Origin of the sequence: Xanthomonas arboricola, from assembly GCF_002940665.1 — a bacterium.
Lineage (GTDB): Bacteria > Pseudomonadota > Gammaproteobacteria > Xanthomonadales > Xanthomonadaceae > Xanthomonas > Xanthomonas arboricola_B.
Map to the genome: position 1 here is coordinate 1,425,517 of NZ_MIGY01000001.1, position 57,671 is coordinate 1,483,187.

Annotated in this window: 43 protein-coding genes and 1 pseudogene (2 of these 44 only partly in view); 21 read left to right on the forward strand and 23 right to left on the reverse strand. The window is 65.0% G+C overall.

The window, feature by feature from the left end; all coding sequences use genetic code 11:
* A protein-coding gene (locus XarjCFBP7645_RS06260; protein ID WP_104536593.1) for a TonB-dependent receptor crosses the window boundary here: on the forward strand, positions 1-2,980 show its 3' portion. The gene continues 65 nt to the left of window position 1, outside the view; only the last 2,980 of its 3,045 coding nucleotides appear in the window; its start codon lies beyond the left edge, outside the window; its stop codon occupies positions 2,978-2,980.
* A gap of 108 nt (positions 2,981-3,088) precedes the next feature.
* Here the strand turns inward: XarjCFBP7645_RS06260 and mnmE are convergent, their stop codons facing one another.
* The 5 genes from mnmE to rpmH form a co-directional block, all read right to left on the reverse strand.
* Complete coding sequence (gene mnmE / locus XarjCFBP7645_RS06265; RefSeq protein ID WP_104536770.1) at positions 3,089-4,429, reverse strand: tRNA uridine-5-carboxymethylaminomethyl(34) synthesis GTPase MnmE; 1,341 nt, start codon at positions 4,427-4,429, stop codon at positions 3,089-3,091.
* Between the two features lie 165 nt (positions 4,430-4,594).
* Positions 4,595-7,297 carry a polysaccharide deacetylase family protein gene (locus XarjCFBP7645_RS06270; protein WP_104536594.1) on the reverse strand — a complete coding sequence of 901 codons (2,703 nt, stop codon included), beginning with the start codon at positions 7,295-7,297 and terminating at the stop codon, positions 4,595-4,597.
* Positions 7,298-7,390: 93 nt separating this feature from the next.
* Positions 7,391-9,112: a membrane protein insertase YidC gene (gene yidC / locus XarjCFBP7645_RS06275; protein WP_104536595.1), complete on the reverse strand. Its 1,722-nt coding sequence runs from the start codon at positions 9,110-9,112 to the stop codon at positions 7,391-7,393.
* Positions 9,113-9,127: 15 nt separating this feature from the next.
* Entirely contained in the window at positions 9,128-9,574 is a 447-nt protein-coding gene (gene rnpA / locus XarjCFBP7645_RS06280) for a ribonuclease P protein component (RefSeq protein ID WP_104536596.1), read from the reverse strand.
* 38 nt (positions 9,575-9,612) lie between these two features.
* The gene (gene rpmH, locus XarjCFBP7645_RS06285) at positions 9,613-9,753 is read right to left on the reverse strand and encodes a 50S ribosomal protein L34 (RefSeq protein WP_002805908.1); all 141 of its coding nucleotides are present in this window, start codon (positions 9,751-9,753) and stop codon (positions 9,613-9,615) included.
* 242 nt (positions 9,754-9,995) lie between these two features.
* Here rpmH and dnaA point away from each other — a divergent pair, with 242 nt between their 5' ends.
* The 12 genes and pseudogenes from dnaA to XarjCFBP7645_RS06350 all read left to right on the forward strand — a co-directional run bounded on the left by dnaA (position 9,996) and on the right by XarjCFBP7645_RS06350 (position 23,903).
* Positions 9,996-11,324 (forward strand): chromosomal replication initiator protein DnaA, encoded by a 1,329-nt coding sequence (gene dnaA / locus XarjCFBP7645_RS06295; protein ID WP_104536597.1) that lies wholly within the window; start codon positions 9,996-9,998, stop codon positions 11,322-11,324.
* A gap of 277 nt (positions 11,325-11,601) precedes the next feature.
* The gene (gene dnaN, locus XarjCFBP7645_RS06300; RefSeq protein WP_104536598.1) at positions 11,602-12,702 is read left to right on the forward strand and encodes a DNA polymerase III subunit beta; all 1,101 of its coding nucleotides are present in this window, start codon (positions 11,602-11,604) and stop codon (positions 12,700-12,702) included.
* 1,092 nt (positions 12,703-13,794) lie between these two features.
* The gene (recF, locus tag XarjCFBP7645_RS06305) at positions 13,795-14,901 is read left to right on the forward strand and encodes a DNA replication/repair protein RecF (RefSeq protein ID WP_104536599.1); all 1,107 of its coding nucleotides are present in this window, start codon (positions 13,795-13,797) and stop codon (positions 14,899-14,901) included.
* A 114-nt stretch (positions 14,902-15,015) separates the two neighbouring features.
* Positions 15,016-17,460, forward strand: a complete 2,445-nt coding sequence (gene gyrB, locus XarjCFBP7645_RS06310) for a DNA topoisomerase (ATP-hydrolyzing) subunit B (RefSeq protein ID WP_104536600.1) — start codon at positions 15,016-15,018, stop codon at positions 17,458-17,460.
* Between the two features lie 68 nt (positions 17,461-17,528).
* Entirely contained in the window at positions 17,529-18,365 is an 837-nt protein-coding gene (locus XarjCFBP7645_RS06315; protein WP_104536601.1) for a CPBP family intramembrane glutamic endopeptidase, read from the forward strand.
* 62 nt (positions 18,366-18,427) lie between these two features.
* Positions 18,428-19,234: a M48 family metallopeptidase gene (locus XarjCFBP7645_RS06320; RefSeq protein WP_104536602.1), complete on the forward strand. Its 807-nt coding sequence runs from the start codon at positions 18,428-18,430 to the stop codon at positions 19,232-19,234.
* A gap of 152 nt (positions 19,235-19,386) precedes the next feature.
* On the forward strand, positions 19,387-20,583 hold the full coding sequence (locus XarjCFBP7645_RS06325; protein ID WP_104536603.1) for a tetratricopeptide repeat protein: 1,197 nt from the start codon (positions 19,387-19,389) through the stop codon (positions 20,581-20,583).
* Between the two features lie 152 nt (positions 20,584-20,735).
* Positions 20,736-21,407 carry an energy transducer TonB gene (locus XarjCFBP7645_RS06330; protein WP_039518127.1) on the forward strand — a complete coding sequence of 224 codons (672 nt, stop codon included), beginning with the start codon at positions 20,736-20,738 and terminating at the stop codon, positions 21,405-21,407.
* Between the two features lie 85 nt (positions 21,408-21,492).
* A complete protein-coding gene (gene exbB, locus XarjCFBP7645_RS06335; protein ID WP_005912445.1) occupies positions 21,493-22,254 on the forward strand; it encodes a TonB-system energizer ExbB in 762 nt (253 codons plus the stop codon).
* A gap of 45 nt (positions 22,255-22,299) precedes the next feature.
* Positions 22,300-22,722 (forward strand): ExbD/TolR family protein, encoded by a 423-nt coding sequence (locus XarjCFBP7645_RS06340; RefSeq protein WP_011035268.1) that lies wholly within the window; start codon positions 22,300-22,302, stop codon positions 22,720-22,722.
* A 3-nt stretch (positions 22,723-22,725) separates the two neighbouring features.
* Positions 22,726-23,136 (forward strand): ExbD/TolR family protein, encoded by a 411-nt coding sequence (locus XarjCFBP7645_RS06345; RefSeq protein ID WP_011035269.1) that lies wholly within the window; start codon positions 22,726-22,728, stop codon positions 23,134-23,136.
* Positions 23,137-23,495: 359 nt separating this feature from the next.
* Positions 23,496-23,903 (forward strand): annotated as a pseudogene (locus tag XarjCFBP7645_RS06350) (ExbD/TolR family protein).
* A gap of 246 nt (positions 23,904-24,149) precedes the next feature.
* Here the strand turns inward: XarjCFBP7645_RS06350 and XarjCFBP7645_RS06355 are convergent.
* The 3 genes from XarjCFBP7645_RS06355 to cls form a co-directional block, all read right to left on the reverse strand.
* Positions 24,150-24,917 (reverse strand): pyridoxine 5'-phosphate synthase, encoded by a 768-nt coding sequence (locus tag XarjCFBP7645_RS06355; RefSeq protein WP_104536771.1) that lies wholly within the window; start codon positions 24,915-24,917, stop codon positions 24,150-24,152.
* A 10-nt stretch (positions 24,918-24,927) separates the two neighbouring features.
* Positions 24,928-25,197: a hypothetical protein gene (locus XarjCFBP7645_RS06360; protein WP_024939143.1), complete on the reverse strand. Its 270-nt coding sequence runs from the start codon at positions 25,195-25,197 to the stop codon at positions 24,928-24,930.
* A 74-nt stretch (positions 25,198-25,271) separates the two neighbouring features.
* Positions 25,272-26,732, reverse strand: coding sequence for a cardiolipin synthase (gene cls / locus XarjCFBP7645_RS06365; protein ID WP_104536604.1), 1,461 nt, complete (start codon positions 26,730-26,732; stop codon positions 25,272-25,274).
* A gap of 135 nt (positions 26,733-26,867) precedes the next feature.
* On the opposite strand from cls, the gene XarjCFBP7645_RS06370 reads away from it, so the two are divergent.
* A complete protein-coding gene (locus tag XarjCFBP7645_RS06370; protein ID WP_104536605.1) occupies positions 26,868-27,962 on the forward strand; it encodes a PA0069 family radical SAM protein in 1,095 nt (364 codons plus the stop codon).
* Positions 27,963-28,054: 92 nt separating this feature from the next.
* On the opposite strand, the gene XarjCFBP7645_RS06375 is transcribed toward XarjCFBP7645_RS06370, so the two are convergent.
* Positions 28,055-28,759: a 2OG-Fe(II) oxygenase gene (locus tag XarjCFBP7645_RS06375; protein WP_104536772.1), complete on the reverse strand. Its 705-nt coding sequence runs from the start codon at positions 28,757-28,759 to the stop codon at positions 28,055-28,057.
* A gap of 307 nt (positions 28,760-29,066) precedes the next feature.
* The gene (locus XarjCFBP7645_RS06380; RefSeq protein WP_104536606.1) at positions 29,067-30,407 is read right to left on the reverse strand and encodes an outer membrane protein transport protein; all 1,341 of its coding nucleotides are present in this window, start codon (positions 30,405-30,407) and stop codon (positions 29,067-29,069) included.
* 218 nt (positions 30,408-30,625) lie between these two features.
* On the opposite strand from XarjCFBP7645_RS06380, the gene XarjCFBP7645_RS06385 reads away from it, so the two are divergent.
* From XarjCFBP7645_RS06385 to XarjCFBP7645_RS06395, 3 genes are all read left to right on the forward strand, one after another.
* Positions 30,626-31,318, forward strand: a complete 693-nt coding sequence (locus XarjCFBP7645_RS06385) for a rhomboid family intramembrane serine protease (protein ID WP_104536607.1) — start codon at positions 30,626-30,628, stop codon at positions 31,316-31,318.
* Between the two features lie 91 nt (positions 31,319-31,409).
* The gene (locus XarjCFBP7645_RS06390; RefSeq protein WP_016901574.1) at positions 31,410-31,730 is read left to right on the forward strand and encodes a DUF1820 family protein; all 321 of its coding nucleotides are present in this window, start codon (positions 31,410-31,412) and stop codon (positions 31,728-31,730) included.
* Positions 31,730-32,716, forward strand: coding sequence for a D-2-hydroxyacid dehydrogenase family protein (locus XarjCFBP7645_RS06395; RefSeq protein ID WP_104536608.1), 987 nt, complete (start codon positions 31,730-31,732; stop codon positions 32,714-32,716). Before XarjCFBP7645_RS06390 ends, XarjCFBP7645_RS06395 begins: the two co-directional genes overlap by 1 nt.
* A gap of 204 nt (positions 32,717-32,920) precedes the next feature.
* On the opposite strand, the gene XarjCFBP7645_RS06400 is transcribed toward XarjCFBP7645_RS06395, so the two are convergent.
* Together XarjCFBP7645_RS06400 and XarjCFBP7645_RS06405 are read right to left on the reverse strand one after the other, a co-directional pair.
* Positions 32,921-34,426: a S41 family peptidase gene (locus XarjCFBP7645_RS06400; protein WP_104536609.1), complete on the reverse strand. Its 1,506-nt coding sequence runs from the start codon at positions 34,424-34,426 to the stop codon at positions 32,921-32,923.
* Positions 34,427-34,567: 141 nt separating this feature from the next.
* The gene (locus XarjCFBP7645_RS06405) at positions 34,568-35,866 is read right to left on the reverse strand and encodes a murein hydrolase activator EnvC family protein (RefSeq protein ID WP_181126193.1); all 1,299 of its coding nucleotides are present in this window, start codon (positions 35,864-35,866) and stop codon (positions 34,568-34,570) included.
* A 97-nt stretch (positions 35,867-35,963) separates the two neighbouring features.
* On the opposite strand from XarjCFBP7645_RS06405, the gene XarjCFBP7645_RS06410 reads away from it, so the two are divergent.
* Together XarjCFBP7645_RS06410 and XarjCFBP7645_RS06415 are read left to right on the forward strand one after the other, a co-directional pair.
* Complete coding sequence (locus XarjCFBP7645_RS06410; RefSeq protein WP_104536610.1) at positions 35,964-36,620, forward strand: hypothetical protein; 657 nt, start codon at positions 35,964-35,966, stop codon at positions 36,618-36,620.
* Between the two features lie 60 nt (positions 36,621-36,680).
* Entirely contained in the window at positions 36,681-38,468 is a 1,788-nt protein-coding gene (locus XarjCFBP7645_RS06415) for a M28 family metallopeptidase (RefSeq protein ID WP_104536611.1), read from the forward strand.
* Positions 38,469-38,794: 326 nt separating this feature from the next.
* Here the strand turns inward: XarjCFBP7645_RS06415 and XarjCFBP7645_RS06420 are convergent, their stop codons facing one another.
* The 4 genes from XarjCFBP7645_RS06420 to XarjCFBP7645_RS06435 all read right to left on the reverse strand — a co-directional run bounded on the left by XarjCFBP7645_RS06420 (position 38,795) and on the right by XarjCFBP7645_RS06435 (position 43,939).
* A complete protein-coding gene (locus XarjCFBP7645_RS06420; RefSeq protein ID WP_104536612.1) occupies positions 38,795-39,241 on the reverse strand; it encodes a PepSY domain-containing protein in 447 nt (148 codons plus the stop codon).
* 292 nt (positions 39,242-39,533) lie between these two features.
* Positions 39,534-40,595 (reverse strand): glycoside hydrolase family 5 protein, encoded by a 1,062-nt coding sequence (locus tag XarjCFBP7645_RS06425; RefSeq protein ID WP_104536613.1) that lies wholly within the window; start codon positions 40,593-40,595, stop codon positions 39,534-39,536.
* 512 nt (positions 40,596-41,107) lie between these two features.
* A complete protein-coding gene (locus XarjCFBP7645_RS06430; protein WP_181126228.1) occupies positions 41,108-42,097 on the reverse strand; it encodes a glycoside hydrolase family 5 protein in 990 nt (329 codons plus the stop codon).
* Positions 42,098-42,865: 768 nt separating this feature from the next.
* A complete protein-coding gene (locus XarjCFBP7645_RS06435) occupies positions 42,866-43,939 on the reverse strand; it encodes a glycoside hydrolase family 5 protein (RefSeq protein WP_104536615.1) in 1,074 nt (357 codons plus the stop codon).
* 309 nt (positions 43,940-44,248) lie between these two features.
* Here XarjCFBP7645_RS06435 and XarjCFBP7645_RS06445 point away from each other — a divergent pair, with 309 nt between their 5' ends.
* Positions 44,249-45,307, forward strand: a complete 1,059-nt coding sequence (locus XarjCFBP7645_RS06445) for an NAD(P)-dependent alcohol dehydrogenase (RefSeq protein ID WP_104536617.1) — start codon at positions 44,249-44,251, stop codon at positions 45,305-45,307.
* Between the two features lie 186 nt (positions 45,308-45,493).
* Here XarjCFBP7645_RS06445 and XarjCFBP7645_RS06450 read toward each other — a convergent pair whose 3' ends face one another.
* The 4 genes from XarjCFBP7645_RS06450 to XarjCFBP7645_RS06465 all read right to left on the reverse strand — a co-directional run bounded on the left by XarjCFBP7645_RS06450 (position 45,494) and on the right by XarjCFBP7645_RS06465 (position 53,980).
* Entirely contained in the window at positions 45,494-46,582 is a 1,089-nt protein-coding gene (locus XarjCFBP7645_RS06450; protein ID WP_104536618.1) for an acyltransferase family protein, read from the reverse strand.
* Positions 46,583-47,247: 665 nt separating this feature from the next.
* A complete protein-coding gene (locus XarjCFBP7645_RS06455; RefSeq protein WP_104536619.1) occupies positions 47,248-48,729 on the reverse strand; it encodes an FAD-dependent oxidoreductase in 1,482 nt (493 codons plus the stop codon).
* A gap of 195 nt (positions 48,730-48,924) precedes the next feature.
* Positions 48,925-53,397 (reverse strand): glutamate synthase large subunit, encoded by a 4,473-nt coding sequence (gene gltB, locus XarjCFBP7645_RS06460; protein ID WP_104536620.1) that lies wholly within the window; start codon positions 53,395-53,397, stop codon positions 48,925-48,927.
* A 202-nt stretch (positions 53,398-53,599) separates the two neighbouring features.
* Positions 53,600-53,980, reverse strand: a complete 381-nt coding sequence (locus XarjCFBP7645_RS06465) for an I78 family peptidase inhibitor (RefSeq protein WP_104536621.1) — start codon at positions 53,978-53,980, stop codon at positions 53,600-53,602.
* 57 nt (positions 53,981-54,037) lie between these two features.
* Here XarjCFBP7645_RS06465 and XarjCFBP7645_RS06470 point away from each other — a divergent pair, with 57 nt between their 5' ends.
* Entirely contained in the window at positions 54,038-55,309 is a 1,272-nt protein-coding gene (locus XarjCFBP7645_RS06470; protein WP_181126229.1) for a DNA topoisomerase IB, read from the forward strand.
* 73 nt (positions 55,310-55,382) lie between these two features.
* Here XarjCFBP7645_RS06470 and XarjCFBP7645_RS06475 read toward each other — a convergent pair whose 3' ends face one another.
* The 3 genes from XarjCFBP7645_RS06475 to XarjCFBP7645_RS06490 all read right to left on the reverse strand — a co-directional run.
* The gene (locus XarjCFBP7645_RS06475; protein ID WP_104536623.1) at positions 55,383-55,727 is read right to left on the reverse strand and encodes a hypothetical protein; all 345 of its coding nucleotides are present in this window, start codon (positions 55,725-55,727) and stop codon (positions 55,383-55,385) included.
* Positions 55,728-56,142: 415 nt separating this feature from the next.
* Positions 56,143-56,364 carry a hypothetical protein gene (locus XarjCFBP7645_RS06485; RefSeq protein ID WP_104535330.1) on the reverse strand — a complete coding sequence of 74 codons (222 nt, stop codon included), beginning with the start codon at positions 56,362-56,364 and terminating at the stop codon, positions 56,143-56,145.
* Positions 56,361-57,671: the 3' portion of a glycoside hydrolase family 94 protein gene (locus XarjCFBP7645_RS06490; protein ID WP_104536624.1), read on the reverse strand. Its footprint extends 7,347 nt past the window's final position; the window shows 1,311 of its 8,658 coding nt (coding positions 7,348-8,658); the start codon falls outside the window, past its right edge — the gene reads right to left on this strand; its stop codon occupies positions 56,361-56,363. Before XarjCFBP7645_RS06490 ends, XarjCFBP7645_RS06485 begins: the two co-directional genes overlap by 4 nt.

Sequence of the window (57,671 nt, forward strand, 5' to 3'; positions counted from 1 at the left end):
ACTAAGCATGTGCGTTGCCGGCGGTGTGCAAGCACAGAGCGCGGTTGGCTCCATTTTTGGTAGCGGGCAGCCAGGCAGCACCATTGCCATCCAAAGCCCCCAGACGGGTGTAAGCCGCTCGGCCACCGCCGCTGCCGATGGCCGATTCACCTTCAGCCAGCTGCCTCCGGGCAAGTACGTCATCACCTCGGATGGCGTAACCCGCGAGGTCGAGGTCAAGGTCGGTAGCGGCTCGCAAGTGCTTCTGAACAATGACGCGACGACCCTGGACAGGGTCGAAGTGTTAGGCCAACGTGCGTTCAACCCGATCGACGTGTCCTCGGTTGAATCCACCACGGTATTCACGGCCGAACAGATGATCTCGCTGCCCGTGGCCAGCGATGTCTCCTCGGTCGCCTTGTTAGCGCCTGGCGCAGTCAGAGGCGACAGCGGTCTGGGCGCAGGAAATCTCGCCTCGTTCGGCGGTTCGTCGGTGGCCGAGAACGGCTATTACATCAACGGCTTCGACGTGACCAACATGCGCACGTTCCTGTCCTTCGCCAACGTGCCCTTCCAGGGCATTGGCCAGCTGCAGGTCAAAACCGGCGGTTATGGTGCTGAGTATGGGCGCTCGCTGGGTGGCATTATCAGCATCGTGACCAAGTCCGGTTCCAACGACTGGCATTATGGCGGTAGCGTCGAATGGGAGCCGGATTGGGGACGGGCTTCCGGGAAGAACGTGCGTGAGCGCGATCCAGATGCGGCAGACCCGTTGTACCAGTACCGCAGCGACAATCAATTCGACAGTACCATTTATTCGGCGTATGCCAGTGGCCCGCTTATCAAAGACAGGCTGTTCTTCTTCGCCTTGGCCGAAGGCCGTAGCGAAACCGACGACACGTTCGGAGCATTGACGAGCCAACGGACTCGCGACAGCACACCGCAAGGATTGGTCAAGCTGGACTGGTACATCAACGACAGCAATCTGGTCGAGTTCACCGGCATCTATAACCAGGCCAAGACCAAGTACAGCACCTATGAATACAATCTCGATGCCAACGGCGAAAACCGTTACAACGTCGGCCGGCACGAAGCGCCAATCGAACGGTATGAGATGGAAAATGGCGGCAAGGTCGGCATCCTTAAATACACTGGCTATTTCACCGACAACTTCACCCTGTCCGCGCAATACGGCTATTTGAGCAACCTCATCAACTCGCGCCTGCCAGCCAACCCAGCCGGCGGGGAATGCCCATGGGCGTATAGCTTCGGACTGACCACCAGCGTGGTGGACCGCTACATCGGCTGCAACCCGGGAACCATCTCGACCATCGCCGATTTGAATGCCGAACCGGACGAAGACATCCGTAAGGCATTCCGTGTCGACGGTGAATGGGTGTTGGGCGACCATCGCATACGCTTCGGTGCCGATCAGGAAAAATACGAATCCAGCCACCGCGGTCAGACCTACGCTGGCGGCATCAACTGGGCGTACTACACGGTCCCCGGCAGTTCGGTGGCAACTGGTGCATTTGCCGGGCAGCCAGGCCGGACAGTCAACGGTCAATTGGTCCCACGTGGGGCCCTCTACGCCCGTTCGCGCGTTTATCAGACCAGCAGTTCCAGTTACGAAAATATCAATAGCGCGTTCTATGTCGAAGATAATTGGCAAGTGACAGAAAACTTCCTCGCGGTGCTCGGTCTGCGCGGAGAGAAGTTCGAAAACAAGAATGGCGACGGTATTGCCTGGGTAGAATCGGATTACAAACTGGCGCCACGGCTTGGTTTCTCGTGGGACGTGCTGGGCGATGCCAGCCTGAAGCTGTTCGGAACCGCCGGTCGGTACTACATTCCGGTCGCCACGAACTCAAGCATCCGTGCAACGGGTGCGGAATCCACGGTCTCCAACTGGTACTTCGTCAACGGCTGGAGTGAAGCAGACGGCACGCCGGTCGGCCAGGGCGCGCAGATCGGTGCGACCCAGACCAACGGCTCGCTGGTTGCGCCAAATCCGGCTTCAGTTGCATCCACCAATCTTTCGCCCATGTATCAGGACGAAGTGATTCTGGGCGGGCAGCTGCAACTGACAGAAAACTGGATGGCGGGTGTGCGAATGATCCGTCGCGAAGTGAAGTCCGGCATGGACGATACCTGCACGACCAATCCGTGGATCGATTGGGCAGCAGATAATGGCTTTACCGACTTCGATCCGAGCTCGGTCCCGAGCTGCTACTTCCTGAATCCGGGTAGTGATGTCACCATCAATGTCGACTTGAACGGCGATGGCGAACTTGAACTCGCGACGTTGCCAGCTTCTTATCTTGGCCTGCCCGAATACCGCCGCCTCCACACTGCATTGGAGTTCTTCTGGGAGCGCACCGGCGAGAAGTTCAACTTCCAGGGTTCCTACACGTTTGCCAGAACGCGCGGCAATGTGGAGGGCTACGTCAATTCCACCCTGGAACAAGAAGATCCCGGCCTGACACAGGACTTCGACCACCGTCTGTTCACCGACGGCACCTACGGGCCGACACCAAACGATCGCCAGCACACCCTCAAGCTGTTCGGTGCCTACAACCTGACACCGGAATGGCAATTCGGCGGCAACCTGGTTCTGCAGTCCGGGCGCCCGGTCAACTGCCAAGGCTATATCCCATTGGACGACATCCCGCAGCCCGACCAGGGGACACTGAGCGGGTACAGCGGCTCGAGCTTCTACTGCTTGAACGCCGAGGGCACGCGCGTGCTGCGTCAGCGTGGTGACGAAGGGCGGACACCTTGGACCTGGACGTTCGATCTGGCAGCGGCTTACATCCCCAACTGGGCCGACAACAAGCTGCGTATCAAGCTCGATGTCTTCAACCTCTTCAACAACGACAGGGTTACCGAGTACAACGAGTTCAGTGAGGCATCTCGCGACGTGATCAGCCCGAACTATTTGAACGACGTCAATTATCAGACTCCGCGCTCGTTCCGTTTGACCGCACGCTACGATTTCTGATTGTTCGCTGGTTAAATGACTGCATTACCAAATCCGGCCTCGAAAGAGGCCGGATTTTTTTGGCCTAGGCAGTACCGGATTCATCTCTGCACGTGGTGCCGCGCAGCGTCACTTGCCGATACAAAAGCTCGAAAAGATCTTGCCCAGCAATTCGTCGGCGCTCAGCTTGCCGGTGATCTCGCCGAGTGCTTCCTGTGCCAGGCGCAATTCTTCGGCGGCCAGTTCGAGTTGTTCGAAACCCAGCTCCAGATCCGCTGCGTCCGCATGCTGTTCGGCGCGACGCAATGCCTCGACATGCCGCGTGCGTGCGGAGAATTCGCCTTCCACGCTGTCCGCTCCGTCGCCCAGTGCGAGTTCGCGCAGCCTGGCGTGCAACTGCTCCAGTCCCTGCCCGGTCACTGCCGAGATCGCGATCGCATCGCGATCAAGCGCTGCGGGTTCGGCCAGCAAGTCGCATTTGTTGTGGATCCACAGCTGACGCGGCACCGCATCGATGGCATCGCCGATCGCCTCGCGCGCGGCTTGCGGGTCGCGTGCATCCAGCACCACCAGCGCCAGATCGGCGCGCTGCAGTTCGGCACGCGCGCGACGCATGCCTTCGCGCTCGATCGCATCGCCGCCCTCGCGCAGGCCGGCGGTGTCGACCAACATGAGTTCGAAACCATCGAGCTGGATGGCTTCCTGCAAGGTATCGCGGGTGGTGCCGGCGACATCGGTGACGATGGCGCGCTCGCTGCGGGCCAATGCATTGAGCAACGAACTCTTGCCCGCGTTGGGCGGGCCGATCAGCACCGCGTGCAGGCCGTCGCGCAGCTTGCGCCCGCGCTCGGCATCGCGCAGCAGTTGCGCCAGCAGTGCGCGCGCCTGCTGTAGCCCGTCGCGCACCTGCGCCCCGCCCAGGGTATCGAGCGGCTCGTCGGCAAAGTCGATCGCCGCTTCCACGTGGATACGCAGCCGGGTGAGGCTGTCGCTAAGCGCATCGACACGTTGCGAAAACACACCGTCCAAGGATCTGCGCGCGGCACGTGCCGCACGCAGGTCGCCGGCGGCGATCAGATCGGCGATGGCTTCGGCCTGCGCCAGATCGAGTTTGCCGTTCAGAAAGGCACGCTCGCTGAACTCGCCCGCGCGTGCCTGCCGCGCACCCAGTGCAATGCAACGCGCCACCAGCTGCCGCAACAGCACCGGGCTGCCGTGTCCCTGCAGCTCCACCACGTCTTCGCCGGTAAAGCTGCGCGGTGACTGGAACCACAGCGCGATGCCATCGTCGATCACCTCGCCCTGCCCATCGCGAAAGCGTGCGTACCGCGCCTGCCGTGGCTGCAACTGCGCAACGCCCAGCCCGGCGGCGATCTGCGCCGCCTGCGGCCCGGACAGGCGTACGATCCCCACCCCACCGGCTCCTGCAGCACTGGCGATGGCAACGATGGTAGAAGTGGAAGACGACATCGGCATTGCTCTGAGGTGGATTGAAGAAGACAAGCGCGGCGATGCAGCGACTGCGCGACCGGCAGCGGCATCGTGCCGATGCCCGGGTCCCTGGTGTATCAACGCCTCCATCGCGGCACGCGTGCTCCTGGCGACTGTTCGCAACGATGTGTCAGCCGCCGTGAATCACAGCGATTGCAACTGCGCACGCGCCTGCGCGGCGCCGCTGCCTTGCGGTTGCAATTCCAGGTAGGTGGAATAGGCCTTGCGCGCCTTGTCGCGATCACCGGCTTTTGCGTAGGCATCGCCGAGATTGAGATAGGCCACCGCACGCGATGGATCGATTTTCAAGGTATTTTCCAGCCAGCGCGCCGATTCGGCAAAGCGTTCCTGGCGGTAATACACAAAGCCCAGGTTGTTGGCGGCCAAGGCGAAGTCCGGGCGCAGCTTCAAGGCCTCGGCAAACTGCTCGGCCGCTTCGGCGTAGCGTTTTTCCTTGTACAACTGCAGGCCGCGTTCGTTGGCCAGCTGCGCGCGTTGGCGGTCGCTGCTCTTCACCGCCGTCGGCAATACCAGCTTGGCTTCGCCACCTTGCAATGTCTTCACCGTCACCGGCGCCGCAGCTGTTGCAGCACCGCTGGCCGGGGCGACAGGACGCGCCGCATCCACGCGTCCGTTGAGTGCAATCGCATCGGCAGACAGCTGCGCGGTGCCGGCGGTCAGGAACTCCTCGCCGCTCGGTACCTGGAACACGAACTCGCCGCCCTGCGAGCCGGGCAGGCTGCCGAATGCCGGGGTCTGCGGCGACACTGCCGACACCGCCGGTGCGACATAGGCCGCCAGTTCGGTGCCGGTGATCAGGCCGTCGCCATTGAGGTCGCCCTTGCCCGCCAGCGCCTGCAGCAGCACCCAGGTAAACACCGAATGCCCGTTCGGGCCGCTGTCGGCCACTTGCTGATCGGCACCGCCGGCAGTGAGCATCTGGCGGGCGATGCGTCGTGCGTTTTCGCGCAGGTAGGCGCCGGACGTCGGCCCGCCGCGCGTCAGGCCCAGTCCGCTGTAGCAGGCATCCATCACGAACAATACATGCTTGGCTTGCAGGCTTTCGGCGATGTTCTGCAGGTCGCTCATCGCGATCGCATCGCTGGCCAGCTGTTGCGGATCCGAATCGACCGGAATGATGTAGCCCAGGTCGCGCCCGGATGCCAGCCGGCGCGTGGCGCCATGCCCGGCGAAGAACACGAACACGCGATCGTTGGCCTGCGCGCGTCCCTCGCCGAGGCGATCGTGAAATGCCGCAAGAATATTGTTGCGCGTGGCCTGCCCGTTCTTGAGCACGATCACTTGCGAGGACGGAAATCCCAACGGGCCGGTCAAGGTGCCGGCGATGGCCTGCGCGTCGTTGGCGGCATATTCGAGCTTGGGCCAGTGCGCGTAGTCGTCGATGCCGATCACGATCGCCCAGGAGTTGGCGTAGCCGGTGGTCACGGTCGCCTCGGCCGCCGCGCTGGGCGCGTGCGCCACCGAAAACTCGCGGCCGTTCCAGCCGGCGAACTGGTAGCCGTCGGCGATCAGGCGATCCAGGATCTGCGGCAGCGCCTTCACTGCACGGTCGTGGATGTCATGGAACAACACGATGCCGCGCTGCTCCTTGTTCACCTGGTCGAGCACGCGCTGCACGATCGACTCGGGCACCGGGTCGGCCCAGTCCATCGAATCGATGTTCCACATGATCGACTTCAGGCCCGCCTCGCCCAGCAGCTGTAAGCCTTCGGCATTGCGCGCCCCATACGGAAACCGGAACAATGGCGCACGTTTGTCGTCCACCGCACGCAACAACGTATCGGTATCCAGCACCTGGCTACGCAATGCATCGCCGGTGGTCTTTGACAACTGCGCATGGGTGAGGCTGTGGTTGCCCACCGCATAGCCTTCTTCCATCAGCGTGTGGCTGATCTTGGATAACGCTGCCAGGTTCGGCTTGCCCTGCGCGTCCAGGCTGCCCAGATTGCGCCCCACTTCGAAGAACACGCCCGGCACGTCGTAGCGTTTGAGGATGGCCACGATCTCTTCGGTATAGGCCTTGTGCGGGCCATCGTCGAAAGTCAGCACCACCGTCTTGGGCGGCAGGTCGCGGCCGAAGATCTCGCTGTCGCTATCGCGTGCGGAGAACGGGTACGGCTCCACCACGCCGTGATCGCGCAGGATCTTTTCGCGCGTGTACAGGCTGCGCAGATGCGCCACGTAGTCGTCCCACTTCTCGCGCTTGGGCACGATCGCGCGGCTGCGATCGAAGCGGCTGAAAATTTGCGTCAGTTCCTTGTTGTAGCTGCGCTCGATCTCGTCCAGCGCTTCCAGATCCTCGCCGATGCGCTGATGCAGCTTCACTGCCGGCAGTGCCGAATCGCGGCCAATGCGTGCGTGCAGGTCGCGCAGCACTTCGGCGAACGCCAGGCGGTCGGCATCGTAGAGATCCGGTGCCGATTCGATCTCGTCCAGCACCGTGGCGATGGTCGCGAAGCGCCGCGCTGCATTCGACGTCAGCACCGTCTCGAATCGCGCAGCGATGCGTTCGCGCTGTTGGAGGTTTTCATGGAACAGCTGCTGCCCCACGCTGCTGGACGTGGCGCGATCGCGTGGCGTCTGAGCATCCGCATCGGCCAGCAACACGATGATGCGGCGATGCCGATCCAGTTGCTCACGCAGCTGCGCGATCAGTGCGCGTGCGTCGTCGTTGTCGGTTTCGGCTCGTGCGCCAGCAGCGGCCTGCGCAGGTGCCCTGGCCGCAGGCGCTGCATGTCCCGCGTTCTGCTTGCCGCAGCCGGCCATCGCCAGCACTCCGGCGCAACTGGCGCACAGCAACAGGCGATAAAGCGGCGATGACATCACGACGGCGTCCTTGGCGATGAAGACAACAGGGCAGACAGCATGTGCAGGTACATGCAGAAAGCCCGCCTTGCGGCGGGCTCTGTGCAACTGCGCTTACTTGGCGTTGGCCTGGATGATCTTGCTCGGCTTCTCGCCGTGCTGGCGAATCATCCACCACTGGATCAACAGGCCCAGCCCGCCGTTGACCACCCAGTACAGCACCAGGCCGGCCGGCATGAAGGCCATCATGACGCCGAACACCAGCGGCATGAACTGCATCATCTTGGCCTGCATCGGGTCCATGCCCGGAGTCGGGGTCAGCTTTTGCGTGGCCCACATGATGGCGATGTTGAGCACCGGCAGGATGAAATACGGATCGCGCGCGGTCAGGTCCTGGATCCAGCCCAGCCACGGCGCCTGACGCAGTTCCACCGATTCCACCAGCACCCAGTACAGTGCGAAGAAGATCGGCATCTGGATAAGCAGCGGCAGGCAGCCGCCCATCGGGTTGATCTTTTCCTTCTTGAACAGCTCCATCGTCGCCTGCTGGTACTTGACGCGATCGTCGCCGTAGCGCTCCTTTAGCTGCGCCAGGCGCGGCTGGAAGCGGCGCATCTTGGCACCGGACTTGTACTGCGCGGCCGACAACGGATACAGCGCCAGGCGCAGCAACACCACCAGGCCGATGATGGCCCAGCCCCAGTTGTGCAGGAAGCTGTGCAGATGGCTCAGCACCCAGAACAGGCCCTGGCCGATGATGGCCATGAGCGAGAAGCGGCTGTAATCGACCACACGGTCCAATCCCTTGACGTCTTCCTTGGCGATCAGGCTGACCAGCTTCGGGCCCACCCACAGACGTGCCTCGGTGGTCGCGGTCTGGCCCGGCGCCACGGTGAAGGCCGGGCCACGCAGCTCGGCCACGTCACGCGGGCCGTCCTGGTTCAGCACGTACAGCGAGGCCTGGTCCTTCTGCGGAATCCACGCGGTGAAGAAGTGGTGCTGCAGCAGCGCCACCCAGCCGCCGGTGATCTGGCGATTGAGGCCACCGTCGTCCATGTAGTCCTTGAACGCGCGACGCTCGTAACCTTCCTGCGGGCTGTACCAGGTCGCCCCGTTGAAGCTGAAGGAATCCGGGTTGGTCATGCCGCGACTGAGGATGGTCGGCACCCGGCTCAGCTTGCGGAACACGTAGCCGTTCCACGGCGCGCCACTCTTGTTGATCACCTCGTCCTTGATCGAGATCGCGTAGCGACCGCGCTCCAGGGTGAAGGTGCGGCGGATCGACACGCCATTGGGGCCATTCCATACGAACGGCACCGCCAGGGTGTTCTGGCCCTTGGCCAGTTCGAACGCGGTGCCCGGCTGTTCGGCGCGGAAGCCGCCCACGCCGGGTACCGGCGAATGCTCGCTGGCCCAGCCGCTGGTGGCGTTGTAAGGATGCGCGGCATCTTCGGTCAGCAGGCTGACCGGCGCGGTGCCGTCCTTGGTCTGCGGAAACTGCAGCAGTTCGGCATCGAGCACGCTGCGGCCGTCCAGCTTCAGGCGCAGCACGTCGGAGGTCAGGGTGATCACCGGCGCAGCACCGGCAGCGGCCGGCGTCGCGGCAGTCGTGCTGGTCGCCAGGACAGCGCCCGGCACGCCCGCCTGCGGGATGGCCTGGGCCGCTGGCACATTGGCCACCGGTGCCGCTGCGTCCAGATCGCGCGCAGCCGGCACCGACTGCGTTGCCGCAACCACCGGCGCATTGGCGGCCGCCTTGTCCTTGCCCCACTCCATCCACAGCAGCGCCGCGACCATCAGCCAGGCAAAAATCAGGAAAACACGGGTCTGGTTCATCGGGCAGCAACTCGCTCAGTCGGAACTGGGTTCCGGCTCTGTCGGGGGAAGGGAGGATGGGTGCATCGTCCTGGCGGGCGGCATTGTGCCGGGCGCAGGAGGCAGGGGCAATGCGCCGGCACGGCGCAGCACGCGCAGGAAGGCGTCGCGAATCTGTAGATTGGTCGCTTTTGCGGCTGCGGAGCGCGCCACAATCACGTAATCGCCGCCGGCAAGCTCGGGCAGCAGATGCCGCATGGCATCGCGTAGTACGCGTTTGATCCGGTTACGTCCCACCGCACGGGTATCGACCTTGCGCGACACCGCCATGCCCAGGCGCGGCGGCGTATCGCCGGTCCGCCAGTGCAGGCTGAGCAACGGGTCCGAGGTACGACGTGCAGTATCGAAAACGACCGTATATTGCGCACGCGTACGAACCCGCGCAGAGCGAGGAAATCGCCTGCACGGGTTCGCTGCGTTCACGTTAGGGACTGCCTCGGCCGCAGGGAGCGGCGCGGCAATCAAGCGCTCAGGCGCTTGCGGCCCTTGGCGCGGCGGCGAGCCAGGATCTTGCGGCCGTCGGCGGTTGCCATACGTGCGCGGAAGCCATGGTCGCGTGCTCGCTTGAGGTTGCTGGGTTGGAAAGTACGCTTGGTGGCCATGGGGCCCTCTGCATGAATGGAGACGAATAGAACCGGCAATTCTATAGGGCCTGCAGCGGCCGGGTCAACTCCCCGGACACGTTAGCGGAGGTGATGGCGGTCAAGCCCTGTGGATGGACCTGTGAATAAGTCTGGGAAAACCCTGCCCTGGGTGCTAGTCTGGCGCATCCTCTTTTCACTACCGGGCTGCGAGCACGGCGCTTTTCTGCGCGCCGCAGCCAGCAACAGATGATCATACTTTGATGGATGCTTGGCCCCGCTGTCTGGAACGTCTCGAAGCCGAATTCCCGCCCGAAGACGTCCACACCTGGTTGAAACCCCTGCAAGCCGAAGACCGCGGCGACAGCATCGTGCTGTATGCGCCGAACGCCTTCATCGTCGACCAGGTCCGCGAGCGTTATCTGCCGCGCATCCGCGAACTGGTGGCGTATTTCGTCGGCAACGGCGAAGTGGCGCTGGCGGTCGGCTCGCGCCCGCGTGCGCCGGAGCCGCAACCGGCACCGATGGCCGCGCCCAGCGCACCGGTCGCCGCGCCGATCGTGCCGTTCGCCGGCAATCTGGATTCGCATTACACCTTCGCCAACTTCGTCGAGGGCCGCAGCAACCAGCTCGGTCTGGCCGCCGCGATCCAGGCCGCGCAGAAGCCCGGCGACCGCGCACACAACCCGCTGCTGCTGTACGGCAGCACCGGCCTGGGCAAGACCCACCTGATGTTCGCCGCCGGCAACGCGCTGCGCCAGGCCAATCCGGCCGCCAAGGTGATGTACCTGCGCTCGGAACAGTTCTTCAGCGCAATGATCCGGGCGCTGCAGGACAAGGCGATGGACCAGTTCAAGCGCCAGTTCCAGCAGATCGATGCGTTGCTGATCGACGACATCCAGTTCTTCGCCGGCAAGGACCGCACGCAGGAGGAGTTCTTCCACACCTTCAACGCGCTGTTCGATGGCCGCCAGCAGATCATCCTGACCTGCGACCGCTACCCGCGCGAGGTCGAAGGCCTGGAGCCGCGGCTGAAGTCGCGCCTGGCCTGGGGCCTGTCGGTGGCGATCGATCCGCCCGATTTCGAGACCCGCGCGGCGATCGTGCTGGCCAAGGCGCGCGAGCGCGGCGCGGAAATTCCGGACGACGTGGCGTTTTTGATCGCCAAGAAGATGCGCTCCAACGTGCGCGACCTGGAAGGCGCGCTCAACACGCTGGTGGCACGTGCCAACTTCACCGGCCGCGCGATCACGGTGGAATTTGCCCAGGAGACGCTGCGCGACCTGTTGCGCGCCCAGCAGCAGGCGATTGGCATCCCCAACATCCAGAAGACCGTGGCGGACTATTACGGCCTCCAGATGAAGGACCTGCTCTCCAAGCGGCGCACCCGCTCGCTGGCGCGTCCGCGCCAGGTGGCGATGGCGCTTGCCAAGGAGCTGACCGAACACAGCCTGCCGGAGATCGGCGACGCCTTCGCCGGCCGCGACCACACCACCGTGCTGCATGCCTGCCGGCAGATCCGCACGCTGATGGAGGCCGACGGCAAGCTGCGCGAGGACTGGGAAAAGCTGATTCGCAAGCTCAGTGAGTGAGGCGGCAACCGCCTGGACGGCCCGCTTGGAGAAAAGCGTGGAAACGTTGGGGTCAAATGCGGGAGAATCTGTGGATAACGTTGCCTCGCAGGTCGGGCGGAAAACTATCCACAGGTTTTACCGCCAGCCCAGGGGCACTAGTCCAACGACTTTCAGGCGCTAATTTGTCTTTGGAAACAAACAGTTATGGTGGTTATCCGCTGAAAACGGCCCTACCATCACCACCAAGCTTTTGATTTATTCCATTATCTTTTAAAGCATAGGGGCACGGAACCACATGCGTTTTACACTGCAGCGCGAAGCCTTCCTCAAACCATTGGCCCAGGTGGTCAATGTGGTCGAACGCCGTCAAACCCTGCCGGTTCTGGCCAATCTGCTGGTGCAGGTCAAGGACGGACAGGTCTCCTTGACCGGTACCGACCTGGAAGTGGAAATGATCTCGCGCACGATGGTGGAAGACGCGCAGGACGGCGAAACCACGATTCCGGCGCGCAAGTTGTTCGACATCCTGCGTGCCCTGCCCGACGGCAGCCGCGTCACCATCTCGCAGACCGGCGACAAGGTTACGGTGCAGGCCGGGCGTAGCCGCTTCACCCTGGCCACGCTGCCTGCCAACGATTTCCCGTCGGTAGACGAAGTTGAAGCCACCGAGCGCGTTGCAGTACCGGAAGCGGCATTGAAGGAGCTGATCGAGCGCACCGCATTCGCCATGGCCCAGCAGGACGTGCGCTATTACCTCAACGGCTTGCTGTTCGACCTGCGCGAGGGTCTTTTGCGTTGCGTGGCCACCGACGGCCACCGTCTGGCGCTGTGCGAGACCGAGCTGGAGAAATCCGGCGGTGCCAAGCGCCAGATCATCGTGCCGCGCAAGGGCGTAACCGAGTTGCTGCGCTTGCTGGAAGCGGCAGACCGCGAAGTGGAGCTGGAAGTCGGTCGTAGCCATATCCGCGTCAAGCGTGGCGATGTGACCTTCACCTCCAAGCTGATCGACGGCCGCTTCCCGGATTACGAGGCGGTGATTCCGATCGGCGCCGACCGCGAGGTCAAGGTGGACCGTGAGGCACTGCGCGCATCTCTGCAACGTGCGGCGATCCTGTCGAACGAGAAGTACCGCGGCGTGCGGGTGGAAGTGTCGCCGGGTCAGCTGAAGATCAGCGCGCACAATCCTGAGCAGGAAGAAGCGCAGGAAGAGGTCGAAGCCGACACCAAGGTCGACGACCTGGCGATCGGCTTCAATGTGAACTATCTGCTGGACGCGTTGTCTGCACTGCGCGACGAGCACGTAGTCATTCAGCTGCGCGATGCGAACTCGTCGGCGCTCGTGCGCGAGGCTAGTAGCGAGAAGTCGCGCCATGTGGTGATGCCGCTGCGCCTCTGACGCCCAGTTCCACGTGGAACACGAAGAGCCCGGCGACAGCCGGGCTTTTTCGTTTTGGAGATCGAGAGCGTTGGGTTCGTTGCGGTGTAAGGCTTTGGGAGGCTTGAGCGTCTTTGGGCGTCCGCTTTGCGCTGGTATTGGATGTCCAGATGCCTTGGTGCCATAGCCGGAGCTGCTCTGCCTTCGGGCAGGATCCTCGGAGTAGCAGTGCCGCACGATCACCGAGCCAAGGACGGTTCGATAGACGCCACTCCCGGGTAGTCAGACTTCAACGATCGCACAAGCGCATTAGTTCATTTGCTTGGATTGACGGGCGCAAGTTCGTAGGCGAGCGATATCAAAAAAAGAGGGGCAAAAGCCTGGTGCGCGGCTGTCGCCGGCACGGATGCTTTGCCAATCTGTGATTTCAGGCATCCCAAAGGATCAGTGAGCTGTCTTGCCTAAAGACAGTGCCACGTGAGGTCGGTGTGCTCCGCGCAAGTAGGCTACCCACCCGGGACCTATCGAGTCACGAAGACCCTGTTGGCAGGTCAACGGCGTGCACGTGGAACAACGTGGTTCTCCTCGTGTCACCAACCAACATTGAAAAAGTTGGCTTTGTCGCAGCCTTAGTGAGATTCGGCAGTCATGAGCGCTGCGGTTTTGTCGTCCAGCGAAGTCACCCGCATGGGTATTAGCCTGAACCAGTTCATCAAAAGCGAAGTGGTTCGATCCGAGCCAGGACGTATAGCTGCGTCTGACTTGAGCGTCCTCAAGCCGTTTTTTTGAGTTATGCACATTGAGCTTTGCTTTTAAATCTATAAATAATTTAAGAGCTTGGTGGTGATGGTAGGGCCAGATTTCGCCGGAAACCACCCTATGTGCTTGTTTTTAAATCTGTTTTGTACTTCGAAACCCTGTGGTTAGACCCCTGTGGAGGGGTCAATAACCTGTGGGTAAGCGGCAGAGGTTGCTCAGGTCTGCTTTTTATCCACAGGTTGTCCCCTGCCTGTCCCTTGGGTCGCTTCACGCCTGCATGGGCAGGACCCGCATCGATCACGTATCCTCCGCTCCGACCGGGATGCCGGATCACAGCGCAGAGCAGACCGATCGATGCACGTAGTGCGGTTGTCCATCCATCGACTTCGTCGTTTCGAGACCGTCGACCTCCACCCCGCCAGTTCCTTGAACCTGCTGACCGGCGATAACGGCGCGGGCAAGACCAGCGTGCTGGAAGCGTTGCATCTGATGGCCTATGGCCGCAGCTTTCGTGGCCGTGTACGTGACGGGCTGATCCAGCAAGGTGCCAGCGATCTGGAAGTCTTCGTGGAGTGGCGCGAGGGAACCGCCGCGATTGGGGAACGCACGCGGCGGGCGGGACTGCGCCACAGCGGCCAGGAATGGACCGGCCGGCTGGACGGCGAAGCTGTCGCCCAGCTGGGCGCTTTGTGTGCCGCGCTGGCTGTCGTGACCTTCGAACCTGGCAGCCATGTGTTGATCAGCGGTGGTGGTGAGCCGCGCCGGCGCTTCTTGGACTGGGGGCTGTTCCACGTGGAACCTGACTTCCTGGCGCTGTGGCGGCGATACGCGCGGGCGCTCAAACAGCGCAATGCCCTGCTCAAGCAGGGCGCACAGCCACGCATGCTGGATGCCTGGGATCATGAACTCGCCGAATCTGGCGAAACGCTGACATCGCGTCGTCTTCGCTATCTGGAGCGCCTGCAGGAGCGACTGGTTCCGGTCGCAACCGCGATCGCCCCGTCGCTCGGGCTATCCGCGCTGACGTTCGCACCGGGCTGGAAGCGCCATGAAGTGTCACTTGCCGACGCGCTGCTATTGGCACGCGAGCGTGATCGTCAGAACGGCTACACCTCGCAAGGGCCGCACCGTGCCGATTGGGCGCCTGCCTTCGATGCACTGCCGGGCAAGGATGCGCTCTCCCGGGGCCAGGCAAAGCTCACCGCCCTCGCCTGCCTGCTGGCGCAGGCGGAAGACTTCGCCCATGAGCGTGGCGAGTGGCCAGTGATCGCCCTGGACGACCTTGGCTCGGAGCTGGACCGCCACCACCAGGCACGCGTGCTGCAGCGCCTGGCGTCCGCGCCGGCGCAGGTGCTGATCACCGCAACCGAAATTCCGCCCGGCTTGGCCGAATCCGGCAAGCTGCTGCATCGGTTCCACGTGGAACACGGCACTGTGGCCGTGCTGACGCACTCCGCGTAACCGTCGGCGGCGCAGGTGGGCCGACTGGTATAATTTCCGGGCTATCCCCCTTTTCCCACGGTGCGATGCGGCTCCTGCCGCCTACGCCCGTGTTGTGGAGCTAACGGCACACGCATGACCGACGAACAGAACACCTCGCCCACCCCCAACGGCACCTACGACTCCAGCAAGATCACCGTGCTGCGTGGCCTGGAAGCCGTCCGCAAGCGCCCCGGCATGTACATCGGCGACGTCCATGACGGCACCGGCCTGCATCACATGGTGTTCGAGGTGGTCGACAACTCGGTCGACGAAGCCCTGGCCGGCCATGCCGACGACATCCTGGTCAAGATTCTGGTCGATGGCTCGGTTGCGGTCTCCGACAACGGCCGCGGCGTGCCGGTCGACATCCACAAGGAAGAAGGCGTCTCCGCAGCCGAGGTGATCCTCACCGTACTGCACGCCGGCGGCAAGTTCGACGACAACAGTTACAAGGTGTCCGGCGGCCTGCACGGTGTGGGCGTGTCGGTGGTCAATGCGCTGTCCGAACACCTGTGGCTGGACATCTGGCGCGACGGCTTCCACTACCAGCAGGAATACGCGCTGGGCGAGCCGCAGTACCCGCTCAAGCAGCTGGAAGCCTCGACCAAGCGTGGTACCACGCTGCGCTTCAAACCGGCCGTGGCGATCTTCAGTGACGTCGAGTTCCATTACGACATCCTGGCGCGCCGCCTGCGCGAGCTGTCGTTCCTCAATTCGGGCGTCAAGATCACCCTGATCGACGAGCGCGGCGACGGCCGCCGCGACGATTTCCACTACGAGGGCGGCATCCGCAGCTTCGTCGAGCATCTGGCGCAGCTCAAGTCGCCGCTGCACCCGAACGTGATCTCGGTGACCGGCGAGCACAATGGCATCGTGGTGGACGTGGCCCTGCAATGGACCGACGCCTACCAGGAAACCATGTACTGCTTCACCAACAACATCCCGCAGAAGGATGGCGGCACCCACTTGGCCGGTTTCCGCGCCGCGCTGACGCGGGTGCTCAGCAACTACATCGAGCAGAACGGCATCGCCAAGCAGGCCAAGGTCGCACTGACCGGCGACGACATGCGCGAAGGCATGATCGCGGTGCTTTCCGTGAAGGTGCCCGACCCCAGCTTCTCCTCGCAGACCAAGGAAAAGCTGGTCAGCTCGGATGTGCGTCCGGCGGTGGAAAACGCCTTCGGTGCGCGCCTGCAGGAGTTTCTGCAGGAGAATCCGAACGAAGCCAAGGCCATCACCGGCAAGATCGTCGACGCCGCCCGCGCGCGTGAAGCCGCCCGCAAGGCGCGCGACCTGACCCGCCGCAAGGGTGCGCTGGACATCGCCGGCCTGCCCGGCAAGCTGGCCGACTGCCAGGAAAAAGACCCGGCGCTGTCCGAGCTGTTCATCGTCGAGGGTGACTCGGCAGGTGGCTCGGCCAAGCAGGGCCGCAACCGCAAGAATCAGGCGGTGCTGCCGCTGCGCGGCAAGATCCTCAACGTCGAACGCGCGCGTTTTGACCGCATGCTGGCCTCCGACCAGGTCGGCACCCTGATCACCGCGCTGGGTACCGGCATCGGCCGCGACGAGTACAACCCGGACAAGCTGCGTTATCACCGTATCATCCTGATGACCGACGCCGACGTCGATGGCTCGCACATCCGGACCCTGCTGCTGACCTTCTTCTACCGGCAGATGCCGGAGCTGATCGAACGCGGCTACATCTACATCGGTCTGCCACCGCTGTACAAGCTCAAACAGGGCAAGAGCGAGCTGTATCTCAAGGACGACGCGGCGCTCAACTCTTACCTGGCCAGCAACGCGGTCGAAGGCGCGGCGTTGATCCCCGCCACTGACGAGCCGCCGATCACCGGCGAGGCGCTGGAGAAGCTGTTGATGCTGTTCACCAGCGCCAACGAGGCGATCGCGCGCAACGCACACCGCTACGACCCGGCGCTGCTCACCGCGTTGATCGACCTGCCGCCGCTGGATGTGGATAAGCTGCAGGCCGAAGGCGAGGTGCATCCCACCCTGGATGCGCTGCAGGCAGTGCTCAACCGCGGCACCCTGGGTACGCCGCGCTACCAGCTGCGTTTCGACCCGGCTACCGACAGCGCCTCGGCATCGCTGGTGGCGGTGCGCAGGCACATGGGTGAGGAATTCACCCAGGTGCTGCCGATGGGTGCGTTCGAAAGCGGCGAGCTGCGTCCGCTGCGCGACGTCTCGCTGGCTCTGCACGACCTGGTCCGTGAAGGCGCGCAGATCGTGCGTGGCAACAAGACCCATCCGATCACCACCTTCGCCCAGGCGCATGCCTGGCTGCTGGAAGAGGCCAAGCGGGGCCGCCAGGTACAGCGCTTCAAGGGCCTGGGCGAAATGAATGCCGAACAGCTGTGGGAAACCACGGTCAATCCGGACACGCGCCGCCTGTTGCAGGTGCGTATCGAAGATGCCGTGGCCGCCGATCAGATCTTCAGCACCTTGATGGGCGATGTGGTCGAGCCACGCCGCGACTTCATCGAGGACAACGCGCTAAAGGTGTCCAACCTGGACATCTGAGCCACCGTCGCCCGCCGGCGCATCGCTTTGGCGCTGCGCCGACGCCTGCGGTTTTTTTCAGGACGACGATGAGCGCAGATCCTTCCCCGAGGCCGGCACCGACGCCGGCTGCCGGCACCGCCCCGCTGCTGCCGCCATTGCTGGGCTTCGGCATCGATGTGCTGATCGCCACTGGCATGCTGCTGACGCTGAGCGTGGCCGGATTTGCGCTCTGGGGCATGTTCCGCGGCGTCGGTGCCGCGCAGGCCGCCAAAGCGCAGGGCCTGACGCTGTCCTCGAGCGAGATCATGGCCGCGATCGGCCAGCCCGGCGTGCTGGTGCAACTGCTTACCGCACTGGTCAGTACAGCATCACCGGCGCTGCTGCTGTACTACTGGCGCCGCCGAGCCAGCGCAGACGAACACCGGGCCTCGCGCGCCGCTGCAAGGCGTGCCTCCACCTGGGGCTGGACCGCGCTGATCGCGGTTGGCGTGTTCCTGCTCAGCAATCTGGTCAGCGTCGCGGCGTCCGCGCTGGGCATCAAACCGGTGCCGACCAACCTGCCGCTGATGGAAGAAGCCATCAAGCAATGGCCGCTGGCGCTGGTGGTGTTTGCCGTGGCGATCGCCCCGGCGTACGAAGAGTTGCTGTTCCGACGCGTCTTGTTCGGCCGCCTGCTCGCCGCCGGCCGGCCCTGGCTGGGCATTGCGCTGAGCAGTGCGATCTTTGCGCTGGTGCACGAAGTGCCCGGCGTCAGTGGCAACGGCCCGGCTGCCATCGCGCAACTGTGGCTGGTCTACGGCAGCATGGGTGCGGCGTTCGCATGGCTGTACTGGCGCACCGGCACGCTGTGGGCACCGATCGTGGCGCATGGCGTCAACAATGCCACCGCCCTGGCGGCGCTGTACTTTTTTGGCGTCGGCTGAGCGGATTGACGAAAAGTTAAGACGAGCCTGCCAAAATGTCCCCAGGGTTCAAGGGGGATTGGATGAAAGCCAAGCTGTTGATCGTTGTTGCCGTCTTTGCACTGGCGGCATGTGCCACCACAACTTCGCCGACCGGCCGCCGACAGGTGGTGGGAGGCGTCACGCAGGACCAGCTCGACAAACTCGGCGCCGAGTCGTTCGCGCAGACCAAGGCCAAGGAAAAAGTCAGCACCGATGGCAAGCAGAGCGCCTACGTGCAGTGCGTGGTCAACGCCTTGGTGGCGCAGCTGCCGCCGCAGTGGCGAGAAACCCGTTGGGAAACCGCGCTGTTTGTCGATGACGAAGCCAACGCCTTTGCCTTGCCCGGTGGCAAGGTCGGCGTGAACACCGGCATCTTCACCGTCGCCAAGACGCAGGATCAGCTGGCCGCCGTGCTCGGGCACGAAATCGGCCATGTGATCTCCCGCCATCACGAAGAGCGCATCACCCGCCAGCTCGGCGCGCAGACCGGCCTGGGCATCATCGGCGCGCTTGCCGGGGCGGCCTATGGCGACGGCGCGGCCAGTGCCATCAACCAGGTCGGCGGGATGACCGCCCAGACCGTGTTCCTGCTGCCGGGCTCACGCACGCAGGAGAGCGAGGCAGATGTGGTCGGCCAGCGCCTGATGGCCCAGGCCGGTTTCGACCCTGCCCAGGCGGTCACGTTATGGCAGAACATGATGGCGGCCAGCGGCAACCGCCAGCCGCAGTGGCTGTCCACTCACCCCGACCCCGCCAATCGCATCCGCGAACTCCAGGCAGACGTCGATCAACTCCAACCGGTTTACCGGCAGGCGCGACAGGACGGGCGTGTACCGCGTTGCGGCTGATATCCCAGCGCGCACGTACCGAATGTCGCAACACAGCATGGAAACCGTTTTCGGGAACTGAGACTTTCTGCTAAGTTTGCCGGCTCAGATTTTTCGTACAGCGTCTATTCCGCTTTCCGTACCGCCCGACGGCGGCTCGTCCGAGGTGAAACATGAAACTGCTCAACCGCAAGCAAGCCCTGTTGTCCCTGTTCATCGCCGCATCGCTGGGCGGGGCTGTTGTCGCCGACGCGGTCGCGCAGTCGGATCGTTCGTCCGAGCGCGCCAGCCGCAAGTCCAAGGGCAACGGCAAGGCCGAAGAGTTGTATCCGCAGTCCACCCGCGCCGCGCCGACGATCAAGCCCTCGTCCAAGCTGGGCAGCAAGCTGCAGAAGCTGATCGAAACCTTCAACAAGGGCGAAGACTTCCCGGCCGTCCGCACCCAGGCCGATGAGATCATCGCCAATGGCTCGGCCAATGAAGCCGACAAGGCGCTGGCCTCGCAGCTGGCCGCCCAGGCGGCGTACAACATGGACGACACCGCCGCTGCCAAGAAGTACCTGCAGCAGGCGATCGGCCTCAATGCGCTGGACAACAACGGCCAGTTCCAGTCGATGCTGATGCTGGCCCAGTTGCAGATGCAGGACGACCAACAGGCCGAAGGTCTGGCCACGCTGGACAAGTATCTGGAAGAGAGCAAGTCGCAGCGTCCGGAAGACCTGATCCTCAAGGGTCAGGCGCTGTACCAGGCCGAACGCTACAAGGAAGCCATTCCGGTGCTGAAGCAGGCCATCGCCGCCTCGCCCGAGCCGAAGGACACCTGGAACCAGTTGCTGATGGCGTCCTACGCCGAAGCCGGCCAGACCGGTGAAGCGGTGGCCGCCGCCGAAGCGCTTGCCGCCAAGACGCCCAACGACAAGAAGGCTCAGCTCAACCTGGCCAGCATGTATATGCAAGCCGATCAGATGGACGAGGCCGCCGCAGTGATGGACAAGCTGCGCGCTGCCGGGCAGTTGACCGAAGAAAAGGAGTACAAGCAGTTGTATTCCATCTACGCCAACACCGAGAACAAGGAAAAGGACGTCATCGCGGTCATCAATGAAGGTATGCAAAAAGGCATCCTCAAACCCGATTATCAGACATACCTTGCGCTGGCGCAGTCGTATTACTACAGCGAAGACGTGCCCAAGGCGATCGAGAATTGGCAGAAGGCCGCACCGCTTTCCAAGGACGGTGAGACCTATCTGAATCTGGCCAAGGTGCTGCATTCGGAAGGTCGCATCCCGGAGGCCAAGCAGGCCGCGCAGCAGGCAATCGCCAAGGGTGTCAAAAAACCCGATGACGCCAAGAAGATCATCAATCTGAAGTAAAAAGAAAATAAACCCCCGAAATCCCTGTGTTTTTAGTGGTTACAGGACTCGGGATTGGTATAAGCTTGGGGGTTCCTGCGGTGTCAAAGCCGTCCGAAAACCTGGGGATCATCACCGTGATCCGGGGCCCCCACTGAAAGAGCCATTGGCGCATGACGGAACAACTCGTTATCCACAGGCATGACTATGATGCCGGGAACCAGGGTCTGAGCTGGGCCCGCATTATCGGCATTGCTTTTGTAATTGCCTTGCACCTCACTGCACTGATGATGTTGCTGATCCCTGCAGTGGCGCCGAAGGCTCCGGCTGAGAAGGAGCGCACCACCATGGTCACCTTGGTGGATGCACCGCCGCCTCCCCCGCCGCCGCCGCCGCCGCCGCCGCCGGAAGACAAGCCGCCGCCGCCGGTCAAGAATCTGTCGCCGCCGAAGCCGTCACCGGTTCCGCCGCCGCCGGAAGCCCCGGTCGTCGATGTTCCCGAACCGCGTCCCAGCGATATCGTCACGCCGCCGAGCCCGCCGGCTCCGCCGCAACCGCCGAGTGACATCGGCGCCAGTGTCGATATCTCGTCCAAGAACATGAACCCGCCGAAATACCCGCCGGCTGCATTCCGTGCCGGTGTCCAAGGTGAGGTCATCCTGATCGTGGATGTGGACGCAAGCGGCAACGTGACCAACGTGTCGGTCGAAAAGTCCAGCCGCAACCGCGACCTTGACCGTGCCGCGATGGACGCAGCACGCAAGTGGAAGTTCAACGCCTCCACTGTCAACGGGCAGAAAGCCGCCGGACGTGTTCGCGTCCCGGTCAACTTTGCTCTGAACTGATCCCACGGGCCGGCCACGGTCGGCCCAGGATCCTGTCTTCCTTTCGCTCCACCCTTCATCACCACACACAACAAAGGTAAGCGTCATGCTGCAGGAATTCTTTATCGCCGCCGCTGCAGGGGGCTCCAATCCGTCGGCCGCCCTGTCGCAGATGGGCTTCGAGCACTTGATCACTGAAATGACGTCCAGCCCCGGCGATTTCGCCGTGTCCTGGGTCGTTCTGATCACCCTGATCGCCATGTCCGCTGCCTCTTGGTACTGGACCGTCATCAACATCTTCCGTGCCACCCGCCTGAAGAGCGCGGCTGACCGCGTCACCACCGCGTTCTGGGATGCCCCGAATGCACAGGACGCCATCCGTGCCATGGAAGAGCAGCCGGCTTCCGAGCCGTTCTCCAAGATCGCACTGGACGCAGCGCAGGCTGCTGCTCACCACCAGCGCGCCGAAGGCAGCACCGGTGGCCTGGGCGAGAGCCTGAGCCGCTCGGAATTCGTCGATCGCGCCCTGCGTCAGGCCGTGACCCGCGAAAGCACCAAGCTGCAGTCCGGCATGACCCTGCTGGCCACCGTCGGTGCGACCGCGCCGTTCGTCGGTCTGCTCGGTACCGTGTGGGGCATCTATGGTGCGCTGATCAAGATCGGTGCTACCGGTTCGGCCTCCATCGACGCCGTTGCCGGCCCGGTGGGTGAAGCGCTGATCATGACCGCGATCGGTCTGTTCGTCGCCATCCCGGCCGTGTTCGCGTTCAACTTCTTCTCCAAGGTCAACAGCTCGGTGATCGCCAAGTTCGACACCTTTGCCCACGACCTGCACGACTTCTTCGCCACTGGTTCGCGCGTTCGCTAATCCGTAGTAAAGAACGACTTCGCAACGATTTAGACGGAGCCCGTTATGGCCTTCAGTAGTGGAAACAGCGGTGGCCCGATGGCCGACATCAACGTGACGCCCCTCGTGGACGTGATGTTGGTGCTGCTGATCATCTTCATCATTACGGCACCGCTGATGTCCCATAAGGTCAAGGTGGAGCTGCCAGAGGCCAACCTGATCCAGAAGGAAGATGCGGAGAAACGCGCCGCGCCGATCACCCTGGCCGTCAAGGAAGACGGGTCGCTGTACTGGAACGACGAGCCGATTTCCAAGGAAGCCTTGGAATCGCGCCTGTCCACCGCCGCACAGCAGACACCGCAGCCGCCGCTCAATTTGCGTGGCGACCGCACGACCAAGATGCGTACGATCAACGAGATCACCAAGATCGCGCAGGGTCAGGGCATGTTGGACGTCGGCTTCGTCGCAACCAAAGAGAAGGGGCAGTAAGCCATGGCATTCAGTACCGGTGGAAACCGCGGCCCAATGGCCGACATCAATGTCACGCCCCTGGTGGACGTGATGTTGGTGCTGCTGATCATCTTCATCGTGACCGCGCCGATCATGACCTACCCGATCGCCGTGGATCTGCCGCAGCGGGTGCTCAACCCGCCACCGCAGACGACCGAACCGCCGCCGCCGATCGAGTTGCGGATCGACGCCAGCAACCAGGTGTTCTGGAACAACAGCCCGACCCCGGTCGCGCAGTTGCAGCAGAAGATGGAAGAAGTGGTGCAGGCCGATCCGACCAATCAGCCGGAACTGCGCATCGACGCCAATGAAGATGCGGAGTACGAAGTGATGGCCAAGGTCTTGGCTGCGGCGAAGAACTCGCAGATGAAGAAAATCGGCTTCATGCAGTAAGACATCGCAAGACCGCAACACAACAGTCATGACGCGACTGCAACGCCACCGGAAACGGTGGCGTTTTTTTATGCTCGATCAATCGGTGCTTGCTGCCGCTGTGTTCGACACGCACGGACGGGGGCCGGCTGTTTGCCAGGACGTTAATATCGGTTTCCCGGGCACCGGGCGAGTGATGCATGCAGTGACCCTCAGGTCGTCCGCGCAAGCAAACCGTCGGAGTTGCAGCGGCAAGTCGCAACTGTACGCGTCGGGACTCGGCCCGCCAGATAAGTCTGCTCTGCCTTGCCCTTCCCTCGATGCCGACCAGGTGTATGCTCGAGCGTGCAGCACCCACGCTCATAGCACAGGAGGCAGTCATGGCTTTCAGTACGGCAGGCAATCGTGGACCGCTGGCGGAGATCAATGTCACGCCGCTGGTGGATGTCATGTTGGTGTTGTTGATCATCTTTATCGTCACCGTGTCGATGTTGACGCGACCAAGCACGGTGGATCTGCCGCAGCACAACGACCCACCACAGCGATAGTTGGAGCCGCCTGCACCGATCGCATTGCGTGTGGATACCCGTGGTCAGGTGTTCTGGAATTCCAGCCCGGTGGCACTGCAGGAGTTGCAGCTGCGGTTGACCGAACAGATGCGCGAAACATCTGGAAATCAGCCGGAACTGCGGATTGCCGTCAGTGCCGATGCGGAGTACGCGGTGATGGCCAAGGTGTTGGATGCGGCAAAAAATGCGCAGGCTGATCGCATCAGTCTTGTGCAATAACTAATGGAGTTAATAATTCATCCGGGCAGAGAAACTCTGCCTCTATGTAGATAATGATTTTTACAGCGTTCAGTCGCTTTAAAGTAAATAAAAACGTAGCGAGCGGTCGTCAGGCGCGTATAGACGCGGGGCAGGAATGGAGCGCGCGGGAATCCAGAGGTCCATGCGACTTCGAACTCAGACCGCGCCGCAGTATCGCGGTCAGCGCCGTCGTTTTCGATACACGTGCTTATTTGATTGAGTATCTCAAACGTCAACCGATGCGCTGCGCAGTATCGTCAGATACGCACGCACGCTCGCATCCAACCCTTGATACAAAGCCTCGCCAATCAGCGCGTGGCCGATCGACACTTCAAGCACGCCGGGGACAGCGTTGAGAAAGTCGGCAAGGTTGCCTTGCGACAGATCGTGCCCGGCATTAATGCCCAGACCTGCGGCGCTGGCGCGCTGCGCTGCCCCGGCAAACAACGCGAATGCCGCCCCCGGCTGCCCGTTCGAATGCGCTTGCGCATACGGACCAGTGTACAACTCGATACGGTCTGCACCGAGCAGCGCCGCCTGAGCGATATCGGGATTACCGGCATCGACGAACAAACTGACGCGTGCACCCAGCGCCTTGAATGAGGCAATCAACGCCGCGAGTTGCGCGGGGTCCTGGGCAAAATCGAAGCCGTGGTCGGAGGTCAGTTGCCCGTCGCCGTCCGGGACCAATGTGATCTGTTCGGGGCGCGTGGCCCGGCACAACTCCAGCAGCCCCGGGTAGCCGCCGCGCGGTGGCGCGAATGGGTTGCCTTCGATATTGAATTCGACGCCGTGCTCGCGCGTCAACGCGCTCAGCGCGACCACATCGTCGGCACGGATATGCCGCTGGTCCGGACGCGGGTGCACGGTGATGCCGTGCGCACCGGCGCCAATGCAGGTGCGTGCGGCCTGCACCACATCCGGATCGGGGCCGCCGCGCGAATTGCGCAACACCGCGATCTTGTTGACGTTGACGCTGAGCTGGGTGGTCACTGCGTCGGTCTCAGGCCTGCGGCTCGCCATCGCGCGTGGCGTTGAGGGCGGCCGCCTTGCGGGCTTCGGCGATCTCGCGCAGGCGGCGCAGCTCGGCCGGGTCGATCAGGCTGCTGGTGTCGCGCTGGGTATCGCCCATGCGCGAGGCGAACCAGCCGCGCGTCCACAGCAACAGCAGCAGCAGCGCCACCAGTAGCGAGGCCACCAGCAACCACACGTGCGGCGTGCTGAAGGCCAGCACCAGCGCACCCAATGCCATAAGCAGAAACAGCCAGTGCATGACGAGCTCCCCGATCAGTGGCGGCAGTGTAGCGCCGCGCCCCACATGGTTCCACGTGGGCGCGGCGCTGCGGCTCAGAGTAGCGGTGACAGCAGCCGTGCGCAGGCTTCGGGCAGCCGCGAGCGCCACAACGGCCGGTGGCGGGCGAATCGCACTTCCTGCGCCTGCTGCAGATCGGCGTCGATCAAACCGGCCAGTTCGGCAGCCACCGCCTGGTCGCGGAACAGCATCGACAGCTCGAAATTCAGGCGAAAGCTGCGGCTGTCGAAATTGGCGCTGCCGACGATGCAGACCTCATCGTCGGCCAGCAGCGCCTTGGTGTGCAGCATGCGCGGGCCGTATTCGTAGATGCGCACGCCCGCCTCGAGCAACTCGTCGAAATACGAACGTGCCGCGTAGGTGACCAGACGCGAGTCGCTAACGCGCGGCACCAGCAGGCGCACGTCCAGGCCACCCAATGCGGCCGAAGTCAGCGCCATGCGCGCGGCCTCGCCGGGGACGAAATACGGCGTCACCAACCAGACCCGATGCCGGGCTTCGTGGATCGCAGCGACCATCAGCCGGTGGATGGACTCCCACGACGAATCCGGCCCGGAGATCAGCACCTGCGCATCGACATCGCCTTGCGCGCGGCTCGGCACGTCTTCGGGCCATAGCTGCTGGCCGTGGAAGGCGGCGCGGCCCTGCCCGGTGGCGTACAACCAGTCTTCCAGGAATACCAGCTGCAGGCTGCGCACCACGTGGCCCTGCAGGCGCACATGCAGGTCGCGATAGGCATCGCTGCGGACCTGCTCGTTTTCTTCGTCGGTGACGTTGATGCCACCGGTGAAGCCGATCCTGCCGTCGACCACGACCACCTTGCGGTGGGTACGCAGGTTCAACCACGGCCGCTTGAACGGCTTGAGCAGCTGGGATGGATGGAACCATGCAGTCTCCACCCCGGCCGCGCGCAGCGTCCGCAAGCTGCGCCGGGTCATCGCCGACGAGCCCACCGCATCCATCAGCAGGCGCACCTTGACCCCGGCGCGTGCGCGCTCCATCAGCGCATCGCAGATCGCGGTGCCGCTGTGGTCGGGCTGGAAGATGTAGTACTGCAGATGGATATGGTCGCGTGCACCGCGGATGGCCTCGATGATGGCCGCATAGGTGGCCGCGCCATCCACCAGCCAGTGCACCTCGGTGGCGCTGCTGGGAGCCAGCCCGGTGGTGGACTGGGCGATCTTGGCCAGCTCGGTGCAGTCGGCGTCCGGCGGGCAGACGCTGCTGTAGCTCTCCATGCCCGAGCGCGAGCGGCCGCGCCGCAGCCGCTGGCGTTTGACCTTCTGCGGGCCGAGCCAGTAATAGATCAGCAGGCCCAGATACGGCAAAGCGGCCAGCGACAATACCCAGCTGAGCGTAGCCACCGGCTCGCGCTTCTGCAGCACGATCCAGCCGGCGATCCATAGCAGGTACAGCACGTAGGCGGCGAGGAGAAGCGCTTCGAGGTGGGGAATGGTGGCCAGCCAGTCCCACGCGCCCTGTACGGATGCGAGCATGCGCGGATTCTACGGGCCGCAGGCACCGCTGCGGTGACCGTGCGGCCAACGCGATCGCCGCGCCGGGTCTGAAAGCTTCATCGTGGCGCGCGCCTGGTCGCATTGCCTGAGACCTGCCGGCCGTACGATGACGCGATGGCAACTGCGATCAAGGGCCGTGGTGCGACCGGCCATCTGCCCGGACGCTTCGAAACCACCACCCAACAACCGGTGGACGATGGCTGGTACGCCGACGACGGCGAGGAGTTCGCCGCGCCGGCGTTGCGTACCCAGGTCACCGAGGAAACCGCGCGCAGCATCATCAGCCGCAATCAATCGCCTGACATCGGCTTTTCGCAATCGGTCAATCCGTATCGCGGGTGCGAGCATGGTTGCAGCTACTGCTTTGCACGGCCCTCGCATGCCTATCTCAATCTGTCGCCCGGGCTGGATTTCGAGACCAAGCTGTTCGCCAAGACCAATGCGCCGGAGCTGCTGCGCCGCGAACTGTCGCGCCCGGGCTATGTGCCCAGCCCGATCGCACTGGGCATCAACACCGATGCCTACCAGCCGATCGAGCGCAAACGCGCACTGACGCGGCGCCTGATCGAGGTGCTGTGGGAGACGCAGCACCCGTTCACGCTGATCACCAAGAATGCGTTGGTCACGCGCGATCTGGACCTGCTCGCACCGCTGGCACGCGAGGGCCTGGTCAACGTGCATTTTTCGGTGACCACGCTGGACCCGCGTCTGTCGGCCAGGCTGGAACCGCGCGCGTCCGCACCGCATGCCCGCCTGCGTGCGATGCGGGCGCTGCACGAGGCCGGCGTGCCGGTCGGGGTGATGGCCGCGCCGGTGATCCCGTGGATCAACGATCACGAGCTGGAGGCGATCCTGCAGGCCGCGTCCGACGCCGGCGCACACAGTGCCGGCTACGTGTTGCTACGGCTGCCGCACGAGGTGGCGCCGCTGTTCCGCGACTGGTTGCAGACCCATCACCCGCAACGCGCCGGGCATGTGATGAGTACGATCCAGCAATTGCGCGGCGGCAAGGATTACGACAGCACCTTCGGCACACGCCTGCGCGGCCAGGGGGTCTACGCGGAGTTGCTGGCACGCCGTTTCGCCCTGGCCCACCGCCGCAGCGGTTTCGACGCACGCGACATGCCGGCATTGGACACGACCAAGTTCCGCCGCCCCGCGCCGCCGGCCAAGCCGGTGCCGCAATCGCCGCAAGGCAGTCTGTTCTAGGGGCGGGGATTGGGGATTTGGGATTGAGGATTCGTAACAGCCGACGCACTTCAGTGACCTGCCCTTACCAATCCCTAATCCCTAATCCCCAATCACGAATCCCCGCCGTACAAGGCACTCGCCGACTGGAACAGGATCCAGCTGGTGGCGATGAACTTGTCGCCGCCGACCGGGCGGTTGCCGCGGTGGGTGTGGGTGAAGGCGGTGGGGGCGATCAGCAGGCTGCCGGTGCGCGGGCGGGCCTTGCGCTGCTGGAACAGGAATTCGGTCTCGCCCTGTTCGAACTCGTCGTTGAGGTACAGCGTCCACAGCAGATGCCGGTGTAGCGTGTCGGCGCTGGCATCGCGTGGATACAGCTCGCAATGCCAGTACGGATAGCCGCCCTGGTCGGCGGTGTACCACTGCAGGTTGATCGCGCCCGGGCGCAGGCAGGTGCGGGCCAGATCGCCCAGCGCCTGGTCGCTCATCTGCGCGATGTCCTCGGCCACCAGCCGGTGCGGGCTGCCGTCGGCGGTGGTGACCTGCAGCATCAGCGGCGAGATCAGGGCTTGTGGATAGTGCCGCAGATAGGTCAGCACGCCTTCGAACACGGCTTGCTGCAGGCGGTTTTCCACCGCCGCCCAGTCAGCCACGCCGCTGATGCGGAGGTCGCGGCTGTGTTTGAGTTCGGGAAACACGCCGCCACCGATGCGGCCGGGATGCAGCTGCTGGCTGTCGCGCATGCGTTGTACGATCGCCACGCAATCCTCGCGCGAGACGGCGTTGTCGGTGATCTGGATGAAGTCGGGTTGGCTCATGCGCACGACCATAGCAATCTGCGCTGCCGCCTGCACAGCGCGCCCGGCGGCGTACGCGGCCTCGGTCGGTGCATTGCCATGAGGCATCGCCGCTGCATGCTTCAGCGCTGCGGCGCCCAGAAGACAGCGCCTCAGCATGCACCACGCGCTCGCCACGCGAGCCAGTACGCCATTGCGATGGCGCTGGGTGAACTTGCGCAGCCGCAATCGGCCGCCGGCTTGCGACGCGCGTGGCAGCGCGCGCAAGGCAGCAAAGAAAAACCCCGCCGTAGCGGGGTTTTTCGTTACACGCGTGGTGCTACGACGATCAGAACTTGTAGTTGACCGAAGCGGCCAGCACGTCGCCCTTCACCTTGTAGCTGCCCGCCAGGCGGTCGCCGGTGGCACTGCGGGTATCGCTGGTCGGGTCGCTGGTGAACAGGTGGGTGTAACCGAAGTTGTATTCGGCCTGCTGCGACGGACGCCAGCTCAGACCCAGTGAGACCCACTTGCGGCTCGCATCCGGCACGCGCACGTCGCGGTGCTCGGCGGTGGTCGGGGTCTGGTCGTACGCCAGGCCGCCACGCAGGGTCAGCGTCTCGCTCATGCGGTAGTCGGCACCGATCGAGGCGAAGGTGGTGTCGCGGTAGGAGAAGTCCAGCACGCTATCGGGCTGGTTGGAGGCGAAGTCCACGGTCACCTGGTCGAACTTGCTCCAGGCGGTGCGGGTGACGTCAGCCATGATCGACCACTGCTCGTTCACGTTGTGGGTGAAGCTGGCGGTGGCGCTGGCCGGCAGCCTGACGGTGGCGCGGCCCTTGGTGTCGACGAAGGTGCCCGGCGCGGCGGCGGCCAGAACCGCGGCAGGGCCACCCGGGACCGTGAAGTCCGCATCGCCATCGGTGATCTTGTGATCCACTTGCGAACGGTAGCTGAAACCGATGTGGGTGTTCTCGTCGATGCTGAACAAGCCGCCGAGGGTGAAGCCCACTTCAGTGCTGTCGCCCTTGATGCGCGAGTAGCCATCGGCGCTGCCCGGTGCGAAGCCCGGCACGCGGCGCGCGGCCAGCACGCTGCCGAAGTCGACCGCATTGGCCAGGTCAATATCCAGGCGCTCGGCGAACACCGAGGCACCGAAGGACACGTACGGGTTGACGTCGTAGGAGAACGCGACATTGAGGTCGATCGCCTGCAGCTCGGTCTTGGTGCCGTGGTAGCGGCCGACCCAGTTGCGGTCGTATTCGGTCTTGAAGCCGAACGGCACGGTCAGCGAGGTCCCCAGGTGCATGTTGTCGTTCTCGCCGAACGGCACATGGAAATACATCGCCGGGACCGGCGCGATCATGCCGGCGTCGCCGCCATTGCCGCCGGAGACCGGGGCGCCGTTGGCGTAGGTGGCGGTGTCGGGCTGGAACTTGGCCGAGAAGCTGATGGCGCTGACGTCGGCCTGGAACAGGCGACCGTCCAGCTGACGCATGCCGGCCGGGTTGTTGGCGATGATCGAAGCGTCGTCCGGGGCGCTGCCCGAACCTGCGAAGGCGCGGCCAAGACCTTTGGCGCTGTTTTCCTTCAGCTGGAAGGCGGCGCCGTGGGCCTGGCCAACGGCCAGTACGCCGGCAATACCGACGGCCAACAGGGTGGCGCGGCTGAGAGTGGAAGCGGTAGACATAAGGTGGTGCTCTCCGGATAAAGACTGCAGTGGTCGGTACAGCGCCCGCGCCCAGCGCCAGGTGGCTGCTGGGGCGCGCCGGAGACCCCCCCCCGACATACGACGCCGTACGCAGTATACCCACCACAATTAACCGAACAATAACGAGGCACGTTTTGATCGGCTGGACAGGTTAGGGATGGGTTCAGGAGCGTGAACCCGCTAAAGTGCCACTCTTCATGTTCGTCTCTCTGCCCTCCCGCAAGAAACCCACCCCGCGCTGGGCAGTGCCGTTGCTGTTCGCAACTGTCTGGCTGGCCTATCTGTGGTCGATCAGCCGGCCAGGCGAAGCGCGCAGTACGCTATGGCTGGACTGGGGCGCGCTGTCCAGCGGCGTGTCCAACCTGGGCGACTGGTGGGCGACGCTGCGCGACGGTAGCGTGCTGCGGCTGTTCACCGCGCTGTTCCTGCATGCCGACTGGTCGCACCTGCTCGGCAACCTGGTGTTCCTGCTGATCTTCGGGCTGCCGGCCGAGCGCATTCTCGGGCCGTGGCGCCTGCTGTTGCTGTTCCTGGTCGGCGGCGCGGCCTCCAACCTGGCGGCGATCTTCGCGATCGGCACGCCGGACCGGGTGATCATCGGTGCCTCGGGCGCGGTGTCGGCATTGATCGGCACCTATCTGGCACTGTTTCCCGGCGCCAAGCTGGGCGTGGTGCTGCCGCTGGGGGTGTTTCTGGAATTCATCCGGGTGCCGGCGCCGTTGCTGATCGGTGCCTGGGCGCTGCTGCAGGTGGTGTTCGCCTATATCGGCCCGGCCTTCGGCATGGTGGCGTGGTCGGCGCATATCGCCGGGTTCGTATTCGGCATCGTCTACGGGCTGTACGTGCGCGCGGCGATCGCGCGGCGGCTGCGCAAACGCCACGGGTTCTAGCGCGGCGCCAGTCGGGGCAAGGCGCACCGGGCGCTGTGTTGCGCCAGCCGCGCGCTGCGTCGCGGCACGGTGGCGCGCCTATAATCGCCGCATGTCCAAGCCCCTGTACAAAGTCACCTTCCTCAATCACGGCAAGGTGTACGAGCTCTACGCCCGCCAGGTCACCGGCAGCCATCTGTGGGGCTTCAACCAGATCGGCGAGCTGGTGTTCGACGTGCACGACGGGCTGGTTGTCGATCCCACCGAAGAGCGCCTGCGCGAAGAGTTCGGCAACACCAAGACGCTGCACCTGCCGATGCAGAGCATCGTGCGCATCGAGGAAGTCGAGAAAAAAGGCCAGTCGGTGATCCGCGATGCCACCACCGGCGACAAGGTGGTCACGCCGTTCCCGCTGCCGACCAAGCCGCGCTGATGCGCATCCTGGTGCCCGATGATTATCAGGGCGCCGTGCGTCACCTGCCCTGCCTGCAGCGCCTGCACGGCCACGATGTGCAGGTGCTGGGCGCGCTGGCCACCGACCCCAACGAATGGGCCGAGCGGCTGGTCGAAGCCGATGCGCTGGTGCTGATCCGCGAACGCACCCGCGTGGACGCCACGCTGCTGCGGCGATTGCCGCGACTCAGGTTGATCAGCCAGACCGGCCGGGTGGGCGCGCATGTGGATGTGGCCGCGTGCACCGAGTTCGGGGTGGCGGTGGCCGAAGGCGTCGGTTCGCCGGTGGCGCCAGCCGAACTGACCTGGGCGCTGATCCTGTCGGCCAGCCGGCGCCTGGGCGAGTACCAGCGCGCGCTGCATCAGGGCCGCTGGCAGGCGCTGGGCGATCCCGGCCTGGGGCGCGCGTTGCACGGGCGCACGCTGGGTATCTGGAGTTATGGGCGGATCGGCCAGCGCGTGGCCGGCTTCGGGCGTGCGTTCGGCATGCAGGTGCTGGTGTGGGGCGGCGAGGCCTCGTGCGCGCAGGCTGCGCGCGATGGCTTCGACGTTGCCGCCAGCCGGCAGGACCTGTTCGAACGCAGCGATGTGTTGTCGCTGCATCGGCGCCTGACCGCGCAGACCCGCCACCAGATCAGCGCGCAGGATCTGGCGTGGATGCGCCCGGATGCGTTGCTGGTCAACACCAGCCGCGCCGAGCTGATCGCGCCCGGCGCATTGCTGGCCGCGCTGGATGCGGGCCGGCCGGCGCAGGCGGCGGTGGATGTATTCGAGCGTGAGCCGGTGCTGGATCCGCGCGACCCGTTGCTGCAGCATCCGCGCGTGCTGGCGACGCCACATCTGGGCTACGTGGAACGCGACAGCTATGCGCTGTACTTCGAAGCGGCGTTCGACAACGTGCTGGCGTTTGCCGCCGGTACGCCGCGCAACCTGGTCAATCCCGAGGCGTTGGCGATTGCGCGATAGCGCGTGTTTGAAGAAGGGGTGATCGTGCGATTGGGGGGGCTTGTCGCTACCGGGGTCGCTCCTACGAACGCCTCATTGGCCAAACCCGCCGGCGCTGTGGTGGCCGGGTGATCCAGGGATGCGTGCAGGTGGCGTGGCAGTGCCGACGCGTCTCGATCGGGCCTGGCGCGCAGCGGGGGATTCACCCGCTGCGCTGTGGCCGGCTTACTTGACCGGTTCGGCCGGCGCAGGCGCGGCCGGTTCCGCCGGCGGCGCAGGCTTGGCCTTCTCAGCCGGTTCGCTCGGCTTGTCGGCAGGCTTGGGCTTGTCGGTCGCTGCCGGGCGCGCGGCCGGCTTCGGCTCGGCTGCGGTCCTGGCGGCCTTGGCCTTCTGCGCTGCCTGCGCCTTGGCCTTGAGCGCGGCTTGCGCCTTGGCCGCCGAGCCGGGCTGCTTGAGCTCGGCCAGCGCGGAGGCGATCGGACCATCGCCCGGCAGGACGTCGCCGGCTGTGTAGCCCTCCTCGCCTTCTGCATCGCCACGCAGATGGCCCGGCAGCGTGGCTTCGCTGAAGTCGGTCAGGCTGGCCGGCACGTCGGCGTCGCCCGGTTGCGGTTCCGGGGTGAGCAGCACTTCCGGCACGATGCCGCTGGCCTGGATCGACTTGCCGCTGGGGGTGTAATAGCGCGCGGTGGTCAGCTTGACCGAGTCGCCGTTGTCCAGCGGCAGCACGGTCTGCACCGAGCCCTTGCCGAAGGTGCGGCTGCCGATGATGCGCGCACGCTGGTTGTCGCGCAGCGCCCCGGCCAGCACTTCCGAGGCGCTGGCCGAGCCGGCGTCCACCAGCACCACCACCGGTGCGCCGCCGAGCAGATCGCCCGGGGTGGCATCGAACTTGGCATCGCTGATGGAAATGCGCCCGCGCGTGCTGACGATGTTGCCCTTGTCGAGCAGGTCGTCGGCCACCTGCACCGCCGAGGTCAGCAGGCCGCCCGGGTTGCTGCGCAGGTCCAGCACCAGCCCGCGCAACTTGCCGCCGGCCTGCAGCTGCTTGAGGTTTTTCTGGAAGTCGGCACCGGTGTCGGCCTGGAAGGTGCTGATGCGGATGTAGCCATAGCCCGGTTCCAGCAGCCTGCTGCGCACGCTGGCCACGCGGATGGTCTCGCGCTGCAGGGTCACATCGAACGGTTTGGGCGCCTTGTCGCGCACGATGGTCAGCACGACCTTGCTGCCGGATTCGCCGCGCAGCGGTTCCATCGCCTTGCTGGCGTCGATCGGCTTGCCGTCGATGGCCACGATGACATCGCCGGCGCGGATGCCGGCGCGCGCGGCCGGGGTGTCGTCGATCGGCGCGATCACCTTGAGCGTGTTGTCCTGCTGCTGCAGCAATTCCACGCCAATGCCGTCGTAGGCGCCGGTTGCCTGCTCGTCGAAGGCTTCGGCATCTTCCTTGTCGAAGTAAGTGCTGTGCGGGTCCAGATCCGAGAGCAGGCCGCGCACCGCGGCGTGCATCAGCTTCTTGTCTTCGACCGGATCGACGTAGGCCTGCTTGACCGCGTTGTACACCGCCACGAAACGGCGGATCTCATCCAGCGGTACCTTGGAGACGGCGGCTTCGTTGGCTTCCGGGTCGTCCGCAGTGGTCTGGGCGGCGGCGGGACTGGCTTTCTGCGCCCAACCGGGTGAGGCGAACAACGCCAGCGACAGGGCAACGGACAGGACGGCTACGCGCATGAAGCACTCCGACAAAGAGATGAGACGCCCCGCAACGGAGCGATTTGGATTATGCGCGAAGCCGCGGTAAATCCGCGTTGACTTGGCAAGGCAAGGGATGGAGCCGGTCATGCACCGGCACGCACGCGGCGTGCGCCGCACTCAGCGCCGCTGCAACCAGCTCGACGGATCCACCGGCTGCCCGTTGCGGCGCAGTTCGAAGTACAGCGCCGGCACACCCTGCCCGCCCGAGCTGCCGACCTTGGCCACCGCTTCGCCGCGCTTGATCGACGCGCCGGCATCGCGCAACAGCGTGTCGTTGTGCGCGTACAGGCTCATGTAGCCGTTGCCGTGGTCCACGATCAGGATCATGCCGTAGCCGGTCATCCAGTCGGAGAACACCACCGTGCCGTCGGCCACTGCGGTGACGGTGCTGCCCTTGGGCGCGCCGATCAGCACGCCCTTGCTGGTGTGGCCGTCCGGCAAGGTGGCGTTGAAGCGCGCTAGCAGGTTGCCCGACACCGGCCAGCTCAGGCCGCCGACCTTGAGTGCCGGCGCGCTGGCGATGACCTTGGGCGGGGTCTTGCCGGGACGCTCTAGGCGCTCGGTCTTGCCGCGTTTTGCCTGCGCGGCGGCTTCGGCGGCGGCGCGTTTGGCGGCCGCGCGGCGTTCGGCCTCGGCCTTGGCGGCGGCCGCACGCAGATTGGCGAGCAGCTGCTCCAGCGACCTGGCGTCCTGGCCCAGGGCTTTCTCGCGCTCGGCGCGCTGTTTGTAGCGGTCGTCCAGCTGCGCAACGGTCGCCGCCTGCTGCGAGCGATCCTTCTGCAGCAACGCGGCCTGCGCCTTCTGCTGCGCACGTGCCGCATCCAGTATCTGGCGACGGTTGGCGATGTCCTGCTCCACCTTCGCCAGCGCATCCAGCTGCGTGGCCAGCGCCTGGATGCGTTGCGCGCGCGTGTTCTGCACGTAGCGATGATCGGCCAGCATGCGCGTGGCATTGCCCACGGTGTCCTGCGACAACAGCACCTTCAACGGCGCGTTGCGGCCGACCTGATCGGCCGCCCGCAACAAGGCGGCCAGCTGCACGCGCTGGTTCTGCAGGCCGCGCTGTAGCTGCGCACGGTCCTGCTGCAGCGTGCCCAGATGTTGTTCCTGCTCGCGCATCGCCGATTCGGTCTCGCTCAACGCACGCGAGGTCTTGGCCACCTTCTCATCGGCCTGGCGCAGCTGCTGGGCGGCATTGCCGCGCTTGCCTTCCAGTGCGCGGCGGTCGGCGCTGATGGTCTTGAGTTCGTCGCGCAGCTGCTGCAGTTTGCGCTCGGTCTCGCGCTGGCTTTGCGCACCGGCACCGGCGCTGCCCAGCAGCGCGCAGGCCAGCACGGTCGCCGCCAGCCACGCGCGGGAGCGGCCGGTGGCGGGGGCAGAGGGCAGGCGCGATCGCGGGGCGGGCGACAGGGGCAACGAAAGGTCCAGTGACTTCAGGCAGGTGCGCGATTGTAGCCAAGCATGGTGTGATCGCCGCCACGCCCAAGACAGCCGCCGCCGCGCAAGGTTCAGCATGAAGCCCCAGCATCTTCTTCTGGCACTCTCCCTGGTCTGCGCAAGCGCCTGGGCCGACGAGGACATCAGCAAGGTCAACGGCCGCATCAGCGCCGAGGCCGGCAAGGTCTATGGCGGGCTGGACACCGTCAACGGCTCCATCGAGGTCGGCGCCGGCGCGCAGACCCGGAAGGTGGAAACGGTCAACGGCAGCATCCAGATCGGCGACAACGCCCGCACCGGCGATGTCTCCACGGTCAATGGCGCGATCACGCTGGGCCAGAAGGTGGTGGTGTCCGGCGGGCTGGAGACGGTCAACGGCAGCGTGCTGGTGGAACGCGGCAGCCGCATCAGCGGCGGCGTGGAAACCGTCAATGGCAGTATCGGCCTGGTGGAAACCGAGCTCGGTAAGGGCATCGAGACCGTCAACGGCGACATTACCGTCGGGGTGCGCTCGCATGTGCATGGCGGGATCGAGGTCACCAAGCCGAACTTCAGCTTCTCGTTCAAGCCTGCGCGCAAGCCGCGTGTGGTGATCGGCCCGGATGCGGTGGTCGAAGGGCCGCTGGAGTTCGAGCGCGAGGTCAGCCTGTACGTGCATCGCACTGCGAAGATCGGTGCCGTCACCGGCGCCACCGCGCGCAGCTTCGACAGCGACGTGGCGCCCAAGGACTGACGCGCTCACCACGGGGCCAGCGCCTAGAATCGGGGGACCTTCGCCGCACGAGGAGTCCCGATGCCCCGCAAGATCCTGTTGTGCCTGGCCGCCACGCTGGCCCTGGCCGGCTGCAAGCGTGAACCCGCCGATGCGCCGAGCGTGCCCGCCGCGCAGGCGCCGGCCGACAGTGCGCCGAGCGCGCCGGTCAGTCGCCACGCCTTCTCGCCGGAGCTGACCGGCGGCGACTTCGCCGAGCTGGTCAGGACGCTGGCCTCGGACGAATTCGAAGGACGCGGCCCTGGCACGCCGTGCGAAGAGAAGACCGTCACCTATATCCGCGATCAGATGCAGCGCATCGGCCTGCAGCCGGGCAACGGCGACAGCTGGTTCCAGGACATGCCGATGGTGGAAACCACCGCCGATGCGGCCACCGCGCCGACCCTGCGCAGCGGCGAACAGACCCGCACCCTGGCCTTCGGCACCGACATCGTGGTCGGCACCCGCACCGGCCAGGCCGAGGTCAAGCTGGACAACAGCGAGCTGGTGTTCGTCGGCTACGGCGTGGATGCGCCCGAACAACAGTGGAACGATTACGCCGGCCAGGACTGGAAGGGCAAGACGGTGGTGATGTTCGTCAACGACCCGGGCTTCCACACCGGCGATGCCAAGCTGTTCGACGGCAAGCGCATGACCTACTACGGGCGCTGGACCTACAAGTTCGAGGAAGCCGCCCGCAAGGGCGCGGCCGCTGCGCTGATCGTGCACGACACCCCGGGTGCCAGCTATGGCTGGGACGTGGTCAAGAACTCCTGGGCTGGCCTGCAATACGACCTGCCGGCCAAGGACGATCCCGATCCGCGCCTGCCGGTGCAGGGCTGGATCAGCGCCGAGACCGCCAAGCAGTTGTTCGCCAATGCCGGGCTGGATCTGGCGCAGGCCTACAAGGACGCCAGCAAGCGCGGCTTCAGGCCGGTGCCGCTGCAGGCCAGCTGGTCGGTGGACCTGAAGAGCACGATCGCGGAGAAATCCTCGCGCAACGTCGTCGGCGTGCTGCCGGGCACCAGCCACGCCGACGAAGCGGTGTTGTATATGGCGCATTGGGATCACCTGGGCAAGCATCCGGGCGAGAGTGGCGACAACATCTATAACGGCGCGGTGGACAACGCAACCGGCGTGGCCGGCATTCTCGAGATCGCCGATGCGTTCGCGCATCAGGATCCCAAGCCGGCGCGTTCGGTCGTGTTCGTGGCGGTGACGCTGGAAGAGTCCGGCCTGCTCGGTTCCAAGTACTACGTGGCCAACCCGAGCTTTCCGCTGGACAAGATCGCGGCGGTGATCAACCTGGATGCGATGTCGGTGGCCGGGCGCGCACGCGATGTCACCGTGGTGGGCATGGGCAGTTCGGAGCTGGAGGACATCCTCAAGCCGATCGCCGCGATGCAGGGCCGCACCCTGCACGCCGAAGCCACGCCGCAAAGCGGCTCGTATTTCCGCTCGGATCACTTCAACTTCGCCAAGGCCGGCGTGCCGGCGCTGTATGCCGATGGCGGCGAAGACCTGCGCCAGGGCGGTACTGCGGCCGGGCGCGCGGCCGCCGAAGACTACGGGCGCAATCGCTATCACGCCCCTGGCGACGAGTACGATGCGGCCAGCTGGAAGCTCGACGGCACCATCGAAGACCTGCAGGCGGTGTATGGCGTGGGCAAGGAGGTGGCCGCCGGGCAGCGCTGGCCCAATTGGTATGCCGGCAACCCGTTCAAGGCGGCGCGCGATCGCATGATGGCCGGCAAGCCCGCTACGGGCGAGGCGCCCGATACCGGAAAAGACGCCGGCGAAGAGGGCAAAAAGGCAGCACCGACGCGTTGACCGGTGCCGGGACGGCACGCGTCATGCAGCCGGTGCATGGCGGGGTGATGCGGTCTGCAAGGGCAGCGGCAATGCGTCGCGCATCGATCAGACGCGTATCGATCAAAAACGCAAAGGGCCTCCTAGTGGAGGCCCTTTGCGTCGGGTGCGTCTTGGTCATGACGGTTGCGGACCAGATCACGCTTGTTGCCGATGCAGCACGGTCGCGATAGCGCTGCGATGAATAGTGCATCGATGCACTACGCGATGCCTTTAGCCGTGCTGCCGGCCACGCGCTGCCATCAAGCCAGCGGCATCATCTACGCCACCGGCTTCGGGCGTCCCGGTCAATCGTTGTCCACGCTGACCACGTGCCCGTCTTCCGGATCGACATGCAGCTCCACCTTCTGCCCGCCACGCTCGGCATCGGCGTTCCACAAGCCGTCTTCGAACTTGAGGTCGTGCACGTTGGAATAGCCGCCGGTCGACAGCGCGGCGCGGATATCGGCCTCGCTCAGCTTGGAGGTGGTCTGGTCGCCATAGACGCGGCCGGTGACCGGATCAATGCGGACGTCCACGTCCTTGCCGTCGCCGCTACGCGCGTCAGCGGTCCACACGCCATGCTCGAACTTGACGTCGTGCACCTTGGTGTAGCCCTTGCCGGTCAGCATGCTGGTGACCTCGCTGGAGGTCAGTGCCTTGGCCGGCTTGTCGGCGGCCGCTTGCGCAAATGCGCCCTGCGCCGCCACTGCCAGTGCGCCGATCAGCGCGGTCTTCATCAGTCGATATGCCATGTGATGCTCCTGCAGTGAAGTGCGCCCATGCTGGACGCGGCTTTATCGCTGTCAGGTGAAAGCCACTTCAAACGCGTTGCGAAAGTTCAGTGAGCTCAAGCTTTGGTGATGATGCGCCCGCGCTGCATGCGGTGGTACGCACGTTCGTAAGAGGGCGTTGCGCAGTGGCACGCTGCGCTACCGCTACCGCATCATTCGCACTGTCCGACGACATGCGATCCGTGCGAAGGACGCAAAAAAAGCGAGCCGCCTCGCGGCGGCTCGAGATTGACCTACACCCCTCTTCCTCACCTTACGGAATGGCGCGTGTGGCGCGAACGGCCTGGGGCGAGAGGATGGACATCTGCGGCCTGTCGGTGCCGTCCTTGTTGGGATGCACGCTGTACTCGTAACTGACATTCCACCACGAGCCGGCAGCCCACCACGTCCAGCCCGTCCAGACATCTGCATTGGCATCGATATAGCGGAGCATGCCGCGCAGCGCTTCATTGCAGACCGGGTTGTTGCCGGTGCCGAATTCGCCCAGGAATCCGCGCTTGTGGTTGGTGCGCAACCACTCGGTGAAGCTGCGCAGGCGCTCGACACCGATGGTGGCACTGACGCAGACATTGGTGGTGCCGCTGGAGTCGGCGTCCAGGTACTGATGCACCTCGAACGCGTAGCGATTGAGCGGATCGTAGATCGAGACCAATGCGGTTGCGTTGGAGTAACCATCGTTGGTGGGCGAATACCAGCTGTGCGCACCGGTCCACAATGCGCCCGGCACCAGGATCAGATTGTTCGCACCGGTGGCGCGAATCGCATCGATGCCTGCCTGTGCAGTGGCTGCCCAGCCGCTGGCCGATACGCCGTTGGGCTCATTCATCAGCCCGAAGATCACGGCGTTGTCGCTGGGAAATACCAGCGCAAGGCGGCGCCACAGGTCGGCGAATGTGGCGTTCGACACCTGGTCGCCGCCGATCTTGTAGCCGTAGTATTTGCCGTAATTGTGGATGTCCAGCACCAGGTACATGCCCGATGCCTTGGCGCGTGCCACGGCTTGCTTTACCAGAGCCAGTTGGGTCGGATCCAGTTCGCCGCGTGCACTCGGCTGCAGGCGTTCCCACAGCACCGGCAGGCGGATCGTATTCATGCCAACGCCGGCGAAATAGGTGTAATCGCTGGCCGGGGCATACATATAGTCCTTATTGAGGACACCGGGTTTCTTGGACGATGCAAATTCGGCGCCGGATAAATTGACGCCGGCATATTTCAGTGCGCGGGTTTGTGCGTAAACGGGTGCGAATGTGCCGAACAGGACGCAGAGCAGGGCGCAGCGGAAAATGGTGCGCAGCGTTTGAGAGACAGCAGACATAAAACAACTCCTTAGACGACGGGGATGGTGTGTCGCAGCGGGTTGCGTGCGATCTGCGCGAGGTGCGCCACACCTGTCGTGACCAATGCATCTGCCGTGCCTAATTGCCCACCACATCGCGTGTGAATTAAATGTGTTGGCTGGGTCGCAGTCACTTACCGCAGGGGTCACGTTCTGGAACAGCACGCTGTAACGCGCCGCGTTGAAAAGCGGTCGCGCACGCTTGTCGGCACCGCCATCGCATGCATGGCGCTGTCGAAAAATCGGCGAATGGATGCGCTCGCCGTCAACGCTGCGACGTCGGTTCACTGACGCGGCAGCGCTGTTGCGCGCGCACACATGGCGAGCGCTAGCGCGCGCCGTGTGCTGGCGTTTTATTGCGGAAGGACTGTGCTCACCGCGGCCGGGCACGGTTGCTGCCTGGCATTGGCACGCCCTGCGCGTGCATGCCGATGCCGGGTGCCTGCTGCGCCGCGTGCGACGGGGTGACCCTCGCTCGCGGCGTGCTTCGACTAGTGGGTGATGCGTTTTGCGCGCGCGCTCAGGATCGACATCTGCGGCTTGTCGCGGCCCTGCGCATCGGGATGCACGTTGAAGGGGTAGGTACGGTTCCACCACGCGCCGGCGGCCCACCAGGTCCAGCCCAGCCACACGTCGCGGTTGGTCTCCAGATACCCCAGCATGCCGTTGAGTGCGCTGTTGCAGGTGGCGTTGTTGCCGGTGCCGAACTCGCCGAGAAATCCCTGCTTGTGATTGATGCGCAGCCATTGGGTAAAGCTGCGCAGGCGCTCGGCACCGACAGTGCTGCTGACACACCCGGCGCTGGTGCCGCTGGAGTCCGTATCCAGGTATTGATGCACTTCGATGGCGTAGCGATTGAGCGGGTCGCGAATGGAGGCCAGCGCCACTGCGTTGGATTGGCCGGCAACGGTGGAGTACCAGCTGTGTGCGCCACTCCATAGCGCACCGGGCACCAGGATCAGATTGTTGGCGCCGGTTTTGCGGATGGTGTCGATCGAGGCCTGCGCCGCGTTGGCCCAGGATTGCGGATTGATGTCGTAAGGCTCGTTCATCAGCCCGAAGATCACGCTGTTGTCGTTCTTGAAGGCGATTGCCAGGCGTCGCCACAGATCGTTGAAGGTGCTGATCGGCACGCGCGCGCTGCCGATCTTGTTGCCGTAATACCTGGCATAGTTATGGATATCCAGGATCAGGTAGACCTTGGCGGCCTTGGCGTTGAGCACGGCCTGGCGGATCAGCGCCAGCTGCGCTGCATCCAGCTCGCCGCCGGCCTTGGGCTGCAGGCGTTCCCACAGGATGGGCAGCCGAACGATGTTCATGTTTTTGCCGGCAAAGTAGCGATAATCGCTGGCGGCCGGATATAGGTAGTCGACGTTGAGCACCCCGGGCTTTTGCGAGGATTTGATTTCGGCACCGGAAAGATTGACCCCTGCATACTTCAGGCGGTTCTGTGCATGTGCGAACGGCACGCCTGCAAGCAGCACTATGACAAGCAGCAGCAATGACAACGCACGGCTGGACAGCCGGCGCGCCGGAGTGGGGGAGGGCATCATTGGGTGACTCCTGAAACAGTCGCGGGGGAGATGCATTGCCCTGGCGTGGACATGCCACGTGCATGACGACACTGCATTGCGTTCACCCTAATCGCATCTGAACATTCAAACTACGAATGCGAGATATCACTTAATCCGAGCTGTGAACGACTTCGCAGTTATTGCCGAACATGCGCAGGCATGGTTGTGGTGAAGCAACACCGTGCGGTCACTCGCGTTGCGTGTCGGCCGTCATCTGCGCCGGATCGCTGCGGGCATATCGGGGGCCGGCATCCCTGGAGAATGCTGTCGTGCGACCGCAACGCTGCAGGTCGATGGCGTCGCGTACTCGGCAGCGATGGGCATCGGAACTGCGATGCGCTGCCCTGCGCAGGGCACTGGTCAGAACGCAACCCGCCGCATGCGCAGTCGCAACTGTGTTGCCGTATCACCGCGCCCGCGCATGCAAACGTCACCTGGTGTGATTGCGGAACTTCGGCGTTTGCATATGCGGTACGCGATGGTTGTGGGCTGCGTCATGCTTTCCGGCAGCGGGCGGCCAATACGTCTGCGACAGGCAGATGGGATTGCGGTTGCGCTGTCTGCAATCGTTGGCCGATGTCATTGCTGAGACGTTGCAGGACAGGGAGGATGGAGCGAAAAAAACGGTGGCCGCAGCACTAGCTGCGCCCACCGTAATCGATTCGCCCGTGCGGATTACTTGGTCGCGCGGCGGGCGTACTTGCTCAGAATCGCCATCTGCGGCTTGTCGCTGCCGTCCTTGCCCGGCTGGACGGTGAAGAAGTACTCCGGCTTCCACCATGCGCCAGCGGCCCACCAGGTCCAACCCAGCCACACGTCGCTATTGTTTTCGATATAGCTCAGCATGCCTTCCAGCGCCTGGTCGCAGACCGGATTGTTGGCGGTGCCGAACTCGCCCAGAAAGCCCTTTTGCTTGTTCTCGCGCAGCCACGCGGTAAAGCCGCGCAGCTTTTCTTCGCCAACCGTGGCGCTGGTGCACACCGGCTTGGTGCCGCTGTAATCGTTGTCCAGATACTGATGCGCCTCGAAGGCCAGATTGTTGCCCGGGTCCTTGAGAATCTCCAAGGCCTTGGCGTTGGAGACGCCATAGTTGGAACTGCGCCAGCTGTGCGCGCCACTGTAGGCGGTGCCCGGCACCAGAATCAGGTTCCTGGCGCCGGTCTTGCGGATCGCGTTGATCGCGCCTTGCGCGGCGCTTGCCCAATCGGTGGCGGAAATGCCGTTGGGCTCATTCATCAGCCCGAAGATCACCGACCTGTCGTCCTTGAATTCGAGCGCCAGCCGGCGCCACAGATCCGCCACCGCGGCCGTGGGCACCTCGCTGCTGCCGATGCGCTTGCCGTTGTACTTGGCGTAGTTGTGCACATCCAGGATCAGGTACTGCTTGTTGGCCTTGGCCGCAGCCACCGACTTTTTCAGCAACGCCAATTGCGCCGGATCCAGATCGCCGCTGAGCTGTGGCTGCAGGCGCTCCCACAGGAACGGCAGGCGAATCGTATTCATGCCCTTGCCGGCGAAGTAACTGAAATCAGACGCGGCCGGGTAGGTGTAGTCCTTGAACAGGGTGCCGGGTTTCTTGCGCGAGTTGAATTCGGCGCCGGACAGATTGACGCCGACATACTTCAGGCCACTGGACTCCTTTCCAGGGCGGGCAGGCTCCTTGGCGTGCGTCAGCGGCATTGCAGCCAGCAAGACCAGTGCGAGTGCAGCACTCCGCAGGGATGTGACATGGGGGGGAGAGCGGAACATGGAAGCCTCCTTCGGCATCGACGTAGGCGGCCGCAGGGGGAGGGCACGGCCAGCAGGGATGGTGCAGGGCAGGACGGTGGTGGATCAGCGTAGAAGCTCTCGCGTTAGCGCGCCATTCACGCCGGCGAACGCGGATTTGATCGTGCGCAAACACCTGCAGGGCGCACCATGCCGCTTTGGTCACGTCCGCAACCCGACAGGCAAGATGCACTGTCGCAGGAGCGCGACAGGCGCCTGTCTTAAGCTAGAGCCACTTATTGTTTAGTCTTCCGCACTGTCGCGGGGGATGTCACTTCCTGGAGTCTCCCCATGAGCCAAGCCCACGCCTACGCCGCCCAAACCGCCGATCAACCGCTTGCACCGTTCGTGTTCGAACGACGCGCCCCAGGCCCCAACGATGTGCAGATCGATATCGCTTACTGCGGCGTGTGTCACTCGGATCTGCATACCGCACGCAACGAATGGCACAGCACGCGCTACCCGTCGGTGCCCGGCCACGAGATCGTCGGCCGCGTCACCGCAGTCGGCGATGCGGTCGCCGGCTTCAAGGTCGGCGATTTGGCCGGTGTCGGCTGCATGGTCGACAGCTGCCGCAGCTGCGCGTCCTGCCAGGAAGGCGAAGAACAGTATTGCGAGCAGGGCTTCACCGGTACCTATAACGGCCCGATGTTCGGTGGCGGCGAGAATACCTACGGTGGCTATTCGGACCACATCGTGGTCGACCAGAAGTACGTGCTGCGCATCTCGCACAGCGACAACCTGGCTGCAGTCGCCCCGCTGCTGTGCGCTGGCATCACCACCTATTCGCCGCTGGCGCACTGGAAGGTCGGTCCCGGTCAGAAGGTGGGCGTGGTCGGTCTGGGCGGTCTGGGCCACATGGCGGTGAAGATCGCCAAGGCGATGGGCGCCACGGTCGTGCTGTTCACCACCTCCGAGAGCAAGCGCGCCGATGCGCTGCGCCTGGGCGCGAGCGAAGTGGTGGTGTCCAGGGACGAGGCGCAGATGGCCGCGCAGACCAACACGCTGGACTTCATCCTCAACACCGTCGCCGCGCCCCACAACCTGGACCCGTTCCTCAATGCGCTCAAGCGCGACGGCGCGATGGTGCTGGTGGGCGTGCCTGAGGAATCGCATCCTTCGCCGAGCGTGTTCAATCTGGTAATGAAGCGCCGCACCCTGGCCGGTTCGTTGATCGGCGGTATCCGCCAGACCCAGGAAATGCTGGATTTCTGTGCCAAGCACAACATCGTCTCGGACATCGAAACCATCCGCGCCGACCAGATCAACGAGGCCTACGAACGCATGCTCAATAGCGATGTGAAGTACCGCTTCGTGATCGACATGGCCACGCTGGACAAGGCGGCCTGATGGCCTGGCCTGCAGCCCTGCCACAGGGCTGCAGGCCGATCGCCTGTACTGCGGTCGGCCCAGGCGATGCCGCATGGAATGCATCGCCTGGGTTTTCGAACGGCAGTGCATGGTGGTGTTACTGCACGACGTCAGTCGTATATGTCGGATCAGCAGCGGAGCGGCACGGCCTGCATGGATGGCCCGCTACGCGGACACCGGGGAGGCGTGCAGCTTGCCGACCACGGGCAATGTACTGCGCGGACGACGCACCGGCATCGGTGCGGAGAACAGCAGGTTCAGCGCGGGCAGGCGGCCCGGTGCGCGCAGCAGGCACAGCACGGCCGGCACCAGCACGCCGATGCCCAACAAGGCGAAGAACAGTACCGTCCCCTCATCGATCCAGCGCGGCAGCAGGTAAGCCAGCACGATGAACGGCGGAAAGTGGCTCAGATAGAACACCACCGAATTGCGGCCCACATAGCGGACCGCCTGCGCGGCCGGCTGCCGGTTCGCCCACGTCGCCACGGCGATCAGCAGTGGCAGCGCGATCAGCACCAGCGGCAGGTAGCCGATCCAGATGCTGTGCAGCGTGGTGAGATTGGCGATCAGCACGATGGCGCACAGGCTCAGGCACGACAGCGGCCACATCCAGCGCGGCGCCTGCCGTAGCAGCGCCGGCACCCGGCCGGCCAGCAGCGTGCCGAGGTAGAAGAACGCAAAGTAATAGAACGGATCGGCGCCCTGACGCAGCAGCGGACCCAGGCAGACCGAGCCCAGCACGGTGGCAGCCAGGACCAACGGCGCCGGCAGCCGGCGCAGCAACGGCATCAGCACCAGAAACACGAACAGGTAGAACAGGAACCAGGTCAGCGCCACGTTGCCGACCGCGATCTTGCCCAGATCCAGCCAGGCGATCGGTTCGGCCTTGGCCAGCACCGAGCCTGCCTCGCGCAGGGCGAAGATCAGCACCGACCAGAGCAGGTAGGGATACAGCACATGCCGCAGCTTGCCGCCGAGGTAGGGCGCGATGCCCTTGTCCAGCCCGCGCGCCACGAACAGGCCCGAGAGCAGGAACATCAGTTGCATGCGCAGCGGCGCCAGCGAGCGATTGAGGCGTTCGATCGACAGCATCAGTGCGCTGCTTTCTTCAGCGGCGCCGCCGCGCAGTTCCGGATAGGCATCGAAGGCGAAGCCATAGGCATGCAGCACGATCACCATCAACACGCTGGCACCGCGGAGCCAGTCCACCCAGTCGTCGCGTCCGTGTTGGCCGGTAGTGAGTTGCTGTGTCATGAGGTTGCTTCCTTGGTAAGGCCCACGGCTTCGCCGCCGCGTGGCGCGGCGACAGGTGAATGAGGTCTAGGGAGTCCGCGGCGTTGCGCGCACCCGGGACGGACCGATTTCCATCGCTGCCGAGTACATTCGGTTCGGCGCAGGGCGTCCTGCGCATCGGTGGTGATGCGGCGGGATCGCGTTAGACAGCGACAGTCGATATGTGACTTAAATCACACTTTGCAGGCAGGTGCAATCGTTGAGGCTGCAGATCGATGCAGCCCTGCCTGCACGCCGATTGCAGACTCGAGCGTGCGTACAGCGGGCTCGCATGGCGGATAGGCGCTTGTGTTTGCTGACATTGTCAGGCGCAGTGCATGCTCGGGGCGGTGCCGATCGCGGCGCAAGCGTGCGTGTCTCGTCGCGCGTTCCGGGTCGGATAAGACACGGCTTGCGGCTGCGATGTTGCCTTCGCACCGAAAGGCGTCTGGCCTGCGTGGCAGGCAGGTGGAGCCCAGGGACTTGAGCCAGGCGAGGGTTCTTCGTCGCCCGCGCGGGCGTTTTCCGCGCGGTGGATGCGCTGCATCGGGCAGCGTCATGCGGCCTGGTCGCCCATGCAGCGTGCGGATTGCGCGCACGCGAGGACGCAGCCAGCGGTGGGCCCGAGCCCACGCGCTGGTCCGCACTCAGGCCGCGGCCGGTTCCTTGACCTGCGCCTTGACGCCGAGCAGCTGCACGATACTGCCGGCTGCATCGCGGCCTTCGGCCACGGCGGTGACCACCAGGTCGGCGCCGCGCACGCAGTCGCCACCGGCGAACAGGCGTGGGTTGCTGGTCTGGTAGGGCAGGCGGCCGTTATCGTCGGCCGGTGCGACGATGCGGCCGTTGCTGCCGGCTTGCACGCCCTGCGATGCCAGCCAGTCGGGCAGGGTCGGCGAGAAGCCGAACGCGATGATCACCACGTCCGCTTCCAGCAGCGATTCGCTACCTTCCACCGGTACCGCGTTGCGACGCCCGCTGGCATCGGGTTCGCCGAGCCGGGTTTCCATCACGGTCACGCCGATCGCCTCGTCGTCGGCGCCGGATTCGATCGACAGCGGCTGACGGTTGAACAAGAAGCGCACGCCTTCCTCGCGCGCGTTGGCGACCTCGCGTGCCGAGCCCGGCATGCTGGCCTCGTCGCGCCGGTACGCGCAGGTGACCTTGGCCGCGCCCAGGCGGATCGCGCTGCGCACGCAGTCCATGCCGGTGTCGCCGCCGCCCAGCACCACCACGCGCTTGCCGTTGAGATCGGGCAGCGCCATCTGGTCTTCCCAGCCGGCGATCGGCCGGCCGTGCGGGTCGTTGCCGCTGACGATGCGGCTGTTCTGCACCAGGAACGGCAGCGCCGGCAGCACGTTCTTCAGGTCCTGCCCGGGCAGCCCGCCATCGGTGTAGCGGTAGGCACCGGTGCCCAGGAACACCGCATCGAACTCGCCCAGCAACTGCTCGATGCTGACGTCCTTGCCGATCTCCACGCCCAGGCGGAACTGCACGCCCATGCCTTCCAGGATCTCGCGGCGCTTGCCGATCACCGACTTGTCCAGCTTGAAGCTGGGAATGCCGAACTGCAGCAGGCCGCCGATCTGCTCGTAGCGGTCGTAGACCACCGTCTCGATGCCTGCACGCACCAACCGGTCCGCGCAGGACAGGCCGGCCGGGCCGGCGCCGATCACCGCCACCCGCCAGCCGCTCGGCTGCACGTTGCCCAGGTCCGGGCGCCAGCCCATCTTGAAGGCGGTATCGACGATGTATTTTTCCACCGCGCCGATGGTGACCGCGCCGAATTCCTCCAGCGTGCAGCTGCCCTCGCACAGGCGGTCCTGCGGACACACCCGCCCGCATACTTCCGGCAGCGGATTGGTGGAATGGCACAGTGCGGCGGCTTCTTCGATGCGGTTTTCCTGCACCAGCTGCAGCCACTGCGGGATCGCGTTGTGCACCGGGCATTTCCAGCTGCAGTACGGGTTGCCGCAGTCCAGGCAACGGCCGGACTGGTACTGCGCGTCGGCCTTGTCGAATTTGCCGTACAACTCGCCCCAGTCACCGGACGTACGCAGCTCCACCGGAATGCGCGTGGGCATGGTCCGGGGCAGGTCGAGGAATTGGAAGGCTTGCTTGCGGCTCATAGGGCTGGGATTCGGGAGTTGGGATTGGGGATTCGCAACAGCGGGCGACGGAGGGCGGACGCGGTGCGAATCTCGAACAAACAATCACGACGCTGGAGGACGAGATCAGGGATTGGAGTGTCCGGGGCTCGCCACGATGGGCGACCAAACCAGGGCGCGAACCAATCCCCAATCCCGACTCCCCAATCCCGTCACTCAGGCGGCACGCCTGAGTGACTCAGTCAGCGACTCGATGCTGGCGGCCTTGGGTTTGACCAGCCAGAACTTGCCGATGTAGTCGCGGAACTCGTCCAGGATCTGCTGCGCCCAGATGCTGCCGGTCAGCTCGCGGTGGCGGCTGATCAGGGTGTGCAGGTGCTGGCGATGGTTCTCGAAGCCCTCGGCGGACACGCGGTGGATGTCGATCAGTTCGTGGTTGTAGCGGTCCACGAAGTCGCGTTCGATATCCAGCACGTAGGCCAGCCCGCCGGTGAAACCGGCGCCGAAGTTCAGGCCGACCTTGCCCAGCACCAGCACCACACCGTCGGTCATGTACTCGCAGCAGTGGTCGCCTGCGCCTTCCACCACTGCCAGCGCGCCGGAGTTGCGTACCGCAAAGCGCTCGCCCGCCCGCCCGGCCGCGAACAGCTCGCCGCCGGTGGCACCGTACAGGCAGGTGTTGCCCACGATCGGCGTGCTACGCGCCTCGAAGCGCGCCCCGCGCGGCGGGCGCACCACCAGCCGGCCGCCGGCCATGCCCTTGCCGACGTAGTCGTTGGCCTCGCCTTCCAGCTCCAGCTGCAGGCCACCGGCGTTGAACGCGCCGAAGCTCTGCCCGGCGGTGCCGCGGAAGCGCAGGTTCAACGGCGCATCGCTCATGCCGTGGTTGCCGTGCACGCGCGCGATGGCGCCGGACAGGCGCGCGCCGATCGAGCGGTCGGTGTTGTGGATCAGGAAGCGGTGGTCGCCGCCGCGCTTGTTGGCGATCGCATCGGCGAGCAGGCCGTCCATCTGCGTGGCCAGGCTGTCGGGCGATTCGTACAGGCGCTGGGCGGCGCAGTGGCTGCCGTCGTAGCGCGCATGCGTCAGCAGGCGCGACAGGTCGACCTTGACCCCGGCACGCGGCGAGACCTCCAGCTGTTGGAGCAGGTCGGTGCGGCCGACGATGTCGTCCAGCGAGCGCACGCCCAGGTAGGACAGCCACTGGCGCACCTCTTCGGCCAGCAGGCGGAAGAAATGCTCCACGCGCTCCGGCAGGCCGGTGAAATAGCCCGCACGCAGGCGTTCGTCCTGGGTGGCCACGCCGGTGGCGCAGTTGTTGAGGTGGCAGATGCGCAGGTACTTGCAGCCCAGCACGATCATCGGCGCGGTGCCGAAGCCGAAGCTGTCGGCGCCCAGCAACGCGGCCTTGACCACGTCCAGGCCGGTCTTCAGCCCGCCATCGGTCTGCAGGATGGTGCGATCGCGCAGGTCGTTGGCCACCAGCGCCTGGTGCGACTCGGCCACGCCCAGTTCCCACGGCACGCCGGCATAGCGGATCGAGCTGACCGGGCTGGCCCCGGTGCCGCCGTCGTGGCCGGACACGGTGATCAGGTCGGCACCGGCCTTGACCACGCCGGCGGCAATCGTGCCGACGCCGGCGTGCGCGACCAGCTTCACCGACACCAGTGCGGTCGGATTGACCTGCTTGAGGTCGTAGATCAGCTGGGCCAGATCCTCGATCGAATAGATGTCGTGGTGCGGTGGCGGGCTGATCAGGCCGATGCCGGGCTTGGCGTAGCGCAACCGCGCGATCAGCTCGTTGACCTTGTGCCCGGGCAGCTGACCGCCTTCGCCGGGCTTGGCGCCCTGGGCGACCTTGATCTGCAGCACTTCGGCGTTGACCAGGTACTCCGGGGTCACGCCGAAACGGCCCGAGGCCACCTGCTTGATCTTGGAGCGCTTCTCGGTGCCATAGCGGGCCGGGTCTTCGCCGCCTTCGCCCGAGTTACTGCGTCCGCCCAGGCGGTTCATGGCGATGGCCAGCGCTTCGTGCGCTTCGGGCGACAGCGCGCCCAGGCTGATCGCGGCGGTGTCGAAGCGGCGCAACACGTCTTCGGCCGGCGCCACCTCGTCCAGCGGGGTCGGGGTGGCGGCACGCTTGAGCTGGACCAGATCGCGCAGCGTGGAGGCCGGGCGCGAATGCACCGCGTCGACGTACTTCTGCCAGTCGCCGGCATCGCCGGTGCGGGTGGCGCGCTGCAGCGTCATGACCACATCGGGGTTGTACATGTGGTACTCGCCGCCGTGCACGTACTTGAGCAGGCCGCCCACCTCCGGCTTGAGCTGGTCGTTCCAGGCGCGCGCGGTGAGCTCGCGCGCCTCGGTGTCCAGCCGCGCCAGGCCCACGCCGCCGATGCGCGCGGGCGTCTCGGCAAAGCACAGCTCCACCACGTCCGGGTCCAGCCCGACGATCTCGAACAACTGCGCGCCGCGATAACTGGCGATGGTGCAGATGCCCATCTTGGAGATGATCTTGGACAGGCCCTTGTAGATGCCCTTGCGGTAGCGGCGGCCGATCTGCGACTGCTCGCCACCCTTGCTCAGCTGCAGGATGCCGCGCCGGCCCAGGTCGAACAGCGTCTGGTAGGCCAGATACGGGTACACCGCGGTGGCGCCGAAGCCGAGCAGGCAGGCCATGTGGTGGGCATCGCGCGCGGTGCCGGTTTCGATGATCAGGTTGACGTCGCAGCGCAGGCCCACCTTGCACAGGTGGTGGTGCACCGCGCCGGTGGCCAGCAGCGCATGCGCCATCGGCCGGTCCGGCACCGGGTAACGGTCTGACAGCAGCAGCATGACGGCGCCAGCGCGCGCGGCCGCTTCCACTTCCTGGCAGATCCGTTCCAGGCCGGCCTTGAGGCCTTCCTCCACGCTGTAGGACAGGTCGATCAGCCGGTTGCGCTCGACGTACTGCTCCATCTTCAGCAGCTGGCGCAGCTTGCGCTGGCTGAGCACCGGCGAGTTGAGGATGACGTGGTTCACCGTCTCGGCGCCGGCATGGAAGATGTTGGTCTCCTTGCCGAGCTGGGTGGTGAGCGACATCGCTATGCCTTCGCGCAGTGGGTCGATCGGGGGATTGGTGACCTGCGCGAAGGCCTGGCGGAAATAGTCGTACAGCGGCCGGGTCTGGCGGCTGAGCACCGCCATCGGGGTGTCGTCGCCCATCGAGCCGGTGGCTTCCTGCTCGGTCTCGGCCAGCGGGCGCAGGATCTGCTCCACTTCCTCGGTGCTGAGCTGGAACAGCTTGTGGTAGCTGCGCAGGGTCTGCTCGCTGAAGGGTTCCTCCACCAGCGAGGGGTCGATCAGTTCGGTCTGCAGATAGGTCACGCCCTGTTGCAGCCATTGCTTGTACGGCGCGCGCGCACGGTTGATGCGGTCGATGGCGTCCGAGTCCAGCAGGTCGCCGCGCTTGAGATCGATCGCCATCATCTCGCCCGGGCCCAGCTTGCCCTTGCGGGTGATGCGCTCGGCCGGCAGTTCCCACACGCCGGCCTCGGAGGCCACCAGGAAATGGCGGTCGGAGGTCAGCATCCAGCGCGCCGGGCGCAGGCCGTTGCGGTCGAGCATGCAGGCGGCATAGCGGCCGTCGCAGGCGACGATGCCGGCCGGGCCGTCCCACGGCTCGGTGTTGAGGCCGTAGAACTCATAGAAGGCGGCCAGGTCGGCGTCCTTGAACTCCAGCGACTGGGTCGCCGGCGGCACCAGGATGCGCAGCGCCTGCAGCAGGTCCATGCCACCGGCGATCAGCAGCTCGAGCATGTTGTCCAGGCTCTGCGAGTCCGAGCCGTGCATGGAGATCACCGGGTCGAACTGCGCGATATCGAAACGCGGGGTCTGCCACACCTTGCTGCGCGCCTGCGCCCAGCGGCGGTTGCCTTCGATGGTGTTGATCTCGCCGTTATGGGCAAGCAGCCGGAACGGATGCGCCAGCGGCCAGCGTGGCAGCGTGTTGGTGGAAAACCGCTGGTGAAAGACAATCGCGCTGGAGGACAGGTCGCTGCGCTGCAGGTCCGGGTAGAACGTGCTCAGCTTGTCCGGCAGCACCATGCCCTTGTAGCTGATGCCGTTGGGCGAGAGCGTGGTGACGTAGAAGTTCTCCACTTCGCGCAATGCCTGCTCGGCGCGGCGGCGCGCCAGGAACAGCGCCAGGGTGAAGCTGTCTTCGCTCTGTTCGGCGCCGGCATCGACGAATACCTGTTCGATGCGCGGCAAGGTGGCGCGTGCCAGCTGGCCGCAGACGCTGTCGTCGGTGGGCACCACGCGCCAGCCGCGGAACTGCACGCCGGCGCCATGCAACTGGGTTTCCAGTTCGGTGCGACAACGTGCGGCATCGGCCTCGTCCAGCGGCAGGAACACCACACCGGCCGCGTAGCGCGTGCCCAGGGGAATGCCGGCATCGCGCGCCAGCCCGCGCAGGAACGCATCGGGTTTGCGGATCAGCAGACCGCAGCCATCGCCGGTGAGCCCGTCGGCCGCCACGCCGCCGCGGTGGGTCATGCGCGAGAGCGCCGCAATCGCGGTGTCCACCAGCGAGCGGGAAGGTTGGTCGTCCAACTGGGCGACCATGCCGAAACCACAGGCGTCGCGCTCGTCGCGCGCGCTGTTGTAGAGACCGTGGTCGTTGAGCCCTTGGCGAGTGCGGGGGGCCATGTCTGCCTCTTTGCGATCTGGGAGAGCGGCGACGACGTTGCAGCGCTCGATCCGTGGAGCGTTTCGAAGAGGTCACCGGATGATCGACTAGACCACAGTTGATGCGGTGCCGCAATACACCGTTACAGCTGCAACGAGGGTAGCCGCAAGGCCTTGTGCCAGCTGGCTCGGCGTCTGTTCGCCAACAGGCGCCAACGTGTGCTCAGCCGCAACGCACGGAGGCGATTACGTTCTTGGCATCCACTTCCAGATTGAGCCGCTCGCCATTGAACTCCATCGTGGTCATCTGACCGGGTTTGAGCACGCGTACAGATTTGGCGCCGGCATCGTTGCGGGCCTGTTCGCTCACCGCATCGGTCAGCGCCTGGCCCACCAGCGATTGCACCTGGGTGGCATCGCAGCTGCCGATCGGCGGCGCTTCGGGTGCGGCGGCCGGCGCTGGTGCGGCCGCTTGTTCGGCGGCTTGCTGGGCCTTGGTGGAGACGGCTTCCTGCTCGTCCGGTTGCGGCGAGCCGCAGGCAGTCAATGCCGCCAGCACGACCAGGGTACAGGCCAGGTGGACGGTAGGCAGGACAGCGCGCATCGATAGCTCCAGCACAGTTGGGGAAGCCCAAGCATAAGCACAAAACCGCTCGCGGGCATCGCTTGCCCACATGGCGTTGGCGTAGCGTTGACGCAGCCTAGTCCTGCCTGGCTCAACAATCGACGCCTGTCCTTCAATCGGCGCGCAATGAAAGCCAAACGTATTCTTCGCAATGCTGCAGACGGTGTCGGCGCCGCCGGCAAGCTGGTCACCGTTGCCGCCGGCGCAGTGGCCGCCACGGCCGCGGTGGCGAGCGTGGCCGCAGTCGCACAGGCAAAGGCCACCGCGCGCGCGGCCGGGCTGACTTACGTCAACGATCAGCAGCCCGGCATCAGCCGCCGCAAGGCCGGCAAGAGCTTCAGTTACCGCAGCGCGGACGGGCAACGCGTGGCCGATGCCGACACCTTGCAACGCATCCGCGCGCTGGCCATTCCGCCGGCGTATACCGAGGTGTGGATCTGCGCCAAGCCCAATGGCCATCTGCAGGCCACCGGCCGCGATGCGCGCAGGCGCAAGCAGTACCGCTACCACGCCGACTGGGCGCAGGTGCGTGGCGAGGGCAAGTTCGAACGGGTGATTGCCTTCGGCACCGCATTGCCGAAACTGCGGCGACGCCTGCGCCGCGATCTGGTCCTGCCGGGATTTCCGCGCGAGAAGGTGTTGGCGATCGTGGTGGCGTTGCTGGCCGACACCCTGGTACGTGTGGGCAATGCCGAATATGCGCGCAGCAACCGTTCCTATGGGCTGACCACGTTGCGCAACCGGCACATGGAGTTCCTGCGCGGCGGACGTGCGCGGCTGAAGTTCCGCGGCAAGAGCGGCCAGGATCACGAGATCGAAGTGGACGACAAGCAGCTGGTCAAACTGATCCGGCAATGCCAGCAATTGCCGGGACAATCGTTGTTTCAGTATCGCGACGACGACGGCCAGCTGCAGCCGGTGGATTCGGGTGAGGTCAACGACTACCTGCGCGAGGCGATGGGCGAGGATTTCACCGCCAAGGACTTCCGCACCTGGGGCGGCACGCTGGCGGCATTGCAACGTCTGGCACGCTTGCCGCTGCCAGAGCGCATCAGCGAACGCGCGCTGACCCAGGTGCAGAACGATGTCATCCGCGAAGTGGCCGATGCGCTGGGCAATACGCCCTCGGTATGTCGCAAGGCGTATATCGACCCGTGCGTGTTCGAAGGCTGGCGCGCCGGTCAGTTGCAGGCCATGGCCACCGGCGTGCGTGGCGAACGTCAATGGGAGGCGGCGACGCTGAAATTCCTGACCACCTCGCGCGGCAAACTGAAGACGCCGGCAAAAGCTGCATCGAAGCGGAAGTGAGTGCCGCGGCGGCGACAGGCCCGAAGACCTGCAAACAGCCGCCGCGCATGCGGCCGCCGGACCAGCGTCCCGCTCAGCCGCAGTAGATCGCGGTGATGTTGTTGTTCGGGCCGGTCTCGACGGTGAGGTGATCGCCACCGCTTTCGCTGGCGCCCTGAGCCGGGTCGGCCAGGCCGCTGGCGGTGGTGCCGCCGGTGGCGCGTTCGCCGCGGCGCACGCTGACCTGCAGGCTGTCGCTGTCCACGCGCGCACGTTCGATGGTCTGCGTCGCCGCGGCCAGGCCGACCGCGCCGCGCACCTTGTCGATATGGCACTGGCCGGAGATGACACCGTCGATGGGCTGTACCTGCACGACCTGGTTGGAGGCACAGGCCGAGAGCAACAACACGGCAGCGAGCGGGGCGAGGGTGCGGATCATCGGGGATCTCCAGCGGAAGAATGGCGCAAGCGTGAAGAAAGCGTTGTTGGCGTGGCATGAAGACTGCCCGCTGCCCGCGCCGTGGTGCCAGGCACGCCATGCCCTGCCGCTACCCGGGACGCAGGGTTAGATTTTCTTGCGTGACCGGAATGATCCAGCCTCTGGCGATGACCTCGATTTAGGGACGACTCCACGACAAACCTTCCGGCAACGGCCGCCAGCGCAAGGCACGTGCGGTCGCTGCGCCATGCGCGCCTGCACCTGCACGTCTTCGGCCAGCCCCGACGGTCCTGCCAGCGTGCAGGTCGTGTGCCCGCCGGGATGCGGGAAGCCGCTGCACGCAGGGGCCGAGCCCATGCGCAGCCAGCGCGCAGCTGTGGCAAAGCAGATGGTGCCGTGCAGATTGCCGGCGCGCTTACCGCGTACGCGTCAGTCCGTGACGGTGCAGCAGCTGCCGCAGGCGGCGTTGCACCCGCTGCAGATCGGCTGCGGCGGCCTCATCCAGGATGCCTTTGGCCAAGGCGTCGAACTGCTGCCAGAACTGGCTGGGGTCGCGCACCCGCTGCGGCCAGACCGACAGCATCTTGCCCAGGTCGGCGAGTTGATGGCTGGTATGGGTGTGTCTGCGTGTGCTCATGTCGCGTCTGCCGGCCAGTCCAGTGCCACAGCGTGGACCGCGCCGTCGTCAACCAGAGTGAAAGCCAGCTCGGCCTGTGTCACGCCGTCGATCTCCAGCCGCGCCTCGATGCCCGGGCGTTGGGTGACGTCGATGACATAGGTGCTGCTGCCGAAGCGGTAGCGCAACTGGTAGCCCGGCCAGCCGGCCGGGATGCACGGGGCGATGTGCATGCGCGCGCCATGGCGCTGCAGGCCGAGCAGCGATTCGGTCAGCAGCCGGTACATCCAGCCGGCGGCGCCGGTATACCAGCTCCAGCCGCCGCGGCCGGCGTGCGGCGCCACCGCGTAGACATCGGCGGCCAGCACATAGGGTTCGGCCTTGTAGCGTTGCATGCCCGCCGCGTCGCGGGCGTGGTGGATCGGGTTGATCAGGCCGGCCAGTTGCCAGGCGCGCGCGCTGTCGCCGCGGTGGGCGAAGGCCATCGTCGCCCACACCGCCGCATGCGTGTACTGGCCGCCGTTTTCGCGCACGCCCGGGACGTAACCGCGGATATAGCCGGGGTCGTGCCCGGTGCGATCGAACGGGGGCACCAGCAGCTTGACGATCCCGGCGTCGGCATCCACCAGCTGCTGGTGCATCGCGTCCATCGCCTGTGCACTGCGTGCCGGGTCCATCGCGCCGGACAGCACCGCCCAACTCTGCGACAGCGAATCGATGCGGCATTCGTCCGAAGCGCTCGAACCCAGCGGCGTGCCGTCGTCGAACCAGGCCCGCCGGTACCACTGCCCATCCCAGGCATGCTGTTCCAGCGCGGTGCGCAAGGCCTGCGCATGCGTGCGGCAGGTCGCCGCGAATGCCGCATCGTCGTGCTGCACGGCCACGGCGGAAAAGCGCAGCAACGCGTCGTAGAGGAAAAAGCCCAGCCACACGCTCTCGCCCTTGCCGTCCTTGCCGACCCGGTTCATGCCGTCGTTCCAGTCGCCGCTGCCGATCAGCGGCAGGCCGCGCTCGCCCAGCCGTGCCATGCCGCGCTGCAGGGCAAGCACGCAGTGCGCGTACAGCGACTGCATGTTGCCGCTGATCTGTGGCAGGTCGTAATACGATTCCTCGTCGGGCTTGAGGGCGCGCCCGTCGATAAAGCTCACCCGCTCGTCCAGCACGCTGGCATCTGCGGTGACGTCCAGATAGCGGCACAGCGCCTGCGGCAACCACAGAAAATCGTCCGAGCACTGCGTGCGCACGCCGCGGTCCTGCGGCGGATGCCACCAATGCTGCACATCGCCCTGCGCGAACTGATGCGCAGCGCAGCGCAGCAGATGCGTGCG

Bases quoted from the DNA above. Each gene is read 5' to 3' on its own strand.
- mnmE (WP_104536770.1), bottom strand. From the start codon at position 4,429: ATGTCGTCTTCCACTTCTACCATCGTTGCCATCGCCAGTGCTGCAGGA.
- yidC (WP_104536595.1), bottom strand. From the start codon at position 9,112: ATGAACCAGACCCGTGTTTTCCTGATTTTTGCCTGGCTGATGGTCGCG.
- rpmH (WP_002805908.1), bottom strand. From the start codon at position 9,753: ATGGCCACCAAGCGTACTTTCCAACCCAGCAACCTCAAGCGAGCACGC.
- dnaA (WP_104536597.1), top strand. From the start codon at position 9,996: ATGGATGCTTGGCCCCGCTGTCTGGAACGTCTCGAAGCCGAATTCCCG.
- dnaN (WP_104536598.1), top strand. From the start codon at position 11,602: ATGCGTTTTACACTGCAGCGCGAAGCCTTCCTCAAACCATTGGCCCAG.
- recF (WP_104536599.1), top strand. From the start codon at position 13,795: ATGCACGTAGTGCGGTTGTCCATCCATCGACTTCGTCGTTTCGAGACC.
- gyrB (WP_104536600.1), top strand. From the start codon at position 15,016: ATGACCGACGAACAGAACACCTCGCCCACCCCCAACGGCACCTACGAC.
- XarjCFBP7645_RS06315 (WP_104536601.1), top strand. From the start codon at position 17,529: ATGAGCGCAGATCCTTCCCCGAGGCCGGCACCGACGCCGGCTGCCGGC.
- XarjCFBP7645_RS06320 (WP_104536602.1), top strand. From the start codon at position 18,428: ATGAAAGCCAAGCTGTTGATCGTTGTTGCCGTCTTTGCACTGGCGGCA.
- XarjCFBP7645_RS06325 (WP_104536603.1), top strand. From the start codon at position 19,387: ATGAAACTGCTCAACCGCAAGCAAGCCCTGTTGTCCCTGTTCATCGCC.
- XarjCFBP7645_RS06330 (WP_039518127.1), top strand. From the start codon at position 20,736: ATGACGGAACAACTCGTTATCCACAGGCATGACTATGATGCCGGGAAC.
- exbB (WP_005912445.1), top strand. From the start codon at position 21,493: ATGCTGCAGGAATTCTTTATCGCCGCCGCTGCAGGGGGCTCCAATCCG.
- XarjCFBP7645_RS06340 (WP_011035268.1), top strand. From the start codon at position 22,300: ATGGCCTTCAGTAGTGGAAACAGCGGTGGCCCGATGGCCGACATCAAC.
- XarjCFBP7645_RS06345 (WP_011035269.1), top strand. From the start codon at position 22,726: ATGGCATTCAGTACCGGTGGAAACCGCGGCCCAATGGCCGACATCAAT.
- XarjCFBP7645_RS06360 (WP_024939143.1), bottom strand. From the start codon at position 25,197: ATGCACTGGCTGTTTCTGCTTATGGCATTGGGTGCGCTGGTGCTGGCC.
- cls (WP_104536604.1), bottom strand. From the start codon at position 26,732: ATGCTCGCATCCGTACAGGGCGCGTGGGACTGGCTGGCCACCATTCCC.
- XarjCFBP7645_RS06370 (WP_104536605.1), top strand. From the start codon at position 26,868: ATGGCAACTGCGATCAAGGGCCGTGGTGCGACCGGCCATCTGCCCGGA.
- XarjCFBP7645_RS06375 (WP_104536772.1), bottom strand. From the start codon at position 28,759: ATGAGCCAACCCGACTTCATCCAGATCACCGACAACGCCGTCTCGCGC.
- XarjCFBP7645_RS06380 (WP_104536606.1), bottom strand. From the start codon at position 30,407: ATGTCTACCGCTTCCACTCTCAGCCGCGCCACCCTGTTGGCCGTCGGT.
- XarjCFBP7645_RS06385 (WP_104536607.1), top strand. From the start codon at position 30,626: ATGTTCGTCTCTCTGCCCTCCCGCAAGAAACCCACCCCGCGCTGGGCA.
- XarjCFBP7645_RS06390 (WP_016901574.1), top strand. From the start codon at position 31,410: ATGTCCAAGCCCCTGTACAAAGTCACCTTCCTCAATCACGGCAAGGTG.
- XarjCFBP7645_RS06395 (WP_104536608.1), top strand. From the start codon at position 31,730: ATGCGCATCCTGGTGCCCGATGATTATCAGGGCGCCGTGCGTCACCTG.
- XarjCFBP7645_RS06400 (WP_104536609.1), bottom strand. From the start codon at position 34,426: ATGCGCGTAGCCGTCCTGTCCGTTGCCCTGTCGCTGGCGTTGTTCGCC.
- XarjCFBP7645_RS06410 (WP_104536610.1), top strand. From the start codon at position 35,964: ATGAAGCCCCAGCATCTTCTTCTGGCACTCTCCCTGGTCTGCGCAAGC.
- XarjCFBP7645_RS06415 (WP_104536611.1), top strand. From the start codon at position 36,681: ATGCCCCGCAAGATCCTGTTGTGCCTGGCCGCCACGCTGGCCCTGGCC.
- XarjCFBP7645_RS06420 (WP_104536612.1), bottom strand. From the start codon at position 39,241: ATGGCATATCGACTGATGAAGACCGCGCTGATCGGCGCACTGGCAGTG.
- XarjCFBP7645_RS06425 (WP_104536613.1), bottom strand. From the start codon at position 40,595: ATGTCTGCTGTCTCTCAAACGCTGCGCACCATTTTCCGCTGCGCCCTG.
- XarjCFBP7645_RS06435 (WP_104536615.1), bottom strand. From the start codon at position 43,939: ATGTTCCGCTCTCCCCCCCATGTCACATCCCTGCGGAGTGCTGCACTC.
- XarjCFBP7645_RS06445 (WP_104536617.1), top strand. From the start codon at position 44,249: ATGAGCCAAGCCCACGCCTACGCCGCCCAAACCGCCGATCAACCGCTT.
- XarjCFBP7645_RS06450 (WP_104536618.1), bottom strand. From the start codon at position 46,582: ATGACACAGCAACTCACTACCGGCCAACACGGACGCGACGACTGGGTG.
- XarjCFBP7645_RS06455 (WP_104536619.1), bottom strand. From the start codon at position 48,729: ATGAGCCGCAAGCAAGCCTTCCAATTCCTCGACCTGCCCCGGACCATG.
- gltB (WP_104536620.1), bottom strand. From the start codon at position 53,397: ATGGCCCCCCGCACTCGCCAAGGGCTCAACGACCACGGTCTCTACAAC.
- XarjCFBP7645_RS06465 (WP_104536621.1), bottom strand. From the start codon at position 53,980: ATGCGCGCTGTCCTGCCTACCGTCCACCTGGCCTGTACCCTGGTCGTG.
- XarjCFBP7645_RS06475 (WP_104536623.1), bottom strand. From the start codon at position 55,727: ATGATCCGCACCCTCGCCCCGCTCGCTGCCGTGTTGTTGCTCTCGGCC.
- XarjCFBP7645_RS06485 (WP_104535330.1), bottom strand. From the start codon at position 56,364: ATGAGCACACGCAGACACACCCATACCAGCCATCAACTCGCCGACCTG.